This is a genomic window from Cyanobacteriota bacterium (assembly GCA_027618255.1).
GTDB lineage: Bacteria > Cyanobacteriota > Vampirovibrionia > LMEP-6097 > LMEP-6097 > JABHOV01.
In genome coordinates, this window is record JAQCFG010000010.1 from 1 (window position 1) to 45427 (window position 45427).

At 37.6% G+C, this 45427-nt stretch carries 44 protein-coding genes and 1 tRNA gene; 27 read left to right on the forward strand and 18 right to left on the reverse strand.

Features of this window, described 5'->3' with window-relative positions:
* The first annotated feature begins 161 nt into the window (after nucleotides 1-161).
* On the forward strand, nucleotides 162-734 hold the full coding sequence (locus O3C63_02435; protein MDA0771779.1) for a hypothetical protein: 573 nt from the start codon (nucleotides 162-164) through the stop codon (nucleotides 732-734).
* 5 nt (nucleotides 735-739) lie between these two features.
* Here the strand turns inward: O3C63_02435 and O3C63_02440 are convergent, their stop codons facing one another.
* On the reverse strand, nucleotides 740-1222 hold the full coding sequence (locus O3C63_02440; GenBank protein MDA0771780.1) for a hypothetical protein: 483 nt from the start codon (nucleotides 1220-1222) through the stop codon (nucleotides 740-742).
* Between the two features lie 142 nt (nucleotides 1223-1364).
* On the opposite strand from O3C63_02440, the gene O3C63_02445 reads away from it, so the two are divergent.
* Complete coding sequence (locus tag O3C63_02445) at nucleotides 1365-1964, forward strand: hypothetical protein (protein MDA0771781.1); 600 nt, start codon at nucleotides 1365-1367, stop codon at nucleotides 1962-1964.
* Here the strand turns inward: O3C63_02445 and O3C63_02450 are convergent.
* From O3C63_02450 to frr, 5 genes are read right to left on the reverse strand one after another with little or no spacing between them, the layout of a single operon-like run.
* Nucleotides 1951-3777 (reverse strand): 4Fe-4S dicluster domain-containing protein, encoded by a 1827-nt coding sequence (locus tag O3C63_02450; GenBank protein MDA0771782.1) that lies wholly within the window; start codon nucleotides 3775-3777, stop codon nucleotides 1951-1953. The genes O3C63_02445 and O3C63_02450 overlap by 14 nt on opposite strands.
* A gap of 6 nt (nucleotides 3778-3783) precedes the next feature.
* Nucleotides 3784-4851 (reverse strand): electron transfer flavoprotein subunit alpha/FixB family protein, encoded by a 1068-nt coding sequence (locus tag O3C63_02455; protein ID MDA0771783.1) that lies wholly within the window; start codon nucleotides 4849-4851, stop codon nucleotides 3784-3786.
* A complete protein-coding gene (locus O3C63_02460) occupies nucleotides 4844-4984 on the reverse strand; it encodes a hypothetical protein (GenBank protein ID MDA0771784.1) in 141 nt (46 codons plus the stop codon). The genes O3C63_02455 and O3C63_02460 overlap by 8 nt, the downstream gene beginning before the upstream one ends.
* Nucleotides 4985-5006: 22 nt before the next feature.
* Nucleotides 5007-5864: an electron transfer flavoprotein subunit beta/FixA family protein gene (locus tag O3C63_02465; protein MDA0771785.1), complete on the reverse strand. Its 858-nt coding sequence runs from the start codon at nucleotides 5862-5864 to the stop codon at nucleotides 5007-5009.
* A gap of 4 nt (nucleotides 5865-5868) precedes the next feature.
* Entirely contained in the window at nucleotides 5869-6414 is a 546-nt protein-coding gene (gene frr, locus O3C63_02470; protein ID MDA0771786.1) for a ribosome recycling factor, read from the reverse strand.
* Nucleotides 6415-6576: 162 nt separating this feature from the next.
* Between frr and O3C63_02475 the strand changes: the two genes are divergently transcribed.
* Nucleotides 6577-8679 (forward strand): sodium-translocating pyrophosphatase, encoded by a 2103-nt coding sequence (locus O3C63_02475; protein MDA0771787.1) that lies wholly within the window; start codon nucleotides 6577-6579, stop codon nucleotides 8677-8679.
* A gap of 439 nt (nucleotides 8680-9118) precedes the next feature.
* On the opposite strand, the gene recG is transcribed toward O3C63_02475, so the two are convergent.
* Nucleotides 9119-11656 carry an ATP-dependent DNA helicase RecG gene (gene recG, locus O3C63_02480; GenBank protein ID MDA0771788.1) on the reverse strand — a complete coding sequence of 846 codons (2538 nt, stop codon included), beginning with the start codon at nucleotides 11654-11656 and terminating at the stop codon, nucleotides 9119-9121.
* A gap of 44 nt (nucleotides 11657-11700) precedes the next feature.
* Here recG and cysK point away from each other — a divergent pair, with 44 nt between their 5' ends.
* From cysK to O3C63_02495, 3 genes are all read left to right on the forward strand, one after another.
* Nucleotides 11701-12657 (forward strand): cysteine synthase A, encoded by a 957-nt coding sequence (gene cysK / locus O3C63_02485; GenBank protein ID MDA0771789.1) that lies wholly within the window; start codon nucleotides 11701-11703, stop codon nucleotides 12655-12657.
* A 203-nt stretch (nucleotides 12658-12860) separates the two neighbouring features.
* Nucleotides 12861-14678, forward strand: coding sequence for a biosynthetic-type acetolactate synthase large subunit (gene ilvB / locus O3C63_02490; protein MDA0771790.1), 1818 nt, complete (start codon nucleotides 12861-12863; stop codon nucleotides 14676-14678).
* Nucleotides 14659-15339: an AAA family ATPase gene (locus O3C63_02495; GenBank protein MDA0771791.1), complete on the forward strand. Its 681-nt coding sequence runs from the start codon at nucleotides 14659-14661 to the stop codon at nucleotides 15337-15339. Before ilvB ends, O3C63_02495 begins: the two co-directional genes overlap by 20 nt.
* A gap of 354 nt (nucleotides 15340-15693) precedes the next feature.
* Here O3C63_02495 and O3C63_02500 read toward each other — a convergent pair whose 3' ends face one another.
* Nucleotides 15694-17046: a dihydroorotase gene (locus O3C63_02500; GenBank protein ID MDA0771792.1), complete on the reverse strand. Its 1353-nt coding sequence runs from the start codon at nucleotides 17044-17046 to the stop codon at nucleotides 15694-15696.
* A complete protein-coding gene (locus O3C63_02505) occupies nucleotides 17043-17777 on the reverse strand; it encodes a queuosine precursor transporter (GenBank protein MDA0771793.1) in 735 nt (244 codons plus the stop codon). Before O3C63_02505 ends, O3C63_02500 begins: the two co-directional genes overlap by 4 nt.
* 25 nt (nucleotides 17778-17802) lie before the next feature.
* Between O3C63_02505 and O3C63_02510 the strand changes: the two genes are divergently transcribed.
* From O3C63_02510 to O3C63_02550, 9 genes are all read left to right on the forward strand, one after another.
* Nucleotides 17803-18312 (forward strand): thermonuclease family protein, encoded by a 510-nt coding sequence (locus tag O3C63_02510; GenBank protein ID MDA0771794.1) that lies wholly within the window; start codon nucleotides 17803-17805, stop codon nucleotides 18310-18312.
* A gap of 201 nt (nucleotides 18313-18513) precedes the next feature.
* Nucleotides 18514-19113, forward strand: a complete 600-nt coding sequence (locus tag O3C63_02515; protein MDA0771795.1) for a J domain-containing protein — start codon at nucleotides 18514-18516, stop codon at nucleotides 19111-19113.
* A gap of 53 nt (nucleotides 19114-19166) precedes the next feature.
* Nucleotides 19167-19254: transfer RNA gene (locus O3C63_02520), tRNA-Leu, on the forward strand.
* A gap of 331 nt (nucleotides 19255-19585) precedes the next feature.
* On the forward strand, nucleotides 19586-20035 hold the full coding sequence (locus O3C63_02525; protein ID MDA0771796.1) for a hypothetical protein: 450 nt from the start codon (nucleotides 19586-19588) through the stop codon (nucleotides 20033-20035).
* A gap of 278 nt (nucleotides 20036-20313) precedes the next feature.
* The gene (locus O3C63_02530; GenBank protein ID MDA0771797.1) at nucleotides 20314-20475 is read left to right on the forward strand and encodes a hypothetical protein; all 162 of its coding nucleotides are present in this window, start codon (nucleotides 20314-20316) and stop codon (nucleotides 20473-20475) included.
* Between the two features lie 107 nt (nucleotides 20476-20582).
* A complete protein-coding gene (locus tag O3C63_02535) occupies nucleotides 20583-21194 on the forward strand; it encodes a M48 family metallopeptidase (GenBank protein MDA0771798.1) in 612 nt (203 codons plus the stop codon).
* 242 nt (nucleotides 21195-21436) lie between these two features.
* Nucleotides 21437-22690, forward strand: coding sequence for a hypothetical protein (locus O3C63_02540; GenBank protein MDA0771799.1), 1254 nt, complete (start codon nucleotides 21437-21439; stop codon nucleotides 22688-22690).
* A gap of 47 nt (nucleotides 22691-22737) precedes the next feature.
* The gene (locus tag O3C63_02545; protein ID MDA0771800.1) at nucleotides 22738-23727 is read left to right on the forward strand and encodes a hypothetical protein; all 990 of its coding nucleotides are present in this window, start codon (nucleotides 22738-22740) and stop codon (nucleotides 23725-23727) included.
* A 112-nt stretch (nucleotides 23728-23839) separates the two neighbouring features.
* Entirely contained in the window at nucleotides 23840-24250 is a 411-nt protein-coding gene (locus O3C63_02550; GenBank protein ID MDA0771801.1) for an NUDIX domain-containing protein, read from the forward strand.
* Nucleotides 24251-24334: 84 nt separating this feature from the next.
* On the opposite strand, the gene O3C63_02555 is transcribed toward O3C63_02550, so the two are convergent.
* Nucleotides 24335-25165 (reverse strand): hypothetical protein, encoded by an 831-nt coding sequence (locus O3C63_02555; GenBank protein MDA0771802.1) that lies wholly within the window; start codon nucleotides 25163-25165, stop codon nucleotides 24335-24337.
* Between the two features lie 279 nt (nucleotides 25166-25444).
* On the opposite strand from O3C63_02555, the gene O3C63_02560 reads away from it, so the two are divergent.
* Entirely contained in the window at nucleotides 25445-26506 is a 1062-nt protein-coding gene (locus O3C63_02560) for a sigma-70 family RNA polymerase sigma factor (GenBank protein ID MDA0771803.1), read from the forward strand.
* Between the two features lie 268 nt (nucleotides 26507-26774).
* Here the strand turns inward: O3C63_02560 and rpmE are convergent, their stop codons facing one another.
* Nucleotides 26775-26978 (reverse strand): 50S ribosomal protein L31, encoded by a 204-nt coding sequence (gene rpmE, locus O3C63_02565; protein ID MDA0771804.1) that lies wholly within the window; start codon nucleotides 26976-26978, stop codon nucleotides 26775-26777.
* A 164-nt stretch (nucleotides 26979-27142) separates the two neighbouring features.
* On the reverse strand, nucleotides 27143-27550 hold the full coding sequence (locus O3C63_02570) for a hypothetical protein (protein MDA0771805.1): 408 nt from the start codon (nucleotides 27548-27550) through the stop codon (nucleotides 27143-27145).
* Between the two features lie 106 nt (nucleotides 27551-27656).
* Between O3C63_02570 and O3C63_02575 the strand changes: the two genes are divergently transcribed.
* The 6 genes from O3C63_02575 (at nucleotide 27657) to O3C63_02600 (ending at nucleotide 33635) form a co-directional block, all read left to right on the forward strand.
* Nucleotides 27657-28013 (forward strand): hypothetical protein, encoded by a 357-nt coding sequence (locus O3C63_02575; GenBank protein MDA0771806.1) that lies wholly within the window; start codon nucleotides 27657-27659, stop codon nucleotides 28011-28013.
* 219 nt (nucleotides 28014-28232) lie between these two features.
* Nucleotides 28233-28583 (forward strand): hypothetical protein, encoded by a 351-nt coding sequence (locus O3C63_02580; protein MDA0771807.1) that lies wholly within the window; start codon nucleotides 28233-28235, stop codon nucleotides 28581-28583.
* 9 nt (nucleotides 28584-28592) lie between these two features.
* A complete protein-coding gene (locus tag O3C63_02585) occupies nucleotides 28593-29732 on the forward strand; it encodes an N-acetylmuramoyl-L-alanine amidase (protein MDA0771808.1) in 1140 nt (379 codons plus the stop codon).
* A gap of 91 nt (nucleotides 29733-29823) precedes the next feature.
* Nucleotides 29824-31500, forward strand: coding sequence for an L-aspartate oxidase (gene nadB, locus O3C63_02590; GenBank protein ID MDA0771809.1), 1677 nt, complete (start codon nucleotides 29824-29826; stop codon nucleotides 31498-31500).
* The gene (gltX, locus tag O3C63_02595) at nucleotides 31497-32900 is read left to right on the forward strand and encodes a glutamate--tRNA ligase (GenBank protein MDA0771810.1); all 1404 of its coding nucleotides are present in this window, start codon (nucleotides 31497-31499) and stop codon (nucleotides 32898-32900) included. The genes nadB and gltX overlap by 4 nt, the downstream gene beginning before the upstream one ends.
* Before the next feature lie 156 nt (nucleotides 32901-33056).
* The gene (locus O3C63_02600; protein MDA0771811.1) at nucleotides 33057-33635 is read left to right on the forward strand and encodes a 5-formyltetrahydrofolate cyclo-ligase; all 579 of its coding nucleotides are present in this window, start codon (nucleotides 33057-33059) and stop codon (nucleotides 33633-33635) included.
* Here the strand turns inward: O3C63_02600 and O3C63_02605 are convergent.
* Both O3C63_02605 and carB read right to left on the reverse strand, forming a co-directional pair.
* Nucleotides 33613-34446 (reverse strand): shikimate dehydrogenase, encoded by an 834-nt coding sequence (locus O3C63_02605; GenBank protein ID MDA0771812.1) that lies wholly within the window; start codon nucleotides 34444-34446, stop codon nucleotides 33613-33615. The two genes, O3C63_02600 and O3C63_02605, sit on opposite strands and share 23 nt — an antisense overlap.
* Nucleotides 34447-34596: 150 nt before the next feature.
* Nucleotides 34597-37932, reverse strand: a complete 3336-nt coding sequence (gene carB / locus O3C63_02610) for a carbamoyl-phosphate synthase large subunit (protein ID MDA0771813.1) — start codon at nucleotides 37930-37932, stop codon at nucleotides 34597-34599.
* 935 nt (nucleotides 37933-38867) lie between these two features.
* Here carB and O3C63_02615 point away from each other — a divergent pair.
* The gene (locus tag O3C63_02615; protein ID MDA0771814.1) at nucleotides 38868-39908 is read left to right on the forward strand and encodes a hypothetical protein; all 1041 of its coding nucleotides are present in this window, start codon (nucleotides 38868-38870) and stop codon (nucleotides 39906-39908) included.
* A gap of 49 nt (nucleotides 39909-39957) precedes the next feature.
* On the opposite strand, the gene O3C63_02620 is transcribed toward O3C63_02615, so the two are convergent.
* From O3C63_02620 to O3C63_02635, 4 genes are read right to left on the reverse strand one after another with little or no spacing between them, the layout of a single operon-like run.
* Nucleotides 39958-40428, reverse strand: coding sequence for a hypothetical protein (locus tag O3C63_02620; GenBank protein ID MDA0771815.1), 471 nt, complete (start codon nucleotides 40426-40428; stop codon nucleotides 39958-39960).
* Between the two features lie 52 nt (nucleotides 40429-40480).
* Entirely contained in the window at nucleotides 40481-41140 is a 660-nt protein-coding gene (locus tag O3C63_02625; GenBank protein MDA0771816.1) for a phosphoribosylanthranilate isomerase, read from the reverse strand.
* Complete coding sequence (rimM, locus tag O3C63_02630; GenBank protein ID MDA0771817.1) at nucleotides 41137-41634, reverse strand: ribosome maturation factor RimM; 498 nt, start codon at nucleotides 41632-41634, stop codon at nucleotides 41137-41139. The genes O3C63_02625 and rimM overlap by 4 nt, the downstream gene beginning before the upstream one ends.
* A 4-nt stretch (nucleotides 41635-41638) precedes the next feature.
* Nucleotides 41639-42829, reverse strand: coding sequence for a hypothetical protein (locus O3C63_02635; GenBank protein ID MDA0771818.1), 1191 nt, complete (start codon nucleotides 42827-42829; stop codon nucleotides 41639-41641).
* Between the two features lie 275 nt (nucleotides 42830-43104).
* On the opposite strand from O3C63_02635, the gene O3C63_02640 reads away from it, so the two are divergent.
* The 4 genes from O3C63_02640 to O3C63_02655 form a co-directional block, all read left to right on the forward strand.
* Nucleotides 43105-44061, forward strand: coding sequence for a hypothetical protein (locus tag O3C63_02640; GenBank protein MDA0771819.1), 957 nt, complete (start codon nucleotides 43105-43107; stop codon nucleotides 44059-44061).
* Nucleotides 44062-44120: 59 nt separating this feature from the next.
* Nucleotides 44121-44576 carry a hypothetical protein gene (locus O3C63_02645; GenBank protein MDA0771820.1) on the forward strand — a complete coding sequence of 152 codons (456 nt, stop codon included), beginning with the start codon at nucleotides 44121-44123 and terminating at the stop codon, nucleotides 44574-44576.
* Between the two features lie 3 nt (nucleotides 44577-44579).
* Nucleotides 44580-44861 carry a hypothetical protein gene (locus O3C63_02650; GenBank protein ID MDA0771821.1) on the forward strand — a complete coding sequence of 94 codons (282 nt, stop codon included), beginning with the start codon at nucleotides 44580-44582 and terminating at the stop codon, nucleotides 44859-44861.
* Nucleotides 44861-45427, forward strand: a 567-nt coding sequence (locus O3C63_02655; protein ID MDA0771822.1) for a hypothetical protein, incomplete at its 3' end; no start/stop codon positions are given. The genes O3C63_02650 and O3C63_02655, both read left to right, overlap by 1 nt.

Genomic DNA, 45427 nt, shown 5'->3' on the forward strand with positions numbered 1-45427 from the left:
CCTGGTTCAACTCGTACTCTTCAAGCAACAGAAGCGTATGAATTTGTCTATGACGGCAATGCCTGGTTCTTGATTTCAAGATATATTCTATAAGGATTAATTTCTTTGTTTTAAAAGCCCTCTTATGCCAAGAGGGCTTTTTTTTGTGTTAGGATGAAAATATGAAATTATTTAATCTAGTTTTGATTATTGTATTAGCCTTTAGTGCTGCGCCTCCTGTATCTGCTCGCAAGCACAAAAAACACAAAGAAAATAAAGAACACAAAAAGCAAATAGTTGAAAAAGCTGCTGCCGTGATCATTCAACCAAGGCTTGAACCTCTCAAAGATGCCAAGGTCTTATCGAAGTTTGAAAATGCTCAACAGATCAAGGCTGAAGTTGACAACATTGATAAATTAGATGAAACAGCTTTGAAAAAACAACTCCATGAAGTTCACGTAAAACGAGAGAAGCAAAGTCAGGCATTAAATCATCTTAGACAAAATGAACTTGCTAACATACACAATCGTAGAATAATACTTCAAGAAGCCAAGACTGCTTTAGAAGAACAAGGGCTAGAACCCACTTCAGCAAAGGGGCTGATGAATAAAGTCAAGTACATGGTTAAAGATACCCAAATGAAACAAGTCATAAGTGATGAAGCTGCAGTTGAAGCAAGAGTCAAAAAATTAACCGATCAAGTTGCTGTCAATCAGATGTTTGAGAATTACTTGACGAAGAAAGTTGGACAATAATTAGACTATATACTTGTTAAAAGTCTTGCTCGGCTAGCTAATGATTTTGCAAGCTGACTTGAATTATCACTCATCTGCTGATGGACTCTAGTTGTTTTAGCAAAGTATGTTGTTGCAAGATCTCTAATCACTGGATCATCAAGTTGTGTTCCTGCTAATTTTTTTGCCTCTTTAGAGTCCCTTTCTGGTTTTAATGCAATGTAAATTTCTGTTTTAGCTACATCGCTTAGTGCCTTTAATTCTGCGTCTTTACCATTGATTTTAATATTCTCTAACTGAGCTTCAGGGTATTTCTTGCCTTTGATACTATTACTTGTGAAAAATATTTCAAGAATATTTAATTTACCTGATTCTTGATAATTTATTCGTAACTTACGAGGTCCTTGATTGTGCACCTCCACAATAGAGCTAATTGTCACTGGATTTTGATGGGAGTCAATCTCGTGTTGAAATAGTGGATGGAATCTAAATTGATTAATTCTATTCATATTTACAATAATAGCAGGTATTTACGCATTGGTCAAGTATTATGAAACTTTTTCAAGTAACTGACTAGTATATCCTTCTCTATTTTGACTATTGTCTTGCTAATGTCTTTATATTGCCTTAAGATTAGAGTAGCTCAAATTAATGCCAAGAACAACAATAGATCATCTCAAGCATATACGCTCTTCTGCTGGAAGATCAAAAGTGGCTAGTGGCTTAAGAACTAAAAGCCCTATTAATAGATTAATACGTGTTAATCGCGAGAATCAACGACTATTTCATATTAGGAATAACAATACAGCTAGTGGTAGAGTTTGTAATTTATTGCCTGATACTGAAGCTACTCAAGCTAAAACTCGCTCTGATAAAACGTTACCAGAGTTGAACTCTAGCACTCTTTGTCTACTGAGGTGGCAAATTAGAAATAGAATTGAAGAGGAGTCTTTGGCGCAAAATAAAGATTCTCTGCTTGATCAGCGAGATGATCTTGAGTCAACGAGAACAGCTGATTTAATTATTGGTTCTGGTGAGACTGAGTTACTTATTAAATTACAGACAATAGTTGGTAAAACAATCCTCATTTCTCAAACTAGTGATTTTTATGATGATGTTTCTATAGGAAAAGTCAATCTTGATTTCTCTGATGATAAAAATATCGTATTATTTGATGGTTCTAATGGTGAGTGGGGTACTTTTGCTGCCGAGCCAGATGCTGATATTAAAATATGGATTATAAACCCCTAAAATCAGGACCAGCACCGGCATAAGCAGGGTTAACTCTTAGGTTTTGTTCAGGACAAATCAATTCACAAGTGCGGCATTGTACACAGTTTTCTAGTGACATACCGTGGACTTTGATTCCTTCTCCACTTATATCAAGTCTGTGAACTTCAGCAGTACAGTCAGAGACGCAAGGTACGTCGAGTTTGACGGCATCATATTTATTGATGCACTTCAAGCAAGTGTCAGCACTAAATTCATCAATATGTTCTGGATGTTCAATGTATTTAGTTTGAGCATAGAAAACAGCATCTTCACGCGAGTAGATGGTAGTTTTGTCGAATTCCTGTCTACCCTGATTACGTTTAATTAGTTCTTTAGAGAAGTTCGGGTTGATTGCTTTGTAGCCAGCTTTGTAAACAATCTCTTCTTTCACATCATCAGGTGCATTCATTTTGACTCCAGCATCAATGGTCTGTGCCAAAGCTTTAATTGGACTAGAAAGTCCAACTATAAGTGCTCCAACAAGAGGTCCAAGCAAGCCACCAATCAAGGGTACGTTAGTTAGTTCAATTCCTTTAAGGAACTTAGGTAAGAATTCACTTAGAAGTTCAGGGTTATCCAAAAATGCTTTACGGAAATACTTGTTAGCTTTGAACTTGTCCATGAACGGGGAGTGCATCAAATCTTCTTGATATGTCGATAAACTATTAGCAGAAAAATCTCTTGTCTGTAGTGCATTGAAAGCCGTTTGAGCAGCTAGATAGCCTGACTCAAGTGCTTTGTCAACACCCGCTAATGATTTCATGTCAAGTAAGCCAAGCGCGTCACCAAGTAATAATGAGCCATTAGTTTGAAACTGTTTTGGAAGACTAGCAAGACCACCTTCTGGTAAAACTGCCGCTCCATAATTAAGTAGTTCAGCTCCTTTGAGAAGTTTTTGTAACCAAGGATGTTTTTTGTATTCTTGTAATTGTTTTTGTGGATGAATATTGGGGTTCTTGGAATCAAGTGAAATCACCAATCCAATAGTCAGACGTTTGTGATCTAAGCCATAAACAAATCCACCACCAAGAGTACCATCTAGTGTTGGGTAACCAAGACTATGATAAACCTTGCCCTTCATGCATGGAGTCTCCTCGGCTAGTTTCCAGGTCTCCTTAACGCCAACTGACCAAAGCTGTGGGTTGCCTTCTAAATTAAAATGCTTAATGATATCTTTTGACAAAAATCCTTTGTCACCAAATGCAATAATAGAGGCGTATACATTGTCTTCGACTGGATCACCAGTCTTGCCAACACGCACTCCAATGACCTTGTCATCCTCAATGATTGCTTCGTGAGCTGCAAAGCCAGGGAACATATCAACTGTAATATTTGGTATTTCATTTGCTTTAGTGACAAGAGTTTGAGCCATCCATTCAACAACGGCTGAAAGTGTCAGCACGTAGTAACCGTCTTTGACAAAATCAGGCAAAGCAGCACGAGTAATAACTGAAGGAACATCCCACTTGGCGTTTTCGCTCAAAATAGAAAAATGACTTTCTTTACAAATGGACTCTATTGGCATGCCATCAGCGACATGATTAGGATAGACCTTATCAAAAATAGTTTTGTTAACTACAGCACCTGAAACTATATGAGCACCAAATTCTTCTGCTTTTTCAAGAATAGCCACCGAGATATGCATCTCTGGTTTAGTTCTCGCCAAGTCACAAAGCCTGTGAGCCATTGTTAGGTTGGAAGGGCTGCCACCAACTAGTACAAGATCATATGTGATTGGTTCTTGTTTTTTATTAGTGTTTTGTTCTATTTTGTCTTGTGTTTTAGTTGCCATCTTGTTTTACGCCAATGCGGGCTCCTTTTTACTAGCTTTGATTTGTGAAATCATTTCAGGAATTACGTGATATAGATCACCAACTATGCCGTGGTGAGCAAATGAAAAAATTGCTGCATCTGGATCTTTATTGATTGCAATAATCAAGTCTGATTTTTGCATTCCAACTCTGTGTTGCAATGCTCCAGAAATCCCGCAAGCAATATATATCTTTGGTCTTACTGTTTTGCCAGTTTGACCTACTTGATATGGATAAGTGATCCAGCCCAAGTCAACAGCTTTGCGTGAAGCTGCTACAACTGAGTTTTCAAAACAATCAGCAAGTTCTTGAAGTAATTTAAATCCTTCAATTGAACCAAGTCCAAAGCCACCAGCAATAATTACATCAGCTTCAGTTATATCAATCTTGCTACCTGCTTCTCTTAGGATTTTACTGATTCTTACTCTATTGTCGGAGTCTAGTATCTTAATTTCTACGTTTTTGATTTTGGTAACTTCTGATCTGGGCTTTGAAACCATCTCAGGAAGCGGAAATACGCCTGGTCTTATCGTTGCCATTTGTGGATCTTTCCATGGTCCCAAGATGCGCGCCTTGAGTGATTCACCAAAACTTGGTCTGTTTGCATAAAGACATTCTGGGAAATAGCCGATTTTGGATTTATCCACTCCGGCTTTGTGTTCGTAAGGTCCAATATCTAATTCGATAGTATCAGCCGTTAATCCAGTTTCAAAGTAGGCTGCGATGCGCGGAGCAAGGTCTCTACCAGAGGTAGTTGAACCCATGAGCATAGTATGCGGTGGTGTGCTCCAAGTGTTGATCTCATCAATAATCACACGTCTATAAGGAAGTGTTTTGTATTCAGCAAGTTCAGGATGATCTGCTACGTAGACTTTGTCAGCACCTGCTGCAATTACTCTGTCTACTTGGCTGTCAATATTGTGACCAAGAATAAAACAACTAAGAGGTGCATCTAGCTTCTTTGCTAATTTTTTTCCTTCTCCAAGTAATTCAAGAGTTACGTTGGCAATAATGCCATCTACTTGTTCCGCTATAACCAATACTTCCTTAGCCATTAAAATTCTCCAGTATGCTTTCGCTACTTCCTTTGTTATGCGCCCGGCTAGACATAGCCTCTATTCTGTTTAATTCAACAGTTTCCAGTTTGTTGTTACGGCTATGTTGACGAGCTCGTACTTCTTTAGCCATTAAAATTCTCCAGTGCAAAGCCTTAAGCCTTTGCATATTCCTTTATAGTTTGTTGGTTTGTGTTAATTACTTCACTAACTAATTGGTCTGCGCTTTTACCTTGGTGCATTTTACAACTGCCACCTACCGTTCCTATTTTCCAAGTTGCTGAAACAATAGTTGGTGAGCCAGGTAGACCACATCTTGCGTCTTCAGCTTTGCAGTCAGCCAGGTCAATTATTTCAACGAATTGTTTTTGCATTGCTTCATTACGTTTGACTTCTTGAACGAACTTAGCCCCGCGAAATGTCTTGTGCTCTAGACGATTGTAACTATTTGCAATTGTAATTAAAGCTGGCAAGTCAGCCTCGACTTCCATCGCCCCTCCTTCGATCACCTTGCGTGCATGAACCAAATTGTTTCTAATTTCAAAACCCTCACAGTATGTGATTTGGGTAAGGTCCATACGTTCACAAATCTCAGGTCCCACTTGTGCTGTATCTCCGTCGGTTGTCTGCAATCCGCAGAATACTAAATCAGCCGGTCCGTCTTTTTCTTGAAGGTAGGCGAGAGTTTGCGATAAAGCATAAGCAGTTGCCAAAGTATCAGAAGCTGCTAGTTTACGATCTGAAAGTATGCATGATTTGTCGATACCGTGCTCTAGAGCTTGATATAGAATTGCGATTGCTGGTGGAGGACCCATTGTCACAGCTGTGATCTTAGAATTGGGGCCGCCCATTGCTTTAGCGTCAATTGCAGCTTGCATTGCATATGCATCAAAGGGATTGAGCATCTTGCCAGCTTTGGCTCTATCAATAGTACCGTCTGCGTTAACTCCAGCTTTCGATTTGGTGTCAGGCACTTGCTTGATTAGTACGTATATATTTAAATCTTTATTCATGGTTTTAAACTGTTAGTATCTCTTGTTCTTTTTTCTTGCTCATTTCTTCAATTTGTTTGATGAAATCGTCAGTAAGCTTTTGTACTTCTTCTTGCTGACGTTTTTTGTCATCTTCAGAACCTTCGTCTGATTTTTTAATTCCATCCATTGCGTCTCGTCTAGCGTTACGAATTGATACTTTGGCTTTTTCAGCTTCTTGTCCAACTGTTTTAGCTAATTCTTTTCTGCGTTCTCCTGTAAGTTCAGGAATGCTAATCATAATACGGTTGCCATCATTGTTTGGATTTAAACCAAGATCACTTTCGTTAATTGCTTTTTCAATATCCTTAAGTGAAGATTTATCAAATGGATTAATAATTATTGTTCTTCCGTCTTGAACACTAATATTTGCCATTGCCTTTATTGGGCTTGGATTACCGTAATAATCTGCTTGAACTCTATCAAGTATTGTGGGATTGGCTCTGCCAGTTCTAATTGCTTGAAATTCTCTTTCGAGTGCTTCTATCGCCTTGTCCATTTTGCTTTGGGTATCTTCAATCGTTAAAGTCATATACTTGTTCCTTTAGTATCACTTTATAATAACTCTAAGTCGAGTTTTCGAACTTGATTTAGAAAATATTTGTTTTTTTTGAGGATGACCGTATTATCTTATTCATTACTCATAAAATTTTGATTTTTGAATTATTTTTTATATGATAAAGTTAAGAAGCTTATGGAAAACATCGTAGTTATAGCAATAGTAGCCGCAATTTTGGCAATAATTTTTGGACTTGGATATGCATTTTGGATATATAAGTTAGACACGGGTACCGCCGCTATGAAAGAGATAGCCGCCGCCATTCAAGATGGTGCAGAGGCCTTTCTTAATCGCCAATATAAAACAGTGGCAATGGTTGGATTAGTTTTAGCTGTCCTTATTGGTTATTTCCTCGGCACCACAATGGCGATAGGATTTTTAGTTGGTGCGATTTTAAGTGGTTTGGCTGGATTTATTGGAATGAATGTTTCAGTCAAGGCAAATATCAGAACTGCACAAGCAGCTACTATTAGTATGAAGGATGCTCTTGATGTGAGTTTTCGCGGTGGTGCTGTTACTGGTTTACTTGTTGTTGGTCTTGGTTTACTTGGTGTTGCTGGTTTTTATCAGTACCTTATGATCACTAACCCAGGCAACGTTGAAGAGAATGTAGCTTCTTTAGTTGGACTTGCATTTGGATCTAGTTTGATTTCTGTTTTTGCGAGATTGGGTGGTGGAATTTTCACTAAGGCTGCTGATGTTGGTGCTGACTTAGTTGGCAAGGTTGAAGCAGGAATTCCAGAGGATGATCCTCGCAATCCTGCTGTAATTGCTGACAACGTTGGTGACAATGTAGGTGACTGCGCTGGAATGGCTGCTGACTTGTTTGAGACTTATGCTGTTACTGCAACGGCTGTAATGCTTCTTGGTGTTTTAGTTTTCCCTCATCAAATCGAGGCTGGTAATTTAGCTCCAGTACTTTATCCACTAGCGATGGGAGCTGCTGCAATTGTTGCTTCTATTATTGGTAATTTCTTCGTGAAATTGGGTGAAGACGAGAATGTAATGAAAGCTCTTTACAAAGGACTGATTGTTAGCGGGACTGTTGCTGCAATTGCATTTTATTTTATTACCAAAAACATGATGGTCGGTTTTGAGAAACCATCGTTTAATTATTTTTTATGTGCTTTAGCTGGTTTAGTTTTAACTGGACTCTTTGTTGTAATTACTGAGTACTATACATCTACTGAATATGCACCTGTACGCAGGATTGCTGCAGCTTCTGAGTCTGGACACGCGACCAATATTATTGCTGGTTTAGCTGTTTCAATGGAAGCGACTGCATTGCCGATATTAGTTATTGTTGCTGCTATTTTACTTACTTATACTTGGGCTGGAGTTTATGGTGTTGGAGTTGCTGCAATGAGTATGCTGTCAATGGCTGGAATAATTGTGGCGCTTGATTCTTATGGTCCGATTACTGACAATGCTGGTGGAATCGCTGAGATGGCAGGAATGGACGCTAGCGTAAGAGCAATCACTGACCCGCTTGACGCTGTTGGCAATACTACTAAAGCTGTTACTAAGGGCTATGCAATTGGTTCTGCTGCACTTGCCGCAATTGTATTATTTGCTTGTTTCCAAGCTGACTTGGTTAAGGCTATTACCCAATTTAATCTAACGGATGTTACTAGTAAACTAGTAGTTCCTAGTTTTGATATTTCTGACCCTTATGTACTTTCTGGACTGTTTATTGGTGGAATGATTCCATTTTTATTTAGTGCACTTGCAATGATGGCAGTTGGTAAAGTAGCTGGTTCTGTAGTTACAGAAGTTAGAAGACAATTTAAAGAAATCAAAGGCATCATGCAATTTAAAGCTCGTCCTGATTATGCTAGTTGTGTTGATATTGTTACTAAGGGTGCAATTAAAGAAATGGTAGTACCTGCTCTTATTCCTGTTTTGCTTCCTATCATCATTGCCTTAATTGGTAAGTTCTTCTTAAATGAGTTTGAAGCGATGGGCGCAGCAAGAATCATGGGTGGAATTCTAGTTGGTAGTATTGTTACTGGTTTATTCCTTGCAATCTCTATGACCTCTGGTGGCGGTGCTTGGGACAATGCTAAGAAGTATATTGAAGATGGTAATCACGGTGGCAAAGGTTCTGATGCCCACAAAGCATCAATTACTGGTGACACTGTTGGTGATCCTTATAAAGATACTGCTGGACCGGCTATTAACCCAATGATCAAGATTATTAATATCATTGCTTTATTGCTAGTTCCTTTCTTGCTGTAACTACTAGACCTCCGCACAACGAAGTTTGCTAGTGATGTCGACCTTTTTTGTAAGTCTGAATATCAAACTCTGTATTGAGTTTAAATTATAGATTCATGATACCGATTGTGGGTCTTCAAAAATATCCGTAATATTAATTTTGTTTGTTCTGAATCTAGTGAAAACTCGAGAGCTTGCTCTGGGAGGATTGACGGAATGACGATTAAAGTTTTGCCGGTCATTTTCAAGTCAAATTCATGGTTTACTATAAAACTTTATTATTTTTCAATTGCAAAAAAATAGCTGATGAGCTTAATTTGGTAGAGTTCTTTCGGACCCATTTATGGGTTTCGCAAGAACTCTAATTTATAAATCCAAATTTCCCATTTCCCTCCAGCTACTGGCAAGTGGAGTTGTTTCATAAAACAACATAAAGAGGAAAATCTTGCTTGTTTTGCATTTAACCGGCATTAGCCATTACATTATTAGATCTTTGCTTAATTTTATCCTCTAATAAACCTAGTCCTTCTAGCTCTGGATTAGTGTCTATTAATTGTTTGGCTGAGTTGCGTGCATAGACTAACAGCTCTTCTTGATCTACTAATCCTTGCAGGGCGGTGTCTGATAGCCCAGATTGCTTGAGCCCAATAATGTCACCAGCTCCGCGGATTCTTAGATCTTCTTGGGCAATGATGAATCCGTTATTAGTTTTTTCCATGATTGCTAGTCTTTCTCTACTTGTTTGACTGGATGAGCTGCTTGCCAAGAGGCAATAGGATTGTTTGTCATTACGACCGACTCTACCTCTTAGTTGATGCAATTGCGCTAAGCCAAAACGCTCTGATGATTCAATCATTATGACTGTTGCATCTGGCACGTCGACACCAACTTCAATGACTGTTGTTGCAATTAATATATCTAATTCTTTGTTGCGAAACTCTTGCATGATCTGGTCTTTCTGGTCATCTTTAAGTTTGCCATGTAGTAATCCAAGTCTATAATTCTTGAAAGTTGTTTTGCTAAGCCTTTCGTACTCTACCGTTGCTGCTTTGGCAGATAGTGTTTCTGATTCGTCAATTAATGGAAATACAATGTATGCCTGATTACCTTTGTCAAGCTCTGACTTGATTAGTTTATAGGCATCTGCTTTTCTGTCGACAATTTGAGTTTCAATTGTTTTTCTGCCTGCTGGCAGCTCGTCTATCTCTGACATGTCAAGATCTCCGTGCATTGCAAGAGTGAGTGTGCGCGGGATGGGAGTTGCTGTCATGAAGAGCTTTTCGACGCTAATATTGTTTTTGGATTCGAATTCTTTGTCATTATTTTTGAGGCTAAGTTGTCTATCATCTGCTTGGCTAGCTTTACGAGCAAGCAACTCTCTTTGCTTAACTCCGAAACGATGTTGTTCGTCAATTACTACAATGCCAAGATTGTTAAACTCAACGGATTCTTGTATTAGTGCATGGGTACCAACGACAATATCTATAGTGCCTGATTTGATTCCGGCAAGTATTTCTCTTCTGACCTTGACACCTTGCTTGCCAAGCAAAAGTCCAATATTGAGCCCAAGTGCTTGTGCCCATTCTGTGAACTTCTTGTAGTGCTGTTCAGCAAGTATCTCAGTTGGTACCATGATTGCAGCTTGATAACCATCAGCGACTGCAACTAGCAGTGAAAGAAAGGCAACGACTGTTTTGCCGGAGCCAACATCTCCTTGTAGTAATCTATGCATTGGCTGGCTACTTACCATGTCTGGAAGTATTTCTTGATAGAATACCCTTGTTTGAGCATAGGTTAATTCAAATGGTAGCGAATTGATGAACTTGTCTACTAGCCCATTTTCAAAACAATTGAATTTGATACCCTGTTTGTCTTTTTTGTAATGTCGTCTTAGCTGCATGAATCTAAGTTGCATCAAAAACATCTCATTAAAGATTAGTCGTGTTGCTGCTCTATTTTTCATCTCTAGACTTGAGGGGAAATGAATCTCTTCAATTGCTTGATCATAGGCGATTAAATTGTTTTTGCTGATTACAAAACCAGGCAAGAATTCATGAAGATTATTTTTGTATAACTTGAGAGCTTTGTGGATAATCTTACGTAAGTTGAGTAGTGAAACACCTTCAGTAAGAGGATATATTGGGACTATTTTTGCGGTATGTGCTTTGTCAGATCTATTCTCTTCACTGAAATCATCTGAGATCAGTTCTATTACTGCGTTATGGATGGTTTTTTGATTGGAATTTTTTTCGGCTTTGACCTTGCCGACACAGATACAAAAAGCACCAGTTGGGTATTGTGCGTTGTATTGTTTGAGATAGAAATGACTAGAGTTGCCTTGAAAGAATTTGTTGATTTTGATTTGCCCACTTGTGTCTTTAATAAAAATACTTAATATGATCAGGTTTGAACGTGGACTTTTAAAAGCAGAAATACGATTGATCCGTCCCATGATTGTTGCGTCTTGATCAATTTGAAGGTCTTTGATATTGGTTATTTCTGAGTATGAAATATGTTCGCGCGGCAAGTAGTTCAAAAGATCTTCTATTGTTGCTACTCCGAGTTTATTTAACTTGGCAGCTAGTGCCGGTCCAACACCTTTGAAGTATTGAATATTGAGCTTGGAGATATCAAGACTTGGATCAATGATTTCTTCTTCTACAACGAGTGGTTTTGTGATTTCTTCTTTAGTTATTTCGCTACTGTAATATTCTTCTAAGTCATTTAGAATATGGATTACCTTCTTGCAAATATTCATACGACTAGGTAGGTCAAGAAAGGCATAGCGGTCGATTAGGACAAAGATACTTTGCCAGTTTTGACTATCTGGATATAGCAGCACTGCTTTGCGGCATTCATTTCGAATAAAGGTCCTGAAATCTCCACTATTGCCGATGGCGTTGATATATTGATGCTTAATCTCAAAATCCATTGCTGCCTTGATTCTATGGATTATTTCCAGTACTTGTTTTTCTTTGCTAGTGGTTTCTTGGCTCAAACTAAGACTAATTATAGCTTTGCAAGGTGCTATAATTGCAATTTATGACAACAACTACCGCAAAAATAGCTAATGATATCTCTGAATTAATTGGAAAAACACCACTTGTCAGGCTTAACAAGATGGCAAAGGAAGCTGATGTGGTCGCTGATATAGTACTCAAGCTTGAGTTTTATAATCCAGCTGGATCTGTCAAAGATAGAATTGGTTACTCGATGATTAATGAAGCTGAAAAGGCAGGACTAATCACTGCAGGCAAAACTACAATTATTGAACCCACTAGTGGTAATACTGGAATCGCTTTAGCTCTAGTAGCTGCTGTCAAGGGCTATAAACTCATTCTTACAATGCCAGATACTATGAGCATGGAAAGACGCAAATTGCTCAAAGCCTACGGTGCTGATTTGGTACTTACTCCGGGAGCACTTGGCATGAAGGGTGCAATTGAGAAAGCCAAAGAGCTTTGCGAGACTACTGCTGATTCATTCTTACCTCAACAATTTGCTAACCCTGCTAATCCCAAAATACACAGAGAAACTACAGCTCTGGAGATTTGGAATGACACTGATGGCAAAGTTGATTTTGTTGTCTCTGGTGTTGGTACTGGCGGAACTGCAACGGGAGTTGCGACTGTACTTAAAGCTAAAAAGCCCTCTTTTAAACTAGTTGCTGTTGAACCTGAAGAATCACCGGTAATCAGTGGTGGTGAACCTGGTCCTCATAAGATCCAAGGTATTGGTGCTGGTTTTATTCCAGGAAATTTGCAAGTAGATCTTATTGATGAAGTGATTCAAATTAATAGTGAAACTGCCATGAAGACGGCAAGAGCTTCTGGTATTAAAGAAGGTATACTTTGTGGTATTAGTTCAGGAGCTGCAATTGCTGCTGCGATACAACTTGGTAAACGCCATGAGAATAAAGGCAAGCTGATTGTTGTAATTATTCCTTCTAATGGTGAAAGATATCTTAGTTCGGCTTTGTATGCTGATTTGGTTGATTAGACTTCCTGCGAAAGTCCCCTTTATCTTTACTAATGGAACTAGTGCTTCGCACCGTTCCGCCCTTTTTTATGTCGATATCACTAACCAAACTTCGTTTTGCAGGATGTCTATTGGGAGTCTGACATAACTGACAGCACTGTTTATCACGTTATCTACTTGTATCACTTGTTGATCCTCTATAAACACGCTAATATATATAGCTAATGCCAGAAAAACTCGAAACTAGCACTGGTGCAAAGTCACTACTCAAAGAACTCAAGCGCCAAGGTGTCAAGAGATTCTTTGGATATCCTGGTGGAGTTTTACTTGGACTTTATGATGAGCTTTATGGCGAAGATGAGTTGATGCATATTTTGGTGCGTCATGAGCAGGGTGGAGTTCACGCAGCTGAGGGCTATGCCAAAGTTGCTGGAAGACCAGGAGTGGTACTTGCAACTAGTGGACCTGGTGCTACTAATTTAGTTACAGGAATTGCTGATGCGTATATGGACTCAGTGCCGATTGTTTGTTTAACCGGACAAGTACCGACTTTTGGTATTGGTACAGATTTTTTTCAAGAAGCTGATATTACTGGAATCACATATCCGATTGTTAAACATAGTTACTTAGTCAAAAAACCAGAAAACCTAGCCAAGGCTGTTGCTCATGCGTTTCACATTTGCCAGACAGGTAGACCTGGTCCTGTTTTGATTGATATGCCCAAAGATGTTTTGAATGATGAGTTTCTAGTTACGAAGGAAAATAGAATTGACGCTAGTTTTAAACCTGATATCAAGGGCTACAACCCCCGTACCAACGGTAATCCAAAACAAATTGCTAATGCAGCCATGCGTATCCTCTCAGCAAGGCGTCCTGTGATTTATGCTGGTGGTGGTGTTATTAATTCAAATGCTAGCAAGCTACTTTTGCAATTAGTTGAGTCATGCAATATTCCTGTAACTACGACATTGCAGGGCAAGGGTGCAATCCCGCACAAACATCCATTGTTTCTTGGCATGCTTGGAATGCATGGAACTGCTTATGCCAATTTTTCTATTTACAACTGCGATCTATTGATAGCTATTGGTGTTCGTTTTGATGATAGGGTGACTGGCAAGATTGCAACTTTTGCGCCTGACGCTGATGTGATTCATATTGATATAGACCCAGCTGAAGTCGGCAAAATTCGGAAGATGCGCAATGATATTGATATACCGATAGTTGGTGATGCCAAGTCAGTACTTAAAGAATTGATTACCAAAATACAAGAGAAAAAACCTGATACCCAAGAATGGTTAAACAAGGTCACTGAGTGGAAAGAAGAATATCCACTTGATCATGATCCAATTGCAGAAGAACTAATTAGTCCGCAACATATACTTAAAACTATCTACAAATTAGCTGGCGACAAAGTTATTTATGCCACTGATGTAGGACAGCATCAAATGTGGGCAGCACAACACGCCGAAATTAACGGACCGCGCAAATGGCTCACCAGTGGCGGGGCTGGAACTATGGGCTTTGGTTTGCCTGCTGCAATGGGAGCTGCTGCAGCGCTTAAGGACTCAGAAGGAACTGATAATGATAGATCAGATGAGATTGTAGTCAATATCAGCGGTGATGGAAGTTTTCAGATGTGCCAGCAAGAACTTGGAACTCTTAAGGCTTATGATCTTAAAGTAATCAATTGTATTTTCAATAACAAAAATCTTGGAATGGTGAGGCAATGGCAAGATCTTTTTTATGATAAGCACTATTCTCATGTAGATCTTAAGCATGGTAGTCCTGATTTCGTGAAACTAGTTGAGGCTTATGGTTTGCGCGGATACAAACCAGAAACAAGAGCTGACGTTGAAGAGATTATCAAAACTGCAATTGAGGATGAGGCAGCTACACTAATTGATTTCCCGATGGCTTATGAGATGAATGTCTGGCCAATAGTGCCTCCCGGCGCCTCCAATATGGATATGATGGGTGTTGATTCATGTACTTTGACTAGTAAACAACGCGAGACTCCTGATTTTGATTGGGAACAGGTTTAATAAGATAGCTATCATTGGAGCTGCTGGAGTCGGTAAAACGACTCTCTTAAATTCTCTATTTGAAGATTCAACTATCTCAGTTAAGTATACAAAAATAGAAGAAGTAGTTCGTAAGCTCTGTGCTGAAAGAGGGTTTGAGAATCCTTATTCGATTACGGGCGATCTTGATCAATTTCGCCATGATGTTTTAATGCGACAAATTTATGAAGAGAATAAAGCAGAGAGTTTTATATCTGATAGGTCCACTATTGATGCTTGGGCTTACTACATGCGCTGGTCTTGGAATACTAGCACCGTTGAAAAGACTGAAGAGTTTTATCAAGCTGCTTATAAGCAAGCTCAGCAATATGATCAAATAATTTATTTGCCCATTATGTTTGAGGAGAGGAATCCTGCAAACCAAAGTTTTGCTAGTGATGCCGACACAAAAAAGGTCGGGACCATGCAAAGCATGAGTCCCGCTAGTAAAAAACAATGGAATTTTCGCGAGAATCCTATACAAGATGATGGCTTTCGCTGGAATAATGCTATCTATCAAAAACAAATTGATAGACTTTTGAGATCAATAATCTATGATTGGGGTTTCAGTGATAAAGTATATGAAATCAAGTCAGAGACTATAGACCATAGGCTGCAAGAGCTGTTTGATTTGGGTTTTTAGGTTTTTTGACACGATTAAATCCTGCGATAAACAATAATGGAGGAGTGATTATGATTATTAAGGTGATTATTGCAAGTGGGTTAATTGGTTCCATGTTAGTCCTTTAATTTATTGAATATATTGTTTAGTATAAATCCAGATACTAATGAGAGTATAACTGAAAATATGAATCGAGTAAAGTTAACAAAATTGGCTCCTGTTAAGTAATTTAGGAAAATAGTTCCTATAGGCAGTAGTAGTGAAATTGCAATTATGCTCCAAAACCAATATATAAATGTTCTTTGCCTTTCATTCACACAAGTAATTATGCCTGAAATCGAGACTAATATTTTACAGTTAGGTGTCTACCACATGCTAGCTTCGCACAAAAGCAAGCCTCTGAGAATGTGATTTCTCGCAAAACTTACCATTCTGATAAATTACAGAACCATTAATGATCGTATGGCTAATCGATGATTTGAAACTATCTCCCTCAAAGGGTGACCAGCCGCATTTGTATAAAATATTGCTAGAGTCCACTGTCCAAGGCTTATTGAGGTTGACGAGAGTTAGGTCAGCATAGTAACCCTCTTGAAGAAATCCACGCTTGTCAATTTTAAATCTCTTCGCTATATTATGCGATGTCTTTTGAACTATAGTCTCTAAACTAAAAACTCCTTGATGATACATCTCAAACAAAGCTGGCAATGCATGTTGCACCAGTGGACCACCTGCGGCGCATTTGAAATAATTGGAATTAGTTTTTTCTTCAATGGTGTGCGGCGCATGATCTGTTGCAATGATATCGATCCTTCCTTGGTTTACTGCTACTCTAATAGCTTCTCTGTCTTCTATTGCTTTGATGGCGGGGTTCCATTTGATTTTGCTGCCTTTGCTAGTGTAGTCTTGATCTGTAAACCAGAGATGGTGTACGCAGGCTTCAGCTGTAATATATTTTGAATCTATTTCTGCTGCATCAAAAAGCTCAAGCTCTTCTTTAGTACTAATGTGCAGTACGTGTAAATTAGCTTTGTGTTTTTGGGCTAAGCCAATTATATTTTTGGTGCATTTGTAACAAGCCTCTCTTGAACGAATTTCTGGATGATGCTTAATATCAATCTCATCTCCATACTTCGCTTTGTATTTGGCTGCGTTTTCCACAATGGTTGCTTCATCTTCACTATGTACGGTGCAGATCAAACCTGTTTGAGCAGAGTATTTGAGCACTTCTTCTATTACTTCAGGGTTGTCTACAAGCATATTGCCTGTTGAAGCTCCTAGAAAGATCTTGATCCCGCAAACAGTGGCTGGGTCAGTTTTTAAAACCTCCTCAAGGTTGTCATTAGCTGTACCCATATAAAACGAATAATTGGCAAATGATTTCTCGGCGGCTATTTTGTATTTATCTTCTAGTAAGTCTTGCGTGAGTGCTCGCGGCACAGTGTTGGGCATCTCCATAAAACTAGTAATTCCACCTGCTACTGCCGCTCTTGATTCAGTATAAAGATCACCTTTGTGTGTAAGCCCTGGATCACGGAAGTGCACTTGATCATCTATCATGCCCGGAATAAGGTATTTGCCACTTGCGTCTATGATCTGATCAGCCTCAGTGATTGATTGACTTCTATCAATTGTTTTGATGTATTCGCCTTCAATTAAAAGATCAGCTTGAAAGATCTCTCCTTCATTAATTAGCTTTGCATTCTTTATTAATATGGTTTTGTTCATAAGTGAAATGGATTAAAGTCTGTGTCTTTATCGTAATAGTCTTCATGTTCTTTGTTTTTGAGAAACCTTATCAAGTGAACTGTAAGCAATGGATAAGCGAGAATTTCCCAAATGACTTTGATTAGGTACTTGCTGCCCATTAGTTTAAACATTAGTTCTAGCGGATACCCATCTGCGCCAATAAAGGCAAGTGGAATAATAATGATTGTATCAACTAGCTCACCGGCCATTGTTGAGCCGATAATTCTGACAGATTGGTATTTGCCCTTGGTCCAAAGTTTGAGTTTGGCAATTACATAACTATTAGTGAATTCGCCAGCTGCAAAAGCAATAATACTGGCAACACTTATGCGCAGGCTCATATTAAAGACCTGTGAATATGCGCCTTGCAGCCCCCAATTTGGGTCAGCAGGCAAGATGATAAAGAATTGAATTATCAGATTGGCAAGAATTAACGCTCCAAACCCAGTCCAAATTACCTTGCGCGATTGAGCGTAACCATAAACCTCTGTCAAGATGTCGCCAATCAGATAGGAGACTGGAAAGAGCAAGACACCTGTTGTAGTGCTAAAACAAAACCATTGTCCTAGACAAAGCTGGGTGATTTTGACACTACCTATTAAGTTACTAAGTATTAGTACCAGAACGAAACAGATTGTGATTGTTTCAAGGTATTTATAGTGCTTACGCTCTAGCATTGAAACAAGTCTATCACGCTGTGTTAGTATCATATTTCTAGCTTATATGCAGTTTTTTTTGATATTTATATTATTATTTCTCAGTTCTTGCCAGGTATCAGAACCTGTTTATAGACTGGTACATGCCAATGATGCTGATTCTTTTTATGTCACAGACTATAATTGCCAGATTGATTGCCAGCGTCAAGAACTTAGATTGATTGGTATCGACGCTCCTGAGTATTCGCAAGATCCTTGGGGCAAAGCTGCTATGAATTATGTAGTTGATCGAATTAAACCTGATACTATGATTTATTTAGAAAACGGACTCACTCCTATTGATAAATATGGTAGAAGGCTTGTTTTCTTTTCATACCTTAATGCCGATAAGCAAAGGGCGATGCTTCAATTGGACTTGCTTGAACATGGATTTGCTCAGTTATTTACCTTTGATAAGCGTCAAAAGTATCTTGACAGATTCAAGTCAGCTGAATTAACAGCAAGATCTAAGCATCTCAATATTTGGGATACTAATAATGGTCTTGAGATGAGCCCATCTAAGTATAGACGCAAGCAAAAACACAAATAGACCTAAGGTCACACTGAAAAACGAAGTTTTCTAGTTGAGTCTCTAAAAAAGCTTCTTAGGGTTCAGTGAATGTCTTGGATAGTGGTTGATTCTAGGCGAGGCGTCATATTATGCATTTTCATAGATCCCTAATTAATACAATAGTTGTTAAGAAAGAACTTATCCTTTTCAACAATTAAAAATACTCGTTATAATAAAAATATGTCTGTATCCTTCAAACTTGAAGACAATTTTGCTGACCTCTATTCAACAACCAGCCTTGTGGAGATAGGAGTCGATATGCCACGTATTATTCGTACTGTCGAAGCTATGAATGCTTCAAGTCAAGAGCTCTGTCCGCAAAATCTTGCTTACCAGCTTGGTATCCCCAAAGCCTTACTCTATCAGGATCTTGAGATCCTTGAATATATTTACAAGAATCAAGAATCACTTGTAGGCGCTGATAAACTAATTGCAAACTTGATACAAAAAATCAAATTCAAAAACCGTCACATCACTCGATTAAAAAATCAGCTTCAAGATCACAGCAAAAATTCGGAGAGCTCTTTCAATGAAGGCTTTGTACAAGGTGCTGCTATCAGTTATCAGAAAAAACCTTCTAATACTGACTTAGCTAAAGAGGTTTGGGCACGGGGGACACTTTATTTATCTATTGACGATGAGCTTAATGCTCAGACTATAAAGTCTGCCTATAGACGTCTGGTGACCTTATTTCACCCTGATCAAAGTGCTAAAGATACTGCTGACTATCTCGATACCCTTAAAAAAGCTTATGATTTACTAATGAGCTTTTACTCTTAGTACTTTTGAGTTAGAATAATCAAGCGTCTACCTTAAACGCCTTGATTTTACGTGCCGGTGTGGCGGAATCGGTAGACGCAACAGACTTAAAATCTGTTGGGATTTTTTCCCGTGCCAGTTCAAGTCTGGCCACCGGTACCATTATAAAAACAAAACCCAGGCGCCGACCTGGGTTTTGTTTTTACATGATAGCTATGACTAGACTATATGACTTCTAGTCTCAAGCATGGTTGTGGGAAGACTTGTGTTTATCATTCCATACTGTGACCCACGCTGCTGGCGAAACCAGCGCCGGTACCATGAGCATCCTTATGACAAGCAAAAAAGATCTTAAGAGTGATCTTTTTGTGGGTATGTGGTTTTAGTATCCCCAATTTTAAAGCGACATCACTAGCAAAACGGGTTGTGCAGGATGTCTATTAAGTGAATTGCGTAGACCTGTCCCTTATTTTTTCTGTTCTATAATTAATTAATGAACAAAACAAGATTTTTTTCAAGCTTTATTCTGACTTTCTGGTTAGGTATGATTTGTGGAGTTTCTTTTTTTGCTACACCAATTAAGTTTCTAGTGCCAGGCTTGTCTAGGGAACTAGCTTTGCAACTTGGTGATTTAAGCTTTAGATATCTTAATTATATTGAGTGGTTGTTAGTTGTTTGCTTATTTTTTGTTCTTCTTAACTATATTCAGGTCAATTTTGTCAAACTACTCTTGATCGTTTTATTTTCTATACTTCTTCTTGATAGCTTCTATTTATTACCTGCTTTGCACAGTTACGTTGTTGCATTGTCGAGTCCGGAAGGACAAGTTAGTTTGGCTATGGATATTAGTTTTTATCATCGTTTTTATGTTTTAGCTGAATTTACCAAAGTGTTGATTCAGTTGTTTCTATTGTTTCAGCTTAATAATAGGATACGACCCTGATATGCTAGCTAACAAAAGTCACTGCAGCATCATTTAATTCAATAATGCCTTCAGAGCAACTTTCATTAGCGAGTTTCTCAATTTTGAGTGATTGCTTGCTGACAAGTTCAATTGCAATAACATGACTCGCTGCTTCTTCTGTTTGTGGATATCGATCTTCAACTTCATAACAATAGACTTACTGCAAAAGTCGGAATTATTCTTAAAGCAAACGCAACATTCGTTGCGGTTGCTACCTTTTTTAAAGCGACATCACTAGCAAAACGGGGTTTTGCAGGATGTCTAATAAATATTGCCATCAAATGATTATTGCAATGCAGGCTCTTACTGCATTTGTCGGCTATCTAGGCACCATCACAATAGATTGTAGCTTTGCAATTCCATTTATTCTTATGATTAGCATTGCTAGTCTAATTGGTTCATTTTTAGTAATAAAATAGACCAAGAATTACTTAAGATGATTTTTGCCTGGTTATTACTGCTAGTTTCAGCTGGGATGACGTTGAGTTTGTTTTGACTTATTTTTTTTCAGTGATAATATCAAATTATGAACAGATTATTTTTGATTTCTTTGATTTTATTAATGGGCTCAGTGGTATCAGCTGATTACCAAACTGAAGTACAAGAACTTCTAAACAAGTTTGTTGTTAGCATTGATAAAGACCCCAAACAATATTCTATTATTGTTGAAGAGAATGAAAAAATTAATGCCTATGCAAGTATGGGCAAAAAAATTGTCGTCTACACAGGACTTATCAAAGAGCTAGAAAATGAATCAGCACTTGCAATGGTGGTTGCTCATGAGCTTGGACACATAGAAGAGCGTCATATGATCAATGGTATGGCAAGGCAAGGGTTCTTCGCTATCTTGCGTCGTTTGTTTAGCAGTAAACCTAATGCTCTACAAGTCTATGACGGAGTTACTTATATGGGTGGTTTACACTATAGCCGTGGAGCGGAAAAAGAGGCTGATGTTTTTGCAATTGATTTAATGAATAAGTTATATTGTAATGAATCTGGTAAATTAGAGTTCTTTGAAAAGAATTCAGCTAATCAAAAAGCAACCAAGATTGATGAGTATTTTAGTACTCATCCACTGTCTAGCACTCGTCTAGAATACCTAAATACTCTAATTATTGAAGCTGGTTGTATTGTTTAGCTTGCTCTCAACTTTATTCTGAGCTGCGCGATGAACTGACATCTAGTCGGTGCCCGCAGGGTCAAAATTTGCGTAGATAGCTCGCCAGCTTTGCTGAGAGGAATATCACGGTTGTGAGAAAACCCTTATCATTCAATCTTAAGCATGTCCCGTGATAGGTCCGAAGGACCTCGCAATTTTAGGCGGAGTGTCATTTCTACAATAGACCTAATTGATAACAAAATAGGTTAAAATAAGATAACTTGGCAACTATTCCTACTAATTTTAAACCTGGATTTATCAGAGCAAATCATAATTCATCAAGCGGTGTAGTTAGTCCTTCACTTCGTATCTCACAGAGTTCTCGCAAAATAACTGATAGCAAGAGACCATTTGGTTACAATTTGAAACACTGGCACTCATCATCTAAAACTGCTGCAAATCAATTAGCCATACCAACTCCTAATGTTTTTTACGGCAGTGCAAAACCCAATGCAAGAAGGCAGGTCACAGTTGAGCCAGAACTTGTTGTCATGGCTGATCCTCTAGTTGATGCTTTGCTCAATAAACTTCAAGCACAAAACTATTTCCAAGATATGGACAATAATGCTCAAATAGAATTATTGATTTGGTTTGATAATTTAGTTAGTCAAGAGACTGATTTAACTAGAACAATTGATCTTGGTTTTTCTAAGAATGCCACCTTGATTCCTATTTCTATAACACCATTTGAGTGGTTTGATTTATTAATTACCAATTTTCATAGTGATGAGCAAAAGCTGCAAATCTATGGATTGAAATCCATAGATGAAAAAAAGAAATCTCAAATTAATCCACAAGATCTTTCATATACTAGAGGCATTTTTTTTGAACAACGTTTTGATTTAGTTGCTTCTATACTTAAGTTTCTTGGATTCATCGAGAAATTCGAATCATTTGATAAAAGCCATTGGCAGGATAGAGCTGGTGTTGACAAATTTATTCATTTTAAAGTTGATGACAGGATTTATGGTTTACCTATCCAGCTCAAGCCCACTGTTGAAGCAGCAAAATCTTTTTCTAGACAAATAATTACCACCAGAATTAAACAATTAGATACTACAACAAGTTGCTTGATCCCCAGCAAAATTGATGAATATATATTATGGCAAATACTATCTGGAATTAGGACAAAGCCAAAGCAGGATTTTACTGGTGACGAGCCTGATATCACTGCAAAACGCAAAAATATTTTAACTTTGCCTATGCAAGAGTTTTCTATTGAGTATTTAATTAAGTTCTTTTCAGGCTTAGTTAAGCTTGATTCCTCTATCTGCCCTGCCACGAAATTACGTAAGAGTGCTTCTGATGGTCATTCATCTATGACTATAAGTTTGAATAGTTCAGCTTCGTCGCTCCAGGAGCAACAAGTGAAGCTACTAAACACAAACGACTATGATGATTTAAAATCGGAATCTGTAAAACAAAGGGTTTTCGGTGAATTATATATCAGAGCTATCAATCCTAAATCATTTTAGATTTTGATTTTATGACAACCCTACTTGATTATTGTTAAAATATGAATGTGAAAAAGGGCTATTCTATTACTACTCATGCAGGTTTGATTGCAAATGCTTTATGGCAAAATCCGGAACTTGCCTTTGCCGGTTATCCTGATTCCCTTAAGTTTTTTGATAAATTATTTGGTCCTGATGATTTTGATGCTAGACATAAGATGTTTTTGGATCAATGTTCTCTTCTTGCAGAAAGGCATGCTGCAAGACAAGAACAAGAACTACTTTCTAAAACGACTGCTGCATTAGGTCTGCCAGATTACTTAGTTAGTGAGAAAGTGCACCCTTTGACAGTTGCTAGGTCATTGAGAGCCAAAGGCATTAAAGCCCAAGGCATTAAAGTAAAGAAAAGACCAGTCTTGCTACATAAGCCGAGTGTTAACAAAGTTAAAACGAAAACTCAACTTGAACCTAAAACGAGATTGGAGTTTAAATTACATACTCAAGCTAGCGGAGCTAAAGCTGTTAGATTTTCTAAATCACATATCTTTGGCATGGTTGTTGCAAAGCAAATCAATGAACTGATTGCAGCGACTAAAGATGAGCAAGAGCTTAGAGCTGTTGCTCGCTTATTGATAAAATATTTTCATCCCAAACTAATTAAAGAGTTAGTAAAGCAATTTGGCTTTGACAATTCAACAGATTCAATGCACAAAATTACTCATTCAAAATCATTGCCTTTTGATGATTATAATTCTAATTCTTCTGATACACTTCAATTGATTAAATTATCTACCCTTGTACAAAGTCATATTAATGATCTTTCATTGGATTCTTCTTCTAGGATCAAAGAAGCATTAGCACAAGACTTCAGAGAGGCTTTTGCTAGCAAGATTGGCAGAGCTTTTGCTCGTTCTCTTTTTGCTGAACTCAATATCAAAGAGAATATTCCACAACAAGGTATCTTAAAACAAGAGTTGAATTACTTTCTGCGTGTTTTTATGAAGATAAAAATAAACATAGACCAAAGCCGCTTATTGAACGTAATCTTGTGCTATTAAAAAAAGAACTAGATAATCAAATAAAAAAACCATCAACCAAGCCTTTTGAGAGAGAATTTTATGCTCATGCCTTGAATTCCATGGTTGCATAATTATCTGTTAGATTTGTAATATGTCTCAAGAGATAATCAAGTTTGAAGTAGTCGCAGCTATCATAATCAAAGACCGCAAGGTTTTAATGTGCCGCTCGCGTGGCAATGAGCTTTATTATTGCCCAGGCGGCAAGCTTGAACCGGGTGAAACAGAGTTTGATGCAATAATTCGTGAGTGCAAAGAAGAGCTTGATATAGATCTAATTTATGGATCAATTAAAAAATATTCACGATTTGAAGCTGATGCTTATGGCTTCACGCAGCCGCGAATTGTGGTGATGAATTGTTACCAGTTTGAATACACTGGTGAGATTAAAGCAAGCGCTGAGATTGATGATATTTTTTGGGCTTCATCAATGGATAGTGAGAGGCTTGCACCTGCTGCAAGGGTTTTGCTTGAGCAATTAGTCAGAGATTCTTTAGTGCTTTGATTTCTTCGTAGACTTATTGCTCCAAAAGGTAGCAACCGCGCTGAATGCGCGTGTTGCCTTTGGAGATAATTCTGACTTTCAAAACTACTTAAATCTAACAATATTTTCTGGTTGGATCGTGAATTCTCTTCTTTTAGCATCCTTTGCTACTGTTTTATGTATTTGAGTGATAAAGTTACCTTTTCCTTTAGCCCTAGGATCATTATTCTGATTTGCTTTCACATGGACTTTAATTGCCGTCTTTTTCTCAGATCCAGTTGCATTATTCAGGCTTGCTGTTGTTCCTATTACTACAGCTTCTCTCTCTCCATTGCTTTCAAGATGATTAGCTCCTGTTATTGCACGTGCCTGACTTATTATGATTCTGCTATCTTTAGGATATAGTCCGTTTAATAGTGCTTTTGATAAGCCTTTACTTTCGTTATATGTGTTTGTTGTATTAGTTGCTTTATCTAGTTTTTTTAATAGCTGAAGGTCATGTTCTATAGATGTTAAATCTATATTCTTGTTCTTGTTATAAAAAGCTCTTACTGTATCAAGATCAAGTTTTTGTTTAGTTTTGATGATATTTGATTGATTGATCAAGTCTGTAAGTTCAGTTAACTCTATTGTTCCATCCTTGATCTTTGCTGCTTCACCAAGCTTGCGAGCTATCAGCTGATTAATCTTGGATTTCGTTTGTTTGCTAAGTTCATTTTCTTTATAACCCAGCTCCAGCGCTTTTCTTAATTCTTCTTGTGTTGGTATTTCAATTGCTACTAAAGATTTTCTTGCTCTAGTATGTAATATGCCAATTTGCACTGAGTGTATCCCAAGTGACGGCCTATTTATTTGATCTGATTTACGATTTCCACCATTTGAAGGCATCCTTCCCTCTGCTGGTATATATCTTGTACTAAAATATTTTTCATGCATGCTCCAAATAATAGCCCAGCGTCGCACGATTATCAACGAAATTAAGCTTTATATCATTTATATCCCAAGATTAACATTAATTAATCCGTAATACTAATCTTAAGACATGATTAAGATGTACAATAGTATACCCTCTCCCGGAACGAATCTGGTTAGAATTACTACTATATATAAAGATTAGTACGCAATATGGCTCAGTTGAGCAAAATTTATTACACGCGGGCCACTCAATCTAATATCAAAGACTAGAACCAATTAACTTTATATAAAGGAGAGTGTATGGCAAAAAAAAGAGCTGTTGCAACTAAAAGCATGTTAGACGACGAAACTATGACTTATGACGCAGAAGGATCAGACCTTGATGAGGCTGGTAATTTTGATTCGCTAGCATTTGAATCGGTAGATATCGATATCGATACCGATATAATTTCATCTGCGGCTTCAAGAATCAAGGAAGAGAATGAAAACAACAGTAATCGTATTACCGAGAGTGTTTCACCTCTTTCTGATGACTCAGTGAAGATGTATCTTCGTGAGATCGGTAGAGTTCCACTTTTGACTGCAAAAGAAGAAATTGAATTAGCTAGAAGAATTGGCGAAGATGATATTGTTGCCAAACGTAAACTAGTGAGACACAACCTGAGATTGGTTGTATCTATCGCCAAAAAATATATCAACAGAGGATTACCGTTTCTTGATTTAATTCAAGAAGGCAACCTTGGTTTGATCCGTGCTGCTGAGAAGTTTGACCCTGAACGTGGTTACAAATTCTCTACTTATGCTACTTGGTGGGTTAGACAAGGGATCACAAGATCACTCTCTGACAAGTCTAGAACTATTCGTGTACCAGTACACATGGTTGAAACTATCAACAAATTCAAAAAGATCGCTCGTAAGTTAGGTCAAGAACTTAACCGTAGACCGACTGAAGAAGAGCTTGCAAAAGTAATGGAAGTATCTGGTCAAAAGATCAAAGAGATCGTTGCTGCCATGAGAACCCCAGTGAGTCTTGAGTCTCCGATTAATAACGAAGACGACGGTAAGCTAGAGGATTTTATTGCTGATTCAAATCAGTCAATTAGACCAGAGTTTGCTGCTACTGAGAATTTACTTGCAGAGGACATTCTACGTGTACTTGATACTCTTACTCAAAAAGAGAAAGCAGTAATTCAATTACGTTTTGGAATTGATTCTGGACAAGAACGTACTCTTGAAGAAGTTGGTCGTATGCTCCGTATTACTCGCGAGCGTGTTAGACAACTTGAGTTTAGAGCACTCAAAAAACTCAGACATCCTGAGCGTGCTATCAAACTTAGGGACTATCTAGAACTCGCACTTTAACTGAAATACTAAAAGCAATTTTGGAGAAACCGCCCCCGGGGGGCGGTTTTTATTATGTACTGCGCGATGAACGGACACGTAGCCGGTGCTCGCAGGTCAAAATTTGCGTAGATACCTCGCCAGCTTTGCAAAACGATAGGCAACGCCAACCCGACATCGTCGAGGACTTTGCTAAATACTTCAGCAAACTTTATTGTTTACTATACAAAAAAAAGCCGAGCAATGTAGATACGACTAAAACTCGGCTTGTGTTAAATGGTTATGGCCCTTATGCGCCTTTGTTGTATTTCTTTTGGAATTTGTCGATTCTACCAGCAGTATCAATAATTTTGTCAGTACCAGCATAAAATGGGTGGCAGCTAGAACATATCTCAACCCTTAGTGATGGAAGTGTTGTTTCTAATTCAAATTCAGCTCCGCAAATGCAGCTAGCTATAATTACATTAGTTTTTGGATGAATGTCTGTTTTCATGATTATCAATATTAACATATTGAAGCGAAATCTTCCGGCGTTTATAATTGTTTAAGGAGTTACTATGAGCTTAATCACCTTTGGGTCCAATTCCCCGCAGCTCTGCTGCCTATCTGAAGATAGACTGGTTTGGACCCATAGTGGTGATTAAAAAACAACAAAAATTAGCCAAAATTGGGCAATTGTGGCTCTACCATAGCATCAGGATCTCGACTTAGTATCTCTATTAATGCCTCTTGCTTAGAGCTGAGCTGTTCAAAATCAATCAATTGGCTATTGAGCTTCTTGTTTAGTTCTATCATCTTGTGTAACTCTTCGTATAGGTTTTTAAGCTCTTTTTCGCGCTCACTAATCTGCCAGCTAAGCCTTTGTACATCAAAGTTTTTGTTGTCTAGCTCTTGTGACATTAGCTCTATTTCAGAGTGGTCCTGGTCTTTACGGCTTTTACGGTATTGAATAAACTCACGAGTTTGCTGGTAATCAGCATTCCAAAGCTCGTCAAATCCCATAAGATCCAGTTCAGTAGGTGCTTCAATGGCTGTCTTGCCTATTGGTATATGCTTATTGTCCATCTGTTTATATTTTATCTGATTAAGCTATTAAGTCAAGGTTTTTGCTAATCCATTTGCACGCTCTTGCAAATCATCCTGTATAATTGGTATATAGAGTTATATATTTATGTACGAAGAGGGAATATCAGAGACTAGTACCGAAAAGAAGCCAACTGCAAAAGCAGTTGCTCCCAAAAAACCGCTCATGACAGAGCCGATAATATCTGAAACTCATAATTTGCCTGCCATTTTAAGTGAAAGTCCTGATGTACTTGAAGCTAGTATCAAAAAAATTGAACAGCATCTTAATTCTTTAATGAAACAGCAATCTGGTGTATCTGCTGAGTTTAATGCCTTAATGGATGGATACGTTAACAAAGCTAATGAGAGTCAGGAATTTAAAGTTAGATACGAATCGCTCAATTCTCAAGTTGAAGATCTCAAGAATGAATACAAAACGCTTAAAATAAATAATAAAAAATAAAAAGACGAATTAGAAGCAGCGAAGGAAGCTCTACGTGCTTCTGAGTCTGATTTACAAAGAAGTCACAAAGATATACTGACTCAGAAAAAACATTATGACGAGCAAATTTATGATTATACCGAAGAGCGTGAGAGACTGAAAACTAAACTAAAACAACTAACTGATTACAAAGACAAAAGTACAACAGAATACAATAAACTCAAAACGGAGTTTCTTGAAATGCAATATCAAGCAAAACAAAATCAACAAGAAAAAAATGTTGCCACGGAAACAGCTGATAGAGCGGTTAAGGAGTCTCACAAAATAGTTGATGAACTTAAAGACAAACTAGAACTAAGAACTAGAGAGATTGAATATAAAGACGCACTTTTGAATCAATTGATTAAACAAATCTCTGCTGATGATTCAATCAAAGATGCAATGCGTGGTGATATCAAAAATATCAAGCCAGAACGACCAAGACAGGAGACTCGTAATACTGATGCAATTGCAGATTTTGGTACAGAAGCTCCCAATGGACTCAAGATTAAAGATCCAAGCTCTAGAACTTGGGGTTCTTTTCGTAATTAATTAAATTAGATGGGATTAATTACTTACCCCCCTAATAAACATGAGACTGATAGCAAGTCTATATTTTTTGTTGGGTCGGCGACAGAGACTTGTCGTATTAATGATCAGAGAGTCGAGCTAGCTGATAATGGCAATTTTGCATATATAGTGAGCCTTAAACTTGGTAATAATCAGTTTGATATTGACTTGGATGGTGAGAGCATTGAATATACTATTGTCGGAGTTAAGCCTGATGAGCCTCATCCGATTGCTTACGGACGTATCTATGATTCTTTTCCAGCTAAACAACCAAGTAAAAAAAATATATTACGTAGTATTTTAGTGTCTGAAAATAGAATAGAAATCCCTCTTAATCGGGCACCGATGTATAGCTTAGAGAGGCTTGGTAAGTATAAATATTTCTTGGATTTACCTGATACCGATATGGATTTGGATTGTATTCATTATCAAACACAATCAAGTCCTATTATTATTGGAGAAGTTATTCGCTCCAATGTTCCGATTATTTTCAAAAAACCCGTTACCTCTATTCACGAGAAATGGGAAAATAATTCACTAGTTTTTGAGATTGAATACTATCAGCAAGACTTTGCTGTTTGCATAGATCCTGGTCACGGCGGCGATCAGTGTGGTTCACGTTCTCCCAAAGGGATTTGGGAAAAAGAACTTAATTTGAGTTTCTCGCAATTACTTAAAGAAGAGTTGATTAATCTCAATATTAGTACTGTGATGACTAGAGATAATGATGAATTCATTAGTCTTGAGCAGCGAGTTGATACTGCTCAAAAAGACGATAGCTTATTGTTTTTGTCTATTCATCATAACGCCTTGCCTGATGCTCGTGATCCGAATTTAGAACGAGGTGCTTCTTGTCATTATTTTCATGAACAAAGTAAACCATTTGCTAATTATTTACTGAACAAAGTTGTTGAACATACTGAATTAACTTACTCTGGTTTATTTAGACAAAACTTGCATGTGCTTAGAGAAAACCCAGATAGGATTTCTGTGCTACTTGAGCTTGGTTATTTGATTCATCCTATTGAATCTGATTTGATTACTAGTGCTGATTTCCAGGCTAAAACAGCTAGAATAGTAGCCAAGGCTATTAAAAACTTCTTTTTGAATGAATACCCAACAAAAGATTAAAAATAAAATCTTGCTACACGTCATGATATATAATTATATGAATTACAGGCAGGATAAAGCAGTTTGTCATTTACCTGTAATTTAATTTCTTATGCAAGAATACGTTAATCATTTTGATACTGTTGTTATCGGTTCAGGTTTGGCTGGTCTTAATGTGGCACGCAAGCTTGCTGCTGCTGGGCAAAGTGTTTTTATTTGCTCTAAACATGCAATCACTGAGGGCTCGAGTAAGTATGCTCAGGGTGGTGTTGCTGTTGTTAGTCCACACAACCTTGAAGACAGTTTAGAAAGTCATATTGCTGACACTCTGAAGTCTGGTCAAGGTCTTTGTAATGAAGAGGTTGTTAGTTCAATACTTACTCGTTCTTGGGCACAAGTGAATGAATTGATAGAACTTGGAGTTCAATTTGATGATGGTTTTAATTTAGAAGGCTCACACAGCTATAACCGTATTATGCACGTTGGTGATGCCACTGGTAGAGCTATTATTAAACCATTGATTGATGCTGTTTCTCGCGATAACAAGATCCTTGTTTCACAAGGATATGAAGCAATGAGCCTAATTAAACTCAAAAATGGTTCTAAAGTGATTGGAGTTAAGCTTGAGACTCTTTCAGGACAGGATATGGAAGACATTAACCAAAATGTGATGACTGTTAATATCTGGGCTGATAATATCGTACTTGCTACGGGCGGGCTTGGAGCACTGTTTCAAGAGACTACTAATCCTCAATTATTGCGCGGTGATGGAATCGCACTTGCTTATGATGCTGGTGCCAAAATTGAGAATTTGGAATTTGTTCAGTTTCATCCAACTGTTTACAAAACTAAATCTGGTAAAAACTTTTTGATCTCTGAAGCGCTTAGAGGAGCAGGTGCACAATTGCGTAATTCAAAGAAAGCACTTTTTGCAGAGAATTATCATCCTGATGCTGAAATGGCAACTAGAGACATTGTCAGTAGGGCAATAGTTTCTGAGATGCGCAAGACTGATTCAGAGTTTGTTTATATTGATGCTACTAAACTATCTAAGGAGTTTTTAAAAAAAGAATTTCCCAATATTTATCATTATTGTTTAATTGAGGGCTATGACCTTGCAACTGACTTGCTTCCAGTAAGACCTGCAGCTCATTATAGTATTGGTGGTATTAAAACTGATATTCACGGTAGAACTAATGTCGAAAGTCTATATGCAATTGGTGAATGTGCGTCTAATGGTTTTCATGGTGCTAATAGATTAGCTAGTAATTCTTTACTTGAATGTATTGTTTGTGCTGACTTCATTGCTGAGGCTATTCTTGGTCTTAATTTAGACGGAAACATCAATAAAAAACTTATTGATAGTGTTTCTCAAATGGAATCTACACGTGAGTATGATGAAAACGAGTTTGATGAAGATGAAGAGATTGAATACTGTTCTGATTACAAGCTTACTAATATTTATGATGAGCAAAAAGCTCTCGATGAAAATTATGACTTGATTAGACAAGTAATTTCAAAAAACCTGGGTGTAGAGAGAAGAGAAAAATCTCTACGTTCTACTTTAAAATATCTTGAATCACTTACTGACTGCAAAGAGAAGACAGTTGCTACTTTACTTACTAATTCTGCTTTGCAACGCAAAGAAAGTCGTGGTGCTCATTATAGAGTTGATTCACCCAAGAGTTTGAGTGCACAAGCTAGATCTACTATCTTGTCTAAAGATTCAATGACAATCAAAGATTCTGACAGATCAAGAAGAATCATATTAAAGGCAGTTGCAAAGTGATTAAAACCAGAATAGCACCAAGCCCAACAGGCAGCCTGCATCTAGGTACCGTAAGAACAGCTCTTTATAACCAATTGCTCGCTAAATCATTAGCTGGCAAGTTTTGCTTCCGTTTGGAAGATACTGATAGAACTAGAAGCCATGAGGATTTTACCAAAGAAATTATTGAGGGTTTTAAATGGCTCAATATTGATTGGGATGGAGAGATGATTCGTCAATCTGAAAGAGGATCTAAGTATCAAGAATATGTAGATCAATTGCTTGCTAATTCCAAAGCCTATAAGTGTTACGCCAACGCAGAAGAACTTGAGGAAATGCGCAAACTACAAAAAGCTAGCAAGCTCCCTGAGGGCTATGATAATCGTGGACGTAACTTAAGTGCTGAGCAAGTTCAACAGTATGAAGCTGAAGCACGCAAATTTGTTATTCGCCTGAATTTAGGAGTTGATCGCAATATTGAATGGAATGATGTTGTTAGAGGTTCAATGTCTATTAATACCAAAGATCTTGGTGGTGATCCGATTATCCAGAAATTTGATGGTCAAGTACTTTACAACTTTGCTGTTGTTGTTGATGATCATGAAATGTTGATGACTCATGTCTTTAGAGGTGAGGACCATTTGACCAACACTGCAAAACAAATTGCCATTTACCAAGCTCTTGGTTTTAAAGAACCAATTTTTGGACACTTACCTTTGATTTTTACTAAAGACAAACAGAAGTTATCTAAGCGCAAACACGGTGATATAGCGGGTGTAGAGAAATATCGCAAAGAGGGTTATTTACCTGAGGCTCTGGTTAATTATTTAATTGCTACTAGTTATAGTGCTATTAATGATAATGAAATATATACTCTTGATGAGGCTGCTAAGACTTTTGATCCAAATAGAATAAGTAAAAGTCCGGCAATTTATGATATTGCCAAACTTAATTGGTTCAATAGAGAATATATCAACAAGTTTAGTCATGATGAATTGATGGCTCACTTGAAGCCTTATCTCAAATATGACTTGTCTGTTTTTGATGAAACTCAACAAAAAGAATTATTCGATGCAATTAGAGGTAATTTAAACAAGTTTGATGAGATTAATGACAATGTATCATACTTCTTTGATGAAGAAACCATTGATGAAAAACAAATTAAATTTGTAACGGAAGCTAAAGCTGTTTTAGAAAAACTCATTGCGATTTTGTCTATTGAAGGTTTTGACTTTGATAATGCTGTCCAAATCAAAGAAGAAATTAACATGATTGGAGAAGAACTTGGGCTTAAAGCCAAGCAATTATTTTGGCCTATTCGCATTGCTCTTTGCTCAAGATCACATGGTCCTGACTTAGGATTTATCATCTCTCTATTGGGCAAAGACAAGTCTTTGGCTAGGCTCTCTAAGCATGTCTAAGAATGCACTGAAAAATGCAAAGTCTCAACCCTTATCTGTCACGTGCGTCGCACGGACAGAACCTTTTTTTATGGACCCGACTAGAAAAACTTCGTTTTCAGCGTGTCCCTAAGTTTTGAACCCCGTTTTTCTTTTTATATCCTATAATAAAACCAGATGGCAGGTTTAATGACTAAAAAAACAGATTTAGTTGCAAAGAAACAAGAAATTCGCAAAACTGCTAGAGATCAGTTAGCTTTAATTGCTGCTGACCGAAAAGATTTTTATGCAAGACAAACAGATTTGATTAATCAAATCTGTTTGTCTGCTGAGTTTAAAAATGCCAAAGTAATTTTGACTTATTACTCAATAGGTAATGAGTTTGATTTGAGTTCGATGATAATTAGTAATCCTAACAAGAGATGGGTTTTAGCTCGAGCTATTGGAGCATCTCGGATGCTTTTGTTTGAAGCTGGTGAATTATTTGATTTGATCGAAACCAAGTTTGCTGTCAAAGCTCCTCCTGCAACCAATACTTTAGTGAATATCACTGAAATTGATTTGATACTTGTACCTGGTTTAGCTTTCTCAAAAACCAAACAAAGAATTGGTAGAGGTGGCGGTTATTACGATAGATTATTGTCTACAGTAAAACCAAGCTGTAAAACTATTGGCATTTGCCCCAAAGAACTTGTGTTTGATAGTTTATCTGTCGAGAAGCATGATAAAAAAGTCAAGAAACTACTGGCTGTTTAAAACCAGCTCGCATTGCTTTAATTAAATCATCGGTGATTGCTTCACCTGTCCATAAGGACAATGATTGTACTGCTTGAAGAACCAACATCTCTGAACCATTGATAGTTACTAGTTTGCATTTTTGTGCTTCTTGAATCAGGAGAGTGTCTTGGTAAATTAAATCATAAATTATAGTACCTTCTCTTAAGAGTTCTAGTTGCGCAATGTTTATTGGCATACTAGTCGAGAGTCTGCCCTGACCGACTGGAGTTGCGTTAATTATTATTGCCGTGTCACTGAGTACAACATCATCAGTGTATAGCTTTAAATTCAATTGTGCTTTTTTGATCTGAGGTAGAGTACCTTCCACTTTGTGTACGTTTCTAACATAGACATTAATCTCTGCAAGTCCCATATCATTAAGTGCAATGATGATTGCTCTAGATGCGCCGCCTGCTCCAAGGATGGTGGCTTTTTTACCCTTGAGCTCATAAGCATCAAGCGATTTGATAAAACCCCAGTAGTCGGTGTTATAGCCTTGTAGCTGACCATCTTGCATAATTAGAGTATTGGTTGCGCCGATTTTTTCTACTAGTGGATCTCTATAATTTAAATACTTGAGAATTTTTTCTTTGTAGGGAATAGTGACATTGAGCCCATCAAGTTGTGAAGCCAAGACATTTATCTTTGAGGCAAAATTGGATGGATCAATTTCAAACTTGCTATATTCCCCATCAATGCCTAGATGTTTGAGACCTGCAAGTTGAATTTCTGGTGATTTACTCTGAGCTAAGCTGCAACCTATAAGACCAAGCTTGAAGAATTTGGACATAGTTTATTTATACCCTGAATAGACCTGTTTGAAATCAAAGTTTCGATTTACAGGTCGCTCAAATAAAGGTAGCAACCGCACTGAATGCGCGTGTTGCCTTGGAGATAATTCCGACTTTCAAAACAAGTCTAATTATGAATCGTTTGATACTTATTTCAATTCTTTAGATGTCGACTTCAGATAACTCTGCAAGGACTTAACCCTTATTTCAGTACTATTGACAGCAGCTAGAGCTTCAACCGTAGCTTCTGAACCTGAGCTGGTAGTAATTACCGGGATGTTTTTAGCTTGAGCTATATTGGTGATGACTTGACTATCTTCATAGGCTTCTTTGCCCCAAGGTACATTAAGAATCAGGTTAATCTCGCCATTTTTGAGTAAGTCAGTGATATTTGGTCTACCTTCATTCACTTTGAGTACTTTCTCTATTTCAAGCCCGCTTGCTTGTAAAAATTTGGCTGTACCACTAGTTGCAACAATCTGAAAACCCAGATCGATTAAGTCTTTGGCTGTCTTGCTTGCTGAGTCTTTGTCTCTATCGTTATAGCTCATAAAGATCTTGCCTGATTTTGGTAAATTGAGTGAGGCAGCGATTTGAGCTTTGGCAAATGCCATTGGAAACTTGTTACTGATACCCATGACTTCACCGGTACTCTTCATCTCTGGTCCAAGGAAAATACTACTACCATCAAACTTGTTAAACGAGAATACTGCTTCTTTTACTGAAACTTGATTCTTCGGAATCTTGGTTAATAGTTCTCTTACTTTTAATTCTTCAATTGTTTTTCCAACCATGATTAAAGCAGCTAGTTTTGCCCAAGCTATGCCAGTGGCTTTTGAAATGAACGGTACGCTACGACTTGCACGAGGATTGACTTCTAGGATATATAGTTCTTCATTCTTGACAGCAAATTGAATATTCATTAAGCCAATTACATTGAGTGACTTAGCTAGTTTGATAGTTGCAGTTTTAATTTCTTCTAGGATTGTAGCAGAGAGTGTTTGCGGTGGATACATACATGCAGAGTCACCACTATGCACACCAGCGTATTCGATATGCTGCATGATGCCAGCCAAGACAGTTTCTTTACCGTCCGAAATTGCGTCTACATCAATCTCAATAGCGTTATCTAAGAATTTATCAATAAGAATTGGGAACTGATCATCTTCTAGGATTACTCTTGCTAGCCAGTTTTCAACTTCTTTTTCGCTATAAACAATTTCCATTCCTCTACCGCCAAGTACATAACTTGGTCTCATCACTAGCGGGAAACCTATTGCTTTGGCTTGAGCGATTGCTTCATTAGTGCTATTAGCAATTGCATTGCTTGTTTGTTTGAGTCCAAGCTCTTCAATTAATTTACCGAAGCGATCTCTATCTTCAGCAAGGTCTATCATATGCGGGCTGGTACCAATGATAGTCACACCGTGGCTTTCAAGTGCTTTGGAGATATTGAGTGGTGTTTGTCCACCAAGCTGTACTATTACACCCTTGAGTTTATTGCCGAGTGATTTTTCTTTGTTCCAAATTGATAGTACATCTTCAACGGTTATAGGTTCAAAATATAGTTTGTCACTGGTGTCATAGTCTGTAGACACAGTTTCAGGGTTGTTATTGACCATGATACTTTCATAACCTGCGTCTCTAAGAGCGTGCGAAGCGTGAACACAACAATAATCAAACTCAATACCTTGCCCAATTCTGTTTGGTCCACCGCCAAGTATGATTACTTTCTCTTTGTCACTTGTGGTAATTTCATCTTCTTGGTCATAACAAGAATAGTGATAAGGTGTGTAGGACTCAAACTCTCCAGCGCAAGTATCTATAGTTTTGTAGACTGGTTGGATATTGTAGCTGTCTCTTAGTTCACGAATATCTCTTTTGCGTACCTTAAAGCTAGATTCTATAATCACTGCTATCTGTTTATCAGAGAAGCCTGTTGACTTTAGATGATGTAACTTCTCTTCACTGATAAATGATTTGAGCTTGTCTTGGATTGAATCACCGTGGGCTTTTTGGGCTGCTTGTTCTAGAGCGAGAGTTTCTTCTACAATTTGATTTAAGTGGCACAAAAACCATCTATCTATTTGAGTTAGTTGATGAAGTTCTTCAATTGTTACTCCAAGGTAAAGAGCATCAAAGACTTGGTAAATCCGTTGTGAGTTTGCTGTTGTGGCATCGCGTTTGGATTTTTCTTTGAGCAGTTCTCTGTCATCAGCTGACAGACTGTGTACTTTCCTGAGTAAGTCCTTATTAATAAAACCAATAGGTCCTTTGCTCTCTAGCCCTCTTAGAGCTTTCTGGAAACTCTCCTTAAAGCCTCTACCAATAGCCATCGTCTCGCCTACCGATTTCATTTGAGTGCCTAAGATATCTTTGCTTTCAGGAAATTTTTCAAAAGCAAATCTTGGAATCTTGGTAACTACGTAGTCTATACTTGGCTCAAAACTAGCCATGGTTTTTTTTGTAATGTCATTTGGGATTTCATCGAGTGTGTAACCAATTGCAAGTTTGGCTGCGATCTTGGCAATAGGGAAACCAGTTGCTTTTGAAGCCAAGGCACTTGATCTTGATACTCTTGGATTCATCTCTATGATTAGGATCTCACCATTTTCTGGGTTCAATGCAAATTGAATATTGCTACCACCGGTTTCAACACCGACGGCTCTAATGATTTTGATAGAAGCGTTACGCAAGGCTTGATATTCTTTGTCACTAATGGTTTGTGTTGGTGCAACAGTAATACTGTCACCTGTATGTATACCCATTGGATCAAGATTCTCGATTGAACAGATGATAACCACGTTGTCTTTGAGATCACGCATGACCTCAAACTCTATTTCTTTCCAGCCCATGATTGATTGTTCAACTAATACTTGATCTACAGGACTTGCTGAAATTCCTTTGACAAGAATTGCATCTAGTTCGTCATAGTTATATGCAATACCACCACCGTAACCACCAAGTGTAAAAGCAGGTCTCACTATTACTGGAAAGCCGATTCGTTCCGCTATTTTGTGACCTTCCAAGACAGTATTGGCAATTGCAGAAGTTGGTGTCTTTAAACCAATAGTGTCCATTAAGTCCTTAAATTTCTCTCTGTCCTCAGCGACCTCTATTGCAGGCAATTTGGCTCCAATGAGCTCTACGTTGTATTTGTCGAGAACTCCTCTCTTAGCCAATTCTACGGCTGTATTAAGACTGGTTTGACCACCCATGGTAGGGAGGATTGCATCTGGTCTTTCGTTTTCGATTACTTTTTCAACATAGTCAGCTGTAATCGGTTCTATATAAGTTTGATGAGCAAATTCAGGATCGGTCATGATAGTTGCAGGATTACTGTTAACTAAAACAACTTCATAACCTTCGTCTTTAAGGGCTTTACATGCTTGAGTACCAGAATAATCAAATTCACAAGCTTGTCCTATAATAATTGGACCCGCACCAATAATAAGTATTTTGCGGATATCAGTTCTTTTGGGCACTAAAACTAAATACTAGCAGATATTGCTATCTATGAGAAGCTTCTAGTGATTTGAATATAATAAAGTTTTGCCATGAATTTAACTTATTGGGCTGCAAGCAACCAAGTTTTGCAAGTCAAATTTATCATTTTCTTCAAACATGACAGGCAAAACATTGATCGTCATTCCGTTCAATCCTCCGAGAGCAAGTTCTCGACTTTCACTATATTAGAGTTCCTGCAAAAGTCCCCTTTATCTTTACTAACGGAACTAGTGCTTCGCACCGTTCCGACCTTTTTTATGTCGACATCACTAGCAAAACTTTGTTTTGCAGGATGTCAATTAGACTTCCTGCAAAAGTCCCCTTTATCTTTACTAACGGAACTAGTGCTACGCACCAGTCAAATAAAGCCAATAACTACTGATAAGCAAATTAAATAAATGCAATCTCCTTTTATTATAGTTACCGATAAGTGTTTTATAATTTGACAATGTCCGGACTCCGACTAATAAACATAAAGAACAGATCGAAGAGGCTAAGCTCTTTCTTGTATGAACATTCAATCCTTGAACGAAAGCAAAACCATGCTAAGGTCCAGGTGATTATTGAAACTGCGATGAGAAAATAATTTAAACTATCCATACTTATATACTAGCATATAGATGTATGGGTAGCAAGTTAAATATACTTAATTTTGTATGGTCATTCATTTAGACTAGGTACAGTTCAAACTAATTCTTAGTTATCTTGACTTCGGACCCCCGTTTTAAGCCAGTTTTATTTATTAAATCATAAACCTGTCTGATTATTTTAACTTGATAAGGGCAATTTATTAATCTTGGGAGCTTTAATATGTAGTACAATTTCATCGGTGCACATAAAGTGCCAATACATGATTACGTGAGTCCAGTGATTGAGCTTTACGTAATTATATTTGACGTGAGGAACAAAGACAGTGTCGGCTGGAATACTAGATCTCGGTAATATCAACAAACAGCCTGCAAGGCTGGAAAGTGTTGACATTGCCAACTCCCCACAACCGGCAAAAGCACCAAATGCCAAATTTACTGATGTCTTAATGCAACTACTCAGTAATAACCGTAAAAATATCAGCTCTTCCGATAAGCCAATTAAAAGAAATATTCCAGATCTAAGTAATAAATGGCAGCAATGGTTAAAGTTGATCCATTGGGCTGATCATTACTCTTGCTTATCTAACATAATAGCCAGTGGTTTGGGAGCATTTTCTATGCTTACTGGATTACCAACAGTTGTCAAGCAAAAAATTGAAACGGCTGTCAATTTCATTACTACCCTAAGTTATGTGCCTTATGGGCTTAGTGGTATGAATCAAGGAATTGAAAAAAAAAACATATTCCAGTTAATTGGTTTTGCTGGTGAAGCGATAATGCCTTGGTTTGGCAACTTGAAGGATATCTATTTGATACGTGGTCTAGACGCTGGTATAAATCAAGTATGGGAGTATTGCGATAGAAACTCCAGCGGGAAATACAAGGATGGCTATTTCCCAAATTACCTGGAAGGTGCTAAGGAAACTATGGCTATTTGCTTGAAGCTATTCAAGGAGTCGGTTTTAAACCCTATAACTAGTATAAGCCCCGTTAAATATGACACAACAGAAAAGAGATGGAACTTTGATCCTAGTGGACACAATGGTCTGATAAGTAGTTTATTAGATATCGTTTCTTCTGTTGGTTACTTATCCACTGGTAAAGAAAAACTCTTTGGTCCAATCAGAGACTTAGGTTCAGCTCTTTTTGATTTCGAATTAGCTTGTCAGAACAATATCAAGAAACGAAGTGCTGGTATTCTATTTATAATAGAATCCACTTTTGACTTCATTGCACGTTATCTCGACAATAATAATACGAGGCTCTTTGTTAATATGTTATCCCACGCAGTCGGTCGTGTTGCTTTAATGCTCTATAAGAATTCAGATAAAGCAGCCGAAGCGATCACCCAACCTGATAAGTAAATTAATGACCATGAAACAACATGTACTTATTTAATTCGCTTATCAGAAGCTAATCAGCATTATAACGCTTTAGACTCAATGGACTCATTGATGACTCCTTGCCAATCTTGATATTGACATTGGAATAATTTCTAATGCGATTATCTCCTGATTGTCTAATCTTTTTCTTGTGATTTATAAACAGATTCTTCTCAAGCTCATTTCTAGCTTTACCGGTCATACAACTTAAGTCAAGTTCTTCAAGTTCTTCTAATTCAAATATTTCATCTTCCATTCCTGTTTCCTTTTCTAAATCATCCAAAAGACCAATTAATTTACTTACAATTGTTGTGCATTCTGATGTTCCATCTTGTGTATTATTCATATTTAAATATTCACCAAGACTTATATCCTTATTTGAATTGCGCACCAGATCACTCACAAATCTCTCAGAGAGCTCTGATTTAAGCTCCGGCAAATTATTATTCTGTCGTTTCTTTAATTCTTGATATATATCATCAAGACTTGAATCTTCTTGCATATAACTAATATACGTAATTTTGTGATATTTTCACTACTCCAAATCGATGAATTTACGATTCTAGTCTAGATAGACTAGTCAGTTCGAACAATGCTTTCATTTTATTGAAAGATTTGATTCCTGGTGATGATTCTAATCCGCTTGAAATATCGATCATATAGGGGTTACAGCTAGTTAAAGCTTCACCAATATTGTCCAAATTGAGACCACCAGCAAGTGCTAATTTCACATCACTTCTCTTTTGAGCTTTAATATAAATATTCCAATCAAAAGTCTCACCACTACCACCTAAGACTTCAGGATTATTGGTTTTAGTATCAAGAATTATTACTTCAACACTTGTTTGATAAGTATCAATCGTTTCAATATCTTCTTCAATTTCAACATGCAACGGTTTAAGAATTCTATAATTCATTAGTTTCAATCTATCTAACTCACTATTGGAGAATGATCCATAAGGCTGCACAATTTTGATACCGATACTTTTACAAAGATTCATTATTCCATCGATAGTATCAAGATCAGTAAGAATCACTGCCTTGAGACGTTCTTCATCCGTTAACTCAATAAAAATATCTTCTATTTGTTGACTAGTAATAAATCGTGGTGAATTTTTTATATTAATAAAACCAATATAGTCAGCACCAAGTTGAAGAGCATTCTTGGCATCAATCAAGTTAGTAATTCCGCATATTTTAATTTTGGGTTTCAACAACAAAGCTCCAGCAAATCCTTATCTAGATTGATTTTAATGTGATCACCAGCGATCACTTCCAGTATATATTCATCCACAAAAGGCAATATCAACTCACTCTTGGCTGCGTATTCTTCATTTAATTTAATAAATATATGATCCTGTGCCTCTGAAGAATAATTACTCACCTTGCCAATTTCTTTGCCAGTTTCATCTTGTACAACTAAATCCATTAGATCCGCAATATAGTAGCCACCAGCTTGCAAATCATCTTCGATATCAGCTTCGATGTGTCCATTGAGCTTTTCTGCGGTAGTTAAATCATTAATCCCTTCTAGTTTGACCATTATTGTATTTTTATGAGGACGTGTTGCAAGCAACTTATAACTTTGACCTTCAATAAAAATCTCTTCAAGTTCTTTAAATATTGCAAGATTATCTATTAAGGGGAAGATTTTAATCTCTCCCTTTAGCCCATGAAACCCTGCAATTTTGCCTATTATTCTTTGCACAACTCTATAATAACCCAGATTGATAGTCAGATTCAGCATCAAGATCAATATCACTGTCTTGAATGGTTTCAAGAACCGAGTTACATGCCTTGAGGATAATTGGGTTCAATTTGCCTCTGGCACTGACTTTCAATACTCTTTTCTCACTAACACGAAGGACATTATCACCCCATATTTTAATCAAATAATCTATATCATTAAGATCATCACCTATTAAATCATCTAAGTTAGATTCAATAGGAATGGCGATTTCCATTGCCGTAGGGTCTCCATTGATATTGACAATTAGTTGAGAATTACTCTCTTTATAATAAATTAAAATATGAATCTTGTTAAAGTTGATGGTCTTAATAGATATCGAAGCTATCGAATCAAACTGCTCTTCATCTTCACTATTACCATCTTGGCGACTTTGATCTTCTTTGGTTTCTTCTTCATCTTCTTCAAACTCTTCATCAGGCTCCGCAAATTCAAACTCAAAAGGTATTGGTAAAAACAACTGCAAAAGAGGTACTAAGTAATTACTGTAATCAAGATTGATTTCTCTTATTTGAAAAACAATATTGTGCAAGATTTTCTTTAACTCAGGTTCATCAGAAAACTCTTCTTGTTTAGATTCAAACAAATCCAGCAATTGATCCCTGTCCATATCGGCGACACTCTCATCAATCCCAAATAAAGTAGCCAGACTATCAAAGCTTCTCATATTACCAACTCCAAAGGATTCAAGCATTCCTCTGGCATATTCATTGATGAGCTTCATTCCATCTTCTCCGCGCACCAAGGCGTCACCAAGTTTGGTAATGTTGTCTACATGATCTTCATAAGTTGGTTGCAAGCGCTTTGGAATATGTGGCTTTACCTTGCGCGGGTTGATCGCCCGACCAGCTTGTACTTGCACAGTTGGTTTTGGTGGCTTGGCTTTAGCTTTTTTATTGATAATCTGAATATTTGATTTTTGCTCAAGCTTGGCAACAAGGATTGGATTTTTGGCTCGCAAGTCAAAATCGTTATTCACTTTACTAGTATCCGCTTGAAGTGATTGTGCTGTTTGTGAATCAGAGTTTGCTTTATAAAGTGAATTATTGTTAGTTTGTTTCGGTTCAAGCTTTTCTGATTTTTGACTTAAGTCAAAAACATGTGGTTTTGGATCGTTATTTGGCAAACCCTGGTTCGGGTTAATGTTTTCAGCCATATTATCAATGTATATTATTAGCAAGGATAAGCCCTTAGCTAATGAACAATTCTAGCGATATTATTCCACAATAACCAAGTCTTAACCAAATTATGTTCATTTATTAATAGACATCCTGCAAAACATAGTTTTGCAAGTGATGTCGGCACAAAAAAGGTCGGAACGGTGCAAAGCACTAGTTCCGTTAGTAAAGATAAAGAGGACAGTCGCAGTGTATCTAATGTAGACCTGTTTCAAATCAAAACAGATACAAAATACAGCAAAGAAGATAAGTCATGGCACAAACCGGAGCCACACCTGCCATTAGTGCAGTAAATAGCCAAACGATAGTAACAACAGCAGCTGCTGCTGCTGCACCAGAGGCTAGTGGCAGCAAAAAGAAAGGTGTCAGTCTTGATGATATAGCTGGAGAATTAATTGATCCTGGAGAATTAATTGATCCAAGAACAGGTAGGAAATCACAACTTGCTGCTAGATTTGGAGACACCACGCTTGGTACAAATCCAATTAACCTCAAAAGACGAATTGGTAGAGCCGTAAATGGTAATGGTGTACCGAATAAGCTCACAACAAAAACAGTTATACCAGACTTTAGTAATCCATTTGGCGGCACTGTAAACCCGCGTGCACTTGATGAACAATTATTGGCATCAGGTCTCAATCTGGCAGCGCTTGGTAGTCAATCATTTCCACCATTCTTTCCAAGCTTTGGCGGTCAAGGGAGTGTTGGTGGTGGACCAAGCTCAGGTGGTGATAAAGGTGGCTCAGGTAAAAGCAAAGACAGAAGTAGTTCTGGTAGCGGTGGATCAAGAGGCGGTTCTTCAGGGTCTAGTGATAGTACGGGAGCTAGTGAAGCGCAGCTTGCTATTGCAAGAGAAGCTGAACTCAAGGGACGATTAGACGCAAGCAAAGAAAGTATCTCTGAAACATACATTGAAAAAAGAAATGCTGATCCAAAGATAGAAACAAATAATGACAGTACTCCTAAAGAACCGGCAGCAGAATATTTAAAGCAAGAACTAAAGACCAAATTACAACCAAAAACAGGGGAAGACTTAGGCGAGGCTGTTGACAAACTAATACAAGATCTAGAAAGATCACCACTGACTGATGACGGTAGAAAACAAATGATCCAAGATTTTATACAAGAAAGAGGTTTAAGACCAGAACAAGCCAAACAGTTAACTGCGGATTTGGAAAATTCAGCTTTGACAAATTTAACTATTAGTTAGCATAACCATTTCTTAACTTATATATGCATCAATAGTTACAGAATCTAAGGAGATTTGATATGGCATTAGGTGCAGCAAGTAATCCAAGTAGTAGACAAAGAGACTTAAGTCTCAATAGTGTAGTTGCGCAGCGCTTTGGTGTTGCTGATAATAAGCAAACTATACAAGAATTAGCAGATCAAACTGTTGCAAATAATTTCACCTCACCACTAAGTCGTAATTCACAAATTGATCCAAATCAATCATTTCTAGCTAAATTCATGGAAGAATCTTTTGAAAGAGCACGTAAACAAATGCAATCACAGACATGGTTTGCAATAGCCCAACCAGCCGTAGAACTTGGCAAAGAATTGATTGCTGGTATCGGCAGCCTAGCTAAGGGTGGTTCAAATAAAGACAAAGAAACTAAAGAAACAGATGAAGACAAAAAGAAAGAAGAAGCTGAGAAATTATTAGCAAAGAATGATGCTAAAGAAGCTAAGAAGAATGAAGAAGCAAAAAGGGCAACAGGGTAAACAATGTCAGGGCAATCACTACCAGAAATGCGTAAAATCGCACTAGAACTTAGTATTAGTACTGAACGCACTGGACCTGGTGAAACTCCATTAGCTCCAACACGTGCCAATAATCCTTTAACAGCACTTGTCGCCAATTTTGGTCAAGGAGTAAGACCAGAATCTAAGGCAGTCACCAACAACCTATCATCCACAAGCTTTAAACCCAATGGAAAGGATGCAAGCCTCGCAAGTTTAAATGGCATATTTGATTTTATGGATGGTAATGAGGAGATGTTTGGATAATGATAGGAAGATTTTCACCAAGACCTGGTTCTAGTAGTGCTGCACAATACGCTATAGCATCTATAGGAATTAAGATTGATGATTATAGTGGTAGAGGTTTTGGTGTAAAAGGAAGACCTTATTTACCACCAGTAAATTCATTTTATGGTGTAGCAAATCCAGCTTTGGGTTATGCTTTAGGAGCTGCAAATTCATTAATTAAAAGCCTTGCCAACATTTCAAGTCCAAGCCCAAGTTCTAACCCGCAAGAAGACACATATGCAGCAAATGATTCAGGAGCCAATTTGGCAAGCTCTGAGTCAGATGAAGAGACCTTAACTGATTTGGAAAGGCTTGTTAAAGAACAAGACAAATATAAAAAAGCTGCTGATGCGAAGAAGAAAGAATTAGAAGCGAAGAAAAAAGATTTACCACAAGAAGATGATCCAGCGGCTAGTATTGAAATTGAAAATATAAATGAACAAATTGAAAAAATAGAAGAAGAACAAAAAGCATACAACAAGAAAGTCAACGAAACCCTTGAAAAGGCTACAGAATCAATCAATGCAAACAAAAAAGAAGGCGAA

Excerpts from the sequence above, each read along its gene's own strand:
- O3C63_02440 (MDA0771780.1), bottom strand. The coding sequence starts at position 1,222 with ATGAATAGAATTAATCAATTTAGATTCCATCCACTATTTCAACACGAG.
- ilvB (MDA0771790.1), top strand. The coding sequence starts at position 12,861 with ATGCCAGAAAAACTCGAAACTAGCACTGGTGCAAAGTCACTACTCAAA.
- frr (MDA0771786.1), bottom strand. The coding sequence starts at position 6,414 with ATGACTTTAACGATTGAAGATACCCAAAGCAAAATGGACAAGGCGATA.
- O3C63_02465 (MDA0771785.1), bottom strand. The coding sequence starts at position 5,864 with ATGAATAAAGATTTAAATATATACGTACTAATCAAGCAAGTGCCTGAC.
- O3C63_02580 (MDA0771807.1), top strand. The coding sequence starts at position 28,233 with ATGCAATATCAAGCAAAACAAAATCAACAAGAAAAAAATGTTGCCACG.
- O3C63_02555 (MDA0771802.1), bottom strand. The coding sequence starts at position 25,165 with ATGCATGAAAAATATTTTAGTACAAGATATATACCAGCAGAGGGAAGG.
- O3C63_02475 (MDA0771787.1), top strand. The coding sequence starts at position 6,577 with ATGGAAAACATCGTAGTTATAGCAATAGTAGCCGCAATTTTGGCAATA.
- cysK (MDA0771789.1), top strand. The coding sequence starts at position 11,701 with ATGACAACAACTACCGCAAAAATAGCTAATGATATCTCTGAATTAATT.
- O3C63_02505 (MDA0771793.1), bottom strand. The coding sequence starts at position 17,777 with ATGATACTAACACAGCGTGATAGACTTGTTTCAATGCTAGAGCGTAAG.
- O3C63_02585 (MDA0771808.1), top strand. The coding sequence starts at position 28,593 with ATGGGATTAATTACTTACCCCCCTAATAAACATGAGACTGATAGCAAG.
- O3C63_02435 (MDA0771779.1), top strand. The coding sequence starts at position 162 with ATGAAATTATTTAATCTAGTTTTGATTATTGTATTAGCCTTTAGTGCT.
- O3C63_02635 (MDA0771818.1), bottom strand. The coding sequence starts at position 42,829 with ATGGCTGAAAACATTAACCCGAACCAGGGTTTGCCAAATAACGATCCA.
- O3C63_02455 (MDA0771783.1), bottom strand. The coding sequence starts at position 4,851 with ATGGCTAAGGAAGTATTGGTTATAGCGGAACAAGTAGATGGCATTATT.
- rpmE (MDA0771804.1), bottom strand. The coding sequence starts at position 26,978 with ATGAAAACAGACATTCATCCAAAAACTAATGTAATTATAGCTAGCTGC.
- O3C63_02550 (MDA0771801.1), top strand. The coding sequence starts at position 23,840 with ATGTCTCAAGAGATAATCAAGTTTGAAGTAGTCGCAGCTATCATAATC.
- O3C63_02640 (MDA0771819.1), top strand. The coding sequence starts at position 43,105 with ATGGCACAAACCGGAGCCACACCTGCCATTAGTGCAGTAAATAGCCAA.
- O3C63_02525 (MDA0771796.1), top strand. The coding sequence starts at position 19,586 with ATGAACAAAACAAGATTTTTTTCAAGCTTTATTCTGACTTTCTGGTTA.
- O3C63_02530 (MDA0771797.1), top strand. The coding sequence starts at position 20,314 with ATGTCTAATAAATATTGCCATCAAATGATTATTGCAATGCAGGCTCTT.
- O3C63_02450 (MDA0771782.1), bottom strand. The coding sequence starts at position 3,777 with ATGGCAACTAAAACACAAGACAAAATAGAACAAAACACTAATAAAAAA.
- O3C63_02570 (MDA0771805.1), bottom strand. The coding sequence starts at position 27,550 with ATGGACAATAAGCATATACCAATAGGCAAGACAGCCATTGAAGCACCT.
- O3C63_02620 (MDA0771815.1), bottom strand. The coding sequence starts at position 40,428 with ATGCAAGAAGATTCAAGTCTTGATGATATATATCAAGAATTAAAGAAA.
- O3C63_02460 (MDA0771784.1), bottom strand. The coding sequence starts at position 4,984 with ATGGCTAAAGAAGTACGAGCTCGTCAACATAGCCGTAACAACAAACTG.
- O3C63_02445 (MDA0771781.1), top strand. The coding sequence starts at position 1,365 with ATGCCAAGAACAACAATAGATCATCTCAAGCATATACGCTCTTCTGCT.
- O3C63_02535 (MDA0771798.1), top strand. The coding sequence starts at position 20,583 with ATGAACAGATTATTTTTGATTTCTTTGATTTTATTAATGGGCTCAGTG.
- nadB (MDA0771809.1), top strand. The coding sequence starts at position 29,824 with ATGCAAGAATACGTTAATCATTTTGATACTGTTGTTATCGGTTCAGGT.
- O3C63_02560 (MDA0771803.1), top strand. The coding sequence starts at position 25,445 with ATGGCAAAAAAAAGAGCTGTTGCAACTAAAAGCATGTTAGACGACGAA.
- O3C63_02645 (MDA0771820.1), top strand. The coding sequence starts at position 44,121 with ATGGCATTAGGTGCAGCAAGTAATCCAAGTAGTAGACAAAGAGACTTA.
- O3C63_02575 (MDA0771806.1), top strand. The coding sequence starts at position 27,657 with ATGTACGAAGAGGGAATATCAGAGACTAGTACCGAAAAGAAGCCAACT.
- O3C63_02515 (MDA0771795.1), top strand. The coding sequence starts at position 18,514 with ATGTCTGTATCCTTCAAACTTGAAGACAATTTTGCTGACCTCTATTCA.
- O3C63_02605 (MDA0771812.1), bottom strand. The coding sequence starts at position 34,446 with ATGTCCAAATTCTTCAAGCTTGGTCTTATAGGTTGCAGCTTAGCTCAG.
- O3C63_02500 (MDA0771792.1), bottom strand. The coding sequence starts at position 17,046 with ATGAACAAAACCATATTAATAAAGAATGCAAAGCTAATTAATGAAGGA.
- O3C63_02650 (MDA0771821.1), top strand. The coding sequence starts at position 44,580 with ATGTCAGGGCAATCACTACCAGAAATGCGTAAAATCGCACTAGAACTT.
- O3C63_02600 (MDA0771811.1), top strand. The coding sequence starts at position 33,057 with ATGGCAGGTTTAATGACTAAAAAAACAGATTTAGTTGCAAAGAAACAA.